Source organism: Roseibium aggregatum (assembly GCF_014692675.1).
Taxonomy (GTDB): Bacteria; Pseudomonadota; Alphaproteobacteria; order Rhizobiales; family Stappiaceae; genus Roseibium; species Roseibium aggregatum_C.
The window spans coordinates 57,053-114,723 of the sequence record NZ_JABFCZ010000004.1 but is presented as its reverse complement, the minus strand read 5'-3'; the positions used below and the strand labels follow the sequence as shown (position 1 = coordinate 114,723).

Annotated in this window: 42 protein-coding genes (2 of these 42 running past the window's edge); 17 read left to right on the top strand and 25 right to left on the bottom strand. The window is 63.0% G+C overall.

All coding sequences use genetic code 11. The features are described from left to right. The 3 genes in view from HK439_RS04170 to HK439_RS04160 are tightly spaced (at most 53 nt apart) and all read left to right on the top strand, a layout consistent with a single transcriptional unit that may run on beyond the window. On the top strand, positions 1-933 hold the 3' portion of the coding sequence (locus HK439_RS04170; protein WP_190290117.1) for an acyl-CoA dehydrogenase family protein. 225 nt of this gene lie to the left of the window's left edge; the window shows 933 of its 1,158 coding nt (coding positions 226-1,158); the start codon falls outside the window, past its left edge; it ends in the stop codon at positions 931-933. After that, positions 933-2,549: a benzoate-CoA ligase family protein gene (locus HK439_RS04165; RefSeq protein ID WP_190290116.1), complete on the top strand. Its 1,617-nt coding sequence runs from the start codon at positions 933-935 to the stop codon at positions 2,547-2,549. Before HK439_RS04170 ends, HK439_RS04165 begins: the two co-directional genes overlap by 1 nt. A 53-nt stretch (positions 2,550-2,602) precedes the next feature. Continuing rightward, positions 2,603-3,004, top strand: a complete 402-nt coding sequence (locus HK439_RS04160) for a RidA family protein (RefSeq protein WP_190290115.1) — start codon at positions 2,603-2,605, stop codon at positions 3,002-3,004. A gap of 124 nt (positions 3,005-3,128) precedes the next feature. Here the strand turns inward: HK439_RS04160 and HK439_RS04155 are convergent, their stop codons facing one another. From HK439_RS04155 to HK439_RS04130, 6 genes are all read right to left on the bottom strand, one after another. Beyond that, positions 3,129-4,034 carry an SMP-30/gluconolactonase/LRE family protein gene (locus tag HK439_RS04155; RefSeq protein WP_190290114.1) on the bottom strand — a complete coding sequence of 302 codons (906 nt, stop codon included), beginning with the start codon at positions 4,032-4,034 and terminating at the stop codon, positions 3,129-3,131. Between the two features lie 11 nt (positions 4,035-4,045). Continuing rightward, positions 4,046-4,996 (bottom strand): ABC transporter permease, encoded by a 951-nt coding sequence (locus HK439_RS04150; RefSeq protein ID WP_190290113.1) that lies wholly within the window; start codon positions 4,994-4,996, stop codon positions 4,046-4,048. Between the two features lie 7 nt (positions 4,997-5,003). Continuing rightward, positions 5,004-6,050, bottom strand: a complete 1,047-nt coding sequence (locus HK439_RS04145; RefSeq protein WP_235987581.1) for an ABC transporter permease — start codon at positions 6,048-6,050, stop codon at positions 5,004-5,006. Next, positions 6,050-7,573, bottom strand: coding sequence for a sugar ABC transporter ATP-binding protein (locus HK439_RS04140; RefSeq protein ID WP_190290111.1), 1,524 nt, complete (start codon positions 7,571-7,573; stop codon positions 6,050-6,052). The genes HK439_RS04145 and HK439_RS04140 overlap by 1 nt, the downstream gene beginning before the upstream one ends. 94 nt (positions 7,574-7,667) lie before the next feature. After that, entirely contained in the window at positions 7,668-8,804 is a 1,137-nt protein-coding gene (locus tag HK439_RS04135) for a sugar ABC transporter substrate-binding protein (RefSeq protein ID WP_190290110.1), read from the bottom strand. A gap of 111 nt (positions 8,805-8,915) precedes the next feature. Further along, entirely contained in the window at positions 8,916-9,644 is a 729-nt protein-coding gene (locus HK439_RS04130; protein WP_190290109.1) for a FadR/GntR family transcriptional regulator, read from the bottom strand. Positions 9,645-9,965: 321 nt separating this feature from the next. On the opposite strand from HK439_RS04130, the gene HK439_RS04125 reads away from it, so the two are divergent. Further along, on the top strand, positions 9,966-11,117 hold the full coding sequence (locus HK439_RS04125) for a fumarylacetoacetate hydrolase family protein (protein WP_190290108.1): 1,152 nt from the start codon (positions 9,966-9,968) through the stop codon (positions 11,115-11,117). 24 nt (positions 11,118-11,141) lie between these two features. Here the strand turns inward: HK439_RS04125 and HK439_RS04120 are convergent, their stop codons facing one another. The 3 genes from HK439_RS04120 to HK439_RS04110 all read right to left on the bottom strand — a co-directional run bounded on the left by HK439_RS04120 (position 11,142) and on the right by HK439_RS04110 (position 19,102). After that, complete coding sequence (locus HK439_RS04120) at positions 11,142-15,425, bottom strand: translocation/assembly module TamB domain-containing protein (RefSeq protein ID WP_190290107.1); 4,284 nt, start codon at positions 15,423-15,425, stop codon at positions 11,142-11,144. Between the two features lie 55 nt (positions 15,426-15,480). Beyond that, positions 15,481-17,328, bottom strand: coding sequence for an autotransporter assembly complex protein TamA (locus HK439_RS04115; protein ID WP_209011546.1), 1,848 nt, complete (start codon positions 17,326-17,328; stop codon positions 15,481-15,483). Positions 17,329-17,635: 307 nt separating this feature from the next. After that, entirely contained in the window at positions 17,636-19,102 is a 1,467-nt protein-coding gene (locus HK439_RS04110; RefSeq protein ID WP_190290105.1) for an FAD-binding oxidoreductase, read from the bottom strand. Positions 19,103-19,248: 146 nt separating this feature from the next. Between HK439_RS04110 and HK439_RS04105 the strand changes: the two genes are divergently transcribed. Both HK439_RS04105 and HK439_RS04100 read left to right on the top strand, forming a co-directional pair. Further along, positions 19,249-19,941: a GntR family transcriptional regulator gene (locus tag HK439_RS04105; protein ID WP_190290104.1), complete on the top strand. Its 693-nt coding sequence runs from the start codon at positions 19,249-19,251 to the stop codon at positions 19,939-19,941. A 57-nt stretch (positions 19,942-19,998) separates the two neighbouring features. Then, positions 19,999-21,621, top strand: coding sequence for a thiamine pyrophosphate-dependent enzyme (locus tag HK439_RS04100; RefSeq protein ID WP_190290238.1), 1,623 nt, complete (start codon positions 19,999-20,001; stop codon positions 21,619-21,621). A gap of 69 nt (positions 21,622-21,690) precedes the next feature. Here HK439_RS04100 and HK439_RS04095 read toward each other — a convergent pair whose 3' ends face one another. The 3 genes from HK439_RS04095 to HK439_RS04085 all read right to left on the bottom strand — a co-directional run bounded on the left by HK439_RS04095 (position 21,691) and on the right by HK439_RS04085 (position 24,773). Then, on the bottom strand, positions 21,691-23,229 hold the full coding sequence (locus HK439_RS04095) for a tripartite tricarboxylate transporter permease (protein ID WP_190290103.1): 1,539 nt from the start codon (positions 23,227-23,229) through the stop codon (positions 21,691-21,693). A gap of 12 nt (positions 23,230-23,241) precedes the next feature. Beyond that, complete coding sequence (locus HK439_RS04090) at positions 23,242-23,673, bottom strand: tripartite tricarboxylate transporter TctB family protein (RefSeq protein ID WP_190290102.1); 432 nt, start codon at positions 23,671-23,673, stop codon at positions 23,242-23,244. Positions 23,674-23,783: 110 nt separating this feature from the next. Further along, on the bottom strand, positions 23,784-24,773 hold the full coding sequence (locus HK439_RS04085; protein WP_190290101.1) for a Bug family tripartite tricarboxylate transporter substrate binding protein: 990 nt from the start codon (positions 24,771-24,773) through the stop codon (positions 23,784-23,786). Positions 24,774-24,976: 203 nt separating this feature from the next. Here HK439_RS04085 and HK439_RS04080 point away from each other — a divergent pair, with 203 nt between their 5' ends. Genes HK439_RS04080 through HK439_RS04070 form a run of 3 tightly spaced genes read left to right on the top strand, consistent with a single transcriptional unit; the run spans position 24,977 to position 28,093 of the window. Next, positions 24,977-25,648, top strand: coding sequence for a response regulator transcription factor (locus HK439_RS04080; protein WP_190290100.1), 672 nt, complete (start codon positions 24,977-24,979; stop codon positions 25,646-25,648). A 22-nt stretch (positions 25,649-25,670) separates the two neighbouring features. Next, a complete protein-coding gene (locus tag HK439_RS04075; protein WP_209011545.1) occupies positions 25,671-27,035 on the top strand; it encodes a sensor histidine kinase in 1,365 nt (454 codons plus the stop codon). Continuing rightward, entirely contained in the window at positions 27,032-28,093 is a 1,062-nt protein-coding gene (locus HK439_RS04070; RefSeq protein WP_190290098.1) for an ABC transporter substrate-binding protein, read from the top strand. Before HK439_RS04075 ends, HK439_RS04070 begins: the two co-directional genes overlap by 4 nt. A 4-nt stretch (positions 28,094-28,097) precedes the next feature. On the opposite strand, the gene HK439_RS04065 is transcribed toward HK439_RS04070, so the two are convergent. Genes HK439_RS04065 through HK439_RS04055 form a run of 3 tightly spaced genes read right to left on the bottom strand, consistent with a single transcriptional unit; the run spans position 28,098 to position 32,108 of the window. Continuing rightward, complete coding sequence (locus tag HK439_RS04065) at positions 28,098-28,562, bottom strand: MaoC family dehydratase (RefSeq protein WP_190290097.1); 465 nt, start codon at positions 28,560-28,562, stop codon at positions 28,098-28,100. A gap of 13 nt (positions 28,563-28,575) precedes the next feature. Then, on the bottom strand, positions 28,576-30,555 hold the full coding sequence (locus tag HK439_RS04060) for a biotin carboxylase N-terminal domain-containing protein (protein ID WP_190290096.1): 1,980 nt from the start codon (positions 30,553-30,555) through the stop codon (positions 28,576-28,578). An 8-nt stretch (positions 30,556-30,563) separates the two neighbouring features. Next, complete coding sequence (locus HK439_RS04055; RefSeq protein ID WP_190290095.1) at positions 30,564-32,108, bottom strand: acyl-CoA carboxylase subunit beta; 1,545 nt, start codon at positions 32,106-32,108, stop codon at positions 30,564-30,566. Between the two features lie 143 nt (positions 32,109-32,251). On the opposite strand from HK439_RS04055, the gene HK439_RS04050 reads away from it, so the two are divergent. Genes HK439_RS04050 through HK439_RS04040 form a run of 3 tightly spaced genes read left to right on the top strand, consistent with a single transcriptional unit; the run spans position 32,252 to position 35,069 of the window. Beyond that, positions 32,252-33,424: an acyl-CoA dehydrogenase family protein gene (locus tag HK439_RS04050; RefSeq protein ID WP_190290094.1), complete on the top strand. Its 1,173-nt coding sequence runs from the start codon at positions 32,252-32,254 to the stop codon at positions 33,422-33,424. Between the two features lie 5 nt (positions 33,425-33,429). After that, complete coding sequence (locus HK439_RS04045) at positions 33,430-34,458, top strand: zinc-dependent alcohol dehydrogenase family protein (RefSeq protein WP_190290093.1); 1,029 nt, start codon at positions 33,430-33,432, stop codon at positions 34,456-34,458. After that, positions 34,455-35,069 carry a TetR/AcrR family transcriptional regulator gene (locus HK439_RS04040; RefSeq protein ID WP_190290092.1) on the top strand — a complete coding sequence of 205 codons (615 nt, stop codon included), beginning with the start codon at positions 34,455-34,457 and terminating at the stop codon, positions 35,067-35,069. The genes HK439_RS04045 and HK439_RS04040 overlap by 4 nt, the downstream gene beginning before the upstream one ends. A 6-nt stretch (positions 35,070-35,075) precedes the next feature. Here the strand turns inward: HK439_RS04040 and HK439_RS04035 are convergent, their stop codons facing one another. The 4 genes from HK439_RS04035 to HK439_RS04020 form a co-directional block, all read right to left on the bottom strand. Then, a complete protein-coding gene (locus HK439_RS04035) occupies positions 35,076-35,951 on the bottom strand; it encodes a transglutaminase family protein (protein ID WP_190290091.1) in 876 nt (291 codons plus the stop codon). A gap of 9 nt (positions 35,952-35,960) precedes the next feature. Further along, entirely contained in the window at positions 35,961-38,366 is a 2,406-nt protein-coding gene (locus tag HK439_RS04030) for a circularly permuted type 2 ATP-grasp protein (RefSeq protein ID WP_190290090.1), read from the bottom strand. A 4-nt stretch (positions 38,367-38,370) separates the two neighbouring features. Continuing rightward, entirely contained in the window at positions 38,371-41,700 is a 3,330-nt protein-coding gene (locus HK439_RS04025; protein WP_190290089.1) for a DUF2126 domain-containing protein, read from the bottom strand. 128 nt (positions 41,701-41,828) lie between these two features. Next, a complete protein-coding gene (locus tag HK439_RS04020; RefSeq protein ID WP_190290088.1) occupies positions 41,829-42,716 on the bottom strand; it encodes an AraC family transcriptional regulator in 888 nt (295 codons plus the stop codon). A 158-nt stretch (positions 42,717-42,874) separates the two neighbouring features. Between HK439_RS04020 and HK439_RS04015 the strand changes: the two genes are divergently transcribed. Together HK439_RS04015 and HK439_RS04010 are read left to right on the top strand one after the other, a co-directional pair. Continuing rightward, a complete protein-coding gene (locus HK439_RS04015) occupies positions 42,875-44,086 on the top strand; it encodes a flavin-dependent oxidoreductase (protein WP_190290087.1) in 1,212 nt (403 codons plus the stop codon). An 82-nt stretch (positions 44,087-44,168) separates the two neighbouring features. Further along, entirely contained in the window at positions 44,169-45,020 is an 852-nt protein-coding gene (locus tag HK439_RS04010; protein ID WP_190290086.1) for a dioxygenase, read from the top strand. A 17-nt stretch (positions 45,021-45,037) separates the two neighbouring features. Here HK439_RS04010 and HK439_RS04005 read toward each other — a convergent pair whose 3' ends face one another. The 6 genes from HK439_RS04005 to HK439_RS03980 form a co-directional block, all read right to left on the bottom strand. Continuing rightward, the gene (locus HK439_RS04005; protein WP_190290085.1) at positions 45,038-45,553 is read right to left on the bottom strand and encodes a hypothetical protein; all 516 of its coding nucleotides are present in this window, start codon (positions 45,551-45,553) and stop codon (positions 45,038-45,040) included. Between the two features lie 46 nt (positions 45,554-45,599). Next, complete coding sequence (locus HK439_RS04000) at positions 45,600-46,514, bottom strand: hypothetical protein (protein ID WP_190290084.1); 915 nt, start codon at positions 46,512-46,514, stop codon at positions 45,600-45,602. Positions 46,515-46,595: 81 nt separating this feature from the next. Beyond that, positions 46,596-48,065, bottom strand: a complete 1,470-nt coding sequence (locus HK439_RS03995) for a lytic transglycosylase F (RefSeq protein ID WP_190290083.1) — start codon at positions 48,063-48,065, stop codon at positions 46,596-46,598. Between the two features lie 315 nt (positions 48,066-48,380). Beyond that, on the bottom strand, positions 48,381-49,904 hold the full coding sequence (locus HK439_RS03990) for a caspase family protein (RefSeq protein ID WP_190290082.1): 1,524 nt from the start codon (positions 49,902-49,904) through the stop codon (positions 48,381-48,383). Positions 49,905-50,333: 429 nt separating this feature from the next. Then, positions 50,334-52,844 carry a plasma-membrane proton-efflux P-type ATPase gene (locus HK439_RS03985; RefSeq protein WP_209011544.1) on the bottom strand — a complete coding sequence of 837 codons (2,511 nt, stop codon included), beginning with the start codon at positions 52,842-52,844 and terminating at the stop codon, positions 50,334-50,336. A 45-nt stretch (positions 52,845-52,889) separates the two neighbouring features. Beyond that, complete coding sequence (locus HK439_RS03980) at positions 52,890-54,020, bottom strand: alpha/beta fold hydrolase (protein WP_190290081.1); 1,131 nt, start codon at positions 54,018-54,020, stop codon at positions 52,890-52,892. 672 nt (positions 54,021-54,692) lie between these two features. On the opposite strand from HK439_RS03980, the gene HK439_RS03975 reads away from it, so the two are divergent. The 3 genes in view from HK439_RS03975 to HK439_RS03965 are tightly spaced (at most 10 nt apart) and all read left to right on the top strand, a layout consistent with a single transcriptional unit that may run on beyond the window. Then, the gene (locus HK439_RS03975) at positions 54,693-55,415 is read left to right on the top strand and encodes a response regulator (protein WP_190290080.1); all 723 of its coding nucleotides are present in this window, start codon (positions 54,693-54,695) and stop codon (positions 55,413-55,415) included. Between the two features lie 10 nt (positions 55,416-55,425). Further along, complete coding sequence (locus HK439_RS03970; RefSeq protein ID WP_190290079.1) at positions 55,426-56,595, top strand: FIST N-terminal domain-containing protein; 1,170 nt, start codon at positions 55,426-55,428, stop codon at positions 56,593-56,595. Beyond that, on the top strand, positions 56,592-57,671 hold the start of the coding sequence (locus HK439_RS03965; protein WP_190290078.1) for a PAS-domain containing protein. 1,167 nt of this gene lie beyond the right edge of the window; only the first 1,080 of its 2,247 coding nucleotides appear in the window; it begins with the start codon at positions 56,592-56,594; its stop codon lies beyond the right edge, outside the window. Before HK439_RS03970 ends, HK439_RS03965 begins: the two co-directional genes overlap by 4 nt.

Genomic DNA, 57,671 nt, shown 5'->3' with positions numbered 1-57,671 from the left:
GAGACCCTGGCGCGTCACGACGGCCTTGCGGATTTCGCCTTCGCCATGCAGGGGCTGGGCACCGGGGCGATCTCCCTGTTCGGAACGCCCGGGCAGAAGGCCGAGTGGTTGCCTAAGACCCGGTCCGGTGAGGCCATCTCCGCCTTTGCCCTGACCGAACCGCAGTCCGGCTCCGACGTCGCCAATTCGACCATGACCGCCACCCGCGACGGCGACAGCTACGTTCTGAACGGCGAGAAGACCTGGATTTCCAACGGCGGCATTGCCGATGTCTACACCCTGTTCGCCCGCACCGGCGAGGCGCCGGGTGCAAAAGGCCTGTCGGCGTTCATCCTTCCGGCGGGGTTGCCGGGCTTCGAGGTGGTGGAACGGCTGGAGACCATCGCACCGCATCCGCTGGCCACGCTGCGCTTTACCGATTGCCGCATTCCCGCTTCCGCGATGCTCGGCGAACCGGGGCAGGGGTTCCGGATCGCCATGTCCGTGCTCGACGTCTTCCGCGCTTCGGTCGCCGCCGCCGCGCTCGGCTTTGCCCGGCGCGCGCTGGACGAGGCGCTTTCCCGGGTCACCACGCGCCAGGTCCAGGGTGCGCCGCTCTTCGACCTGCAGATGGTGCAGGGACATATCGCCGACATGGCGCTGGATGTGGACGCCAGCGCGCTGCTCGTCTACCGCGCCGCCTGGACCAAGGACAGCGGCGCGCCCCGTGTCACCCGTGAGGCCGCCATGGCCAAGCTCTTCGCCACCGACCAGGCCCAGGCCGTGATCGACAAGGCGGTGCAACTCCACGGCGGGGACGGGGTGAAGTCGGGCGAAACCGTCGAAAAGCTCTACCGAGAAATCCGGGCCCTTCGCATCTACGAAGGCGCTTCCGATGTTCAGCGCGTCGTCATTGCACGGCAGGCTCTTTCCGCATTCCAAGGAGGATCGTGATGCTAAGCCCTTCTGCTCATGTTGATACGTTTTCGAGGGACAACCTCCCGCCCGAAAACCTCTGGCCGGATTTCCTGCTCGACGGTTTCGAATATCCGGAGCGGCTGAATGCGGGCGTCGAACTGACCGACGGCATGGTGGCCAAGGGCTTCGGCGATCATACCGCCCTGATCGGCAACGGACGGCGGCGGACCTACAAGGAACTGGCCGACTGGACCAACCGTCTGGCCAATGTGCTGGTCGACGACCTGGGCGTGAAACCCGGCAACCGGGTCCTGATCCGCTCCGCCAACAACCCGGCCATGGTCGCCTGCTGGCTGGCCGCGACCAAGGCGGGTGCGGTGGTGGTCAACACCATGCCGATGCTGCGGGCGGGTGAACTGACCAAGTACGTCGAAAAGGCGGAAATCCAGTTCGCCCTGTGCGACACGCGCCTGATGGAGGAAATGGACCTCTGCGCCAAGGACAGCCCGTTCCTGAAGCGGGTCGTCGGCTTCGACGGCACGTCCAACCACGACGCCGAGCTCGACCGGCTGGCACTGGAAAAGTCCGTACGCTTCGAGCCGGTGCCGACCGGACGGGACGATGTGGCGCTGCTGGGCTTCACCTCCGGTTCGACGGGCACTCCGAAGGCGACGATGCATTTCCACCGGGATCTTCTGATCATCGCCGACGGCTATGCCAAGGAAGTCCTGGGCGTGACGCCGGAGGACATCTTCATCGGCTCGCCGCCGCTTGCTTTTACCTTCGGGCTTGGCGGGCTTGCGATCTTCCCGCTGCGCTTCGGTGCCGCGGCGACGCTTCTGGAAAGCGCCACGCCGCAGAACATGATCGAGATCATCGAGAAGTACCGCGCGACCGTTTGTTTCACCGCGCCGACCGCCTACCGGGTGATGCTACAGGCGATGGAGGACGGCGCGGACCTCTCCAGCCTGCGCGCCGCGGTTTCGGCCGGCGAGACGCTGCCGGCGCCGGTCTATGACGCCTGGCAGGCAAAGACCGGCAAGCCGATGCTCGACGGCATCGGCGCGACCGAGATGCTGCATATCTTCATCTCCAACCGCTTCACCGATCACCGGCCGGCCTGTACCGGCAAGCCGGTGACCGGCTACGAGGCGAAGGTGATCGGCGAGGACGGCAACGAGGTGCCGAAAGGCACCGTCGGCCGGTTGGCTGTGCGCGGGCCAACGGGCTGCCGCTATCTCAACGACGACCGGCAGAAGAACTACGTCATGGACGGCTGGAACGTCACCGGCGACAGCTTCTCCGAGGACGAGGACGGCTACTTCCACTTCGCCGCGCGCAACGACGACATGATTATTTCCGCCGGCTACAACATCGCCGGACCGGAAGTCGAGGCGGCCTTGCTTGCCCACCCGGCGGTTGCCGAATGCGCCGTGATCGGCGCACCGGACGATGCCCGCGGCCATATCGTCCAGGCCCATGTGGTGCTGGCCGAAGGCTACGAGCCGGACGAGAAGACCACGGAAGAGCTGCAGGCCCACGTGAAGGCGAAGATCGCGCCCTACAAGTACCCGCGCTCGATCGTCTTCACCGACGCCCTGCCGAAGACGGAAACGGGCAAGATCCAGCGGTTCAAGCTGAAGGCGGATTAACACGGCGCGGCGGCTGGCCGCGCGACATAAGAAGAATTCATGAAAGGCCAGACATGACCCATCAGATCATTCAACCGGACGGCTGGGTGCAAGCCAAGGGCTATGCCAACGGGGTGCTGACCGAGGACGGAACGCTCTATACCGGCGGCCAGATCGGCTGGAACAAGGACCAGGTGTTCGTCGCCAAGGACTTCATCGGCCAGATGGAGCAGGTGTTGCGCAACATTCTCGACATCGTCGAGGCGGCAGGCGGAACGGCAGCCGATGTGGTGCGCATGACCTGGTTCGTGAAGGACAAGAAGGAATATATGGCCCACCAGCGCGAGGTCGGCGAAGCCTACCGCCGCGTCTTCGGCCGCCATTTCCCGGCCATGTCCATGCTCGTCGTCGCCGATCTGATCGAGGACGAGGCCCTGGTGGAAATCGAGGCGACGGCGAAGATCACGAAGGCCTAGAAGGCCTCTTAGCGTTGGAACGCTCATGCCCCTTGCTGTGCTCTCCCCCCTTGAGGGGGAGAGGGGTGTCAGGGGGCTGATTCCGTCTGAAAATAAAATTTTCTGGGCTTGAAACCGGTTATCCTTACAGCCCGCGGGCGTTGACATAGATCGCCCGTAGCGACGTCGTCGCGCAGATGAACAGGCGGTTGCGTTTGGGGCCGCCGAAGCAGAGGTTGGAGACGACCTCGTCGATCCGGATCTTGCCGATCAGGGTGCCGTCGGCGGCAAAGCAGTGGATGCCGTCGCCGGCCGACGACCAGATGTTGCCTTTGGTGTCCAGGCGAAAGCCGTCGAAAAGGCGGGTGTCGCAAAAAATGAAATCCGCGCCCGGACCGACGGATTTGCCGTCCGCCGAAACCGGGTACTTGCGGATCTTCGGCTCGCAATCGGGAAAGTGGGTCTTGCCCGTGTCGGCCACGTAAAGCGTGGTTTCATCGGCGGAAAAGGCCAGGCCGTTCGGCTGTTTCATGTCGTCGATGACGCGGGTGATGCCGCCGTCGGGGGCGATCCGGTAGACATGGCGGCCGTCCTGTTCCATCGGCGCGGCATCGCCCTCATAGTCGCTGTCAATGCCGTAGGAGGGATCGGTGAACCAGACCGATCCGTCCGATTTCACGACCACGTCGTTGGGGGAGTTGAGCGGCTTGCCGTCGTAGCTGTCGGCAAGGATCGTCTTCGTGCCATCGATCTCGTAACGGCTGACGCAGCGCCCCCGATGCTCGCAGGCGATCAGCCGGCCTTGCCCGTCGACCGTGTGGCCGTTGTGGTTGCGGCACGGCTGTTCGAAGGTGGAGACCTCGCCGTTCATCTCGTCCCAGCGCAGGATCCGGTCGTTGGGAATGTCCGACCAGATCAGGTAGCGGCCGGCGGCGAAATAGGCCGGGCCCTCGGTCCAGCGGCCGCCGGTCCAAAGCGTGTCCATCCCGGCGTTGCGATGGATCAGTTTGGCGAAACGGTCGTCGCGGATGTCGTAGAGTTCTCCGGGCATCGTTTCCTCCCTTATGACGTGACGCGCTGGTTGCGGCCATAGACGAGCAGCATGCCGATGATGACGGCGCCATAGATGATCTGCCGGCCGGCTTCCGGCATCTGCATGATCGACAGCACGGAATTCAGCAGGACGATCAGGATCACGCCGACCAGCGTGCCGGAATAGCGTCCGCGCCCGCCGAGGATATGGGTTCCGCCGAGAACGACGGCGGCGATCGCCGGCAGCAGGAAGGCATTGCCCATGCCCTGATAGGCCTTGGCGGAATAGCCGGTCAGGAGAACGCCCGCCAGTGAAGCGCACAGGCTGGACATGACGAAGGCGCCGACAATGACGAACCGTGTGCGGATGCCGGACAGAAACGCCGCCCCCTCGCGCGACCCGGTGGCATAGATCGACCGGCCGAAACCGGTTCTGGTCAGGATCACCGCAATGACGATGGAGACGGCCGCCCAGACGAAGATCGCCACCGGGATGCCGAGCAGGCGGTCCTTGGCCAGAAACAGCATCAGCGGCGTCGCGGAATCCTGCGGCGCGAAGCCCCCGGTCTGCGCCACCATCAGCCCGCGCAGGACCGTATCGACCCCGAGGGTGAAGATCATGGACGGGATGCGCAGATACGCGACACCGAAACCGTTCAAAAGGCCGACGGCAAGCCCGACCGCAAGCGCTGTCGGCAGGGCCATGTCGCCGCCGACGGCGGTAGCGGTCATCGCGGCCGCGGTCAGGGTCCAGGGGATCGACAGGTCGATATGGCCGAGCAGGATCACCATCATCATGCCCGCAGCGCAGATGCCGAGGAAGGAGCCGGTCTGCAGCAACTGCAGCAGGTATCGCGGTGACAAGAGCGGCGCGGTGCCGGTCGTCGAAAGGGTATAGGCGGTGCCCGCCAGCAGGATCACGACGATGAACAGCGACGCGATCGCGATGGGGCGGTTTTCGGCCGAGATGGAGATGCGCATGACGAGCCTACCTGAACAGATCGAGCTTGTTCTTCACCCTCAGCGTGCGGAACGCACCGAAGGAGACGGCGACAAGCAGGACAACCCCCTCGATCAGCGGCTGCAGCAGCGGATCGATGTCGAGGATGCGGAAATAGAACGAGATGACGCGCAGGATCATGGCGCCGACGATGCTGCCGATGGCGCTGCCGATACCGCCGAGCAGGGACGTGCCGCCGAGCACCACGGCGGCGATCGAATTCAGCGTGTAGGCGCCGGCCTGCTGGATGTCGGCATTGCCCGATGATGTCTGGATCGCGAGATAAAGACCGCCGCAGGCGGCGAAGAACCCGCCCATGGTGAAGGCCGCGATCTTGGCGCGGTGGATCGGCAGACCGGACATGAAGGCCGGGCCTTCCGCCGAACCGATGGCGTAGACCGTCCGCCCTGTGACCGAGCGGCGGAACGGCACCCAGACGAGGATGGCAATCAGCGCCACCAGGATGACGGGGACGGGCACGTTCGCAATGGGGCGCAGCCACCAGGCATTGCCGCCGTCAGCAAGGCCATAGGTGTCGGCGAAATCGAAGACGGAGTTGGTCAGCGCCCAGTTGAGATCGCCGTCGACATCGCCGCCCGGCTTGGGGCGCACCAGAAGGGCAAGGCCGACGGCGACCGCGCCGGTGGCCAGGGTGGCGATAATCGGCTGGATGCGGCCGTAGACCACGATCAGGCCGTTCATCAGGCCGAAGGCGGTTCCCGACAGCAGGGTCAGCACCATGCCGAGCAGGATCTGGGCCGGCGAGCCGCTGACCAGGTGCGAGGCAATGCAGCTCGTAAGCGTCATGACGGCACCGACGGACAAGTCGAGCCCGCCCAGAAGCACGGGCAGGGTCTGGGCCATGGCGACGAAGGCGATGGCCGCCGTCTCGTTTGCGTTCTGGACCGCCACGGCGGAAGAAAACCCCCGCGGGTGCATCATGTTGTAGCTGATGTACAAAACGGCCAGAAGCAGAAGTGCCGTGCCGAAGCCGACGTTTTGCAGCAGCCATCTTTTCAAGTTCGTACCGCGCATCATGCCGCCTCGACATCGATGTTGAGGGAGGCGGCGACCAGGCTTTCCTCGGTGATGTCATCGCCCTCCTGTTCGCTGACGACCCGGCCGCCGTAGAGGACCGAGACCCGGTCGCAGCAGCCGATCAGTTCGGCGTAGTCGGACGAGTAGAAGAGGATCGCCTTGCCTTCGTTTGCAAGCTCGCGCATCAGCCGGTAGATCTCCTGCTTGGTGCCCACATCGATGCCACGGGTCGGATCGTTGAGCAGGATAATGTCGGGATCGATCATCAGCCATTTGGCGATGACGACCTTCTGCTGGTTGCCGCCGGAGAGCGTCATGACCGGATCGCTTGCCGATCCGATCTTGATCTGGAGTTTTTTCAGGCCGTCCTCGACGGCGTGGCGGGCAAGGGCCGGGTCGATGAACGGCCCACGCGATATTTTCCCGTAAGAGGCGGCGAGCAGGTTGTCGGAGATCGGCATGCCGAGCATCAGGCCTTCGGTCTTGCGGTCTTCCGGCACGAGCGCCATGCGCGTCGCCGCCGACTTGGCGCCGGCCGGAGAGGAGGGGATTCCCTTGCGGTTACCGATGGTGACCTCGCCGTCGACATCGCGGAGCGCGCCGAATAAAGCGAGCAGCAACTCCTTCTGGCCCTGGCCGTCGAGGCCGCCCAGGCCGACGATCTCGCCCCGGCAGACGGAGAGGTCGACGCCGTTCAGCTTGGTCTCCCACTTGAGACCCTGGACCTTCAACAGGGGCTTGCCGCGTTCCTCCGGAGACTTGAGCGGCGGCTTGGGCGGGAACTGCGCCTCGACATCGCGGCCGATCATCAGGTGGACGATCTCGCGCTCGCTTTTTTCGCCCTTGGCGAAGGTTTCGATGTGCTGGCCGTTTCGGAAGACGGCCAGGGTATCGCACAGCGCGTCCACCTCATGCATCCGGTGGGAAATGAACAGGCTCGCCACGCCTTCGTCCTTCAGCTCCGCCAGCAGGTCATAGACGGTCTGGACGTCGCGGGACGTGAGCGCCGAGGTGGCCTCGTCGAGGATCAGCACCTTCGGTTTGCGCCCGAGCGCCTTGGCGATTTCCACCATCTGGCGGCGCGACAGTGAGAGTTCACGTACCAGCGAGCGCGGATCGACATCCTCGCAACGGACCCGGGCGAGCAGGTCTTCGGCGCGGGCGATCTGGGCGCGGCTGTCGATCAGGCCGAACCGGCGCGGCGGATCGGAGATGGAAATGTTGTCGGCCACCGACAGGTCGGGGATCAGCGACAGTTCCTGGAACATGCAGACGATGCCGGCGCGGTTGGCGGCATCGGGCGTTGGAAAGGTGACCGGCTTTCCCTCCAGGCGGATTTCGCCGGCATCGGGCTGGAGCACGCCCGACATGATCTTGATGAGGGTGGACTTTCCGGCCCCGTTTTCACCCAGGATGGCGTGGATGGAGCCCGGGGAGCAGGCAAAGTCGACATTCTCCAGCGCCCGGATACCGGCGAAGAATTTCGAAATGCCGCGATATTCGACAATGGCGTCGCTCATGCGTGCGTTCTCACCGGTTCAGAACCGGTTCCCGATCTTTGAGAAGGAACGGCCCCGGGGAGGACCCCGGGGCCGGGCAGGGCGAAGACGCCTGTTATTTCACGTCTGCTTCGGACTGGGACATAATCGCCGGTCCGGAGATGTTCACGCCGCAGGGCGGGAATTCGTTGACGGTGAAGAAGTTGTCCGGCAGGTCCGTCCAGTAGTTCACGCCGTCCTTGAGTTCCGTGTAATCGGCAACGGGCAGGGGCACGGAGATGAGCTGCGGCATGACGTTGCCTTCCAGTGCGGAGATGGCCGCCTTCATGGAGATAGCCACCAGTCCCGGCGACTGCCCGATGGAGATGCCCTTCAGGCCCTTGTCGGCGTATTTGGCGACCAGCTTGCGGTAGCCGTTTTCAGATTCCCCGGCGATCGGGACCATCGGATGCTCCGCATCCAGGAGCGCCTGGACCACGCCGGTCGTGCCGCCCTGGGCGATCACGGCGTCAAACTTGCCATGGACTGCAATGGCATCGGCGCTGACTTTCTGCGCGGTGCCGTCGTCCCAGTTGCCGACCACCTGGATCACTTCCCAGTTGCCCCCGGACGCATCGAGGACTTCATGGATACCGATAGACCGGTCGCGGTCGACCGAGTTGCCCGGAAGGCCCCGGACTTCCAGGATCTTACCGGAGGTCTTGCCTTCCGCCTTCAGTTCCTTGAGCACGAATTCCGCCCAGGTCCGGCCCATGGCCAGCTGGTCCTCGTTCACCTGCATGACCTTGTCGGTGTCGAGAACGTTGTCGAAGGGCACGATGACCACGTTGTTCTTGTCGGCGAGCCGGATGACGCGGTCGAACCCGTCAGGCGAGACGGCGATGGTGACGATGGCGTCGAAGCCCTGGTTGATGAAGTCCTCGATGGCGCCGAGCTGCGCCGGCGCATCGGTGCCGGTGGAGACGACCTTGAACTCCTTGATCTTGTCCTTGATTGCCGGATCTTCCGCGAAGGCCTTTGCGGTCTTGATCATCTGGATGCGCCAGGTGTTGCCGACAAAGCCGTTGACCACGGCGATGCGATAGGGACCGGGTTTGGCATCCCATTGAAAGAATTTTGTTTCGTTCGACCACGGCTTGAAGCATTGCGGGTCGGCGCCCGGACCGGAAACGGCTTTCGGACCGGCGAGCGCCATATGTGCAGACAGGGCAAACACAGCCACTGCCGTTGACAGTTTCAGTAGTGCTTTCATCGCTATTCCTCCCACGTGTCGCGCCGTTTCGCGGTTTCCTCCAGCGGGGCCGGCGCCGCCCGCTTCCGCGTTTGCAAATCTGTCCCGATATCGGCCGCCCGCCGGCGACCGTCAGGCCGTTGCCTCCATCTCGTCGTTAAAATTCCTGAACCCGGTCATGAGGTGGGTGCGCAGCCGGTACTGAAACCCGAGACGGTCCCGGGCGCTCAGTGCAGCCAGCACATCCTCATGTTCGGAAAAGGTTTCGGTCTTGAAGGTCCGCCGGGTCTTGCCCTTCTGCATGATGCGCAGAATGATCGGCTTCATGACCTTGTAAACATCCAGAATGGCGGCATTGTCGAGGATCGAAACGAGCCGCACATGAAAAGCGAAATCGATCTCGGACGCCTCCTGAAGGTCGTGATTTTCGGCCAGTTGCCCGTTGATCCGGTGCAGGTCGTCGAGATCGCGATCCTTGAGCCGGTCGAAGATCTGTTCCACAGAGCCGACCTCAAGAAGATCGCGAAACGCCTGAACGTCCTGGAAGGTCTTGCGGGACACCTCCATGGTGTTGAAGGAAAACAGCTCGAAGGCCCGGGACATGCGATTGTCGGTGATGGTCGCACCGATTTTCGGACGCACGTCCACAAGGCCGTAGGCCTTCAGGATGCGCATCGCCTCGCGCACCGTGTTCCGGCTGGCATTGAATTGCGCGCAGAGTTCGCGCTCGGTGGGCAGGCTGTCGCCGACTTTAAGCCCGGCCTCCGCGATGAGTTCGCGGATCTGGCGCACCACCGTGTCCACGGCCGAATCGGTTGCCGATGCTCTTCCCAGCGCCACGATGCTTTCGTCCCTACTCAACGCCATTCCCGAAACCCTGCTGCCAGGTTGGACCCGATCCCGCCTATTTGTTGGACCAAGATTCCTAAGACCGCTCAACGAGCCTGTCAACACTCTGGATCATTACAGTTCTGATGCGGTGCAAAATCGCCAAATTCAGACATATAAATGCATTTAAATTTCTGAAGAAAGAAATTCCTCTTTAAGTTGAATCGGTTGACCAGCGCTTTGAATTACGTTTATTTGTCCAACCAATTGGGGCAAGGCCATCGCTGATCTGTATCGCTCGCTGTTATCATGCGGGTTACGGCAGCCGGCCGGATGCGTTTTATGGAGAATTGAATGACCTTCTTTCCGCATGAGCAGGACAGGGACGGGGTCTTTGTCGGGCGTATCTGGTCGCCGGCATCGGAGGGACCGTCCGTCGTCACGATCCGGGATGGAATGGTCCTGGACATCACCTCGAAGGCGGCCCCTCTCGTTTCCGATATCTGCGACATGGAGGACCCGGCAGCCTATGTGCGGGACGCAAAGGGTGTCATCGTCGGAGCGCTGGACGAGATCGCGGCGAACCGGCCGGGGGATCTGTCGAGGTCGCATTTCCTCGCCCCGTGCGACCTGCAGGCGGTCAAGGCCTGCGGGGTAACGTTCGCCTCTTCCATGGTGGAACGGGTGATCGAGGAAAAGGCGGCAGGCGACCCGGCGAAGGCGCTCAATATCCGAAACCGCGTCGGCAATGCGATCGGCGTTTCGCTTCGCGATGTCCAGGCAGGTTCCGAAGAGGCGGCAAAGGTCAAGGAGGCGCTGATTGCGGAGGGCCTGTGGAGCCAGTATCTGGAGGTCGGTATCGGGCCGGATGCGGAGGTGTTCTCCAAGGCGCAGGCGCTGTCGTCCATGGGGCCCGGCGCCGATGTCGGGCTGCATCCGATTTCCAGATGGAACAATCCGGAACCTGAGATCGTGCTGGCGGTCTCCTCGCGCGGACGGATCGTCGGCGCGACCCTCGGCAACGATGTCAACTTACGCGATGTGGAGGGGCGTTCGGCGCTGCTGTTGTCCAAGGCCAAGGACAACAATGCGAGCTGCGCCATCGGGCCGATGTTCCGCCTGTTTGATGGGAGCTTCAGCCTCGACGATGTGCGCGCAGCCGAACTGGAGCTGACGGTCACGGGCGAGGACGGCTTCGTGCTCGACGGCCATTCCTCGATGAAGGAAATCAGCCGGGATCCGGAGGATCTGGTGGCGCAGGCGATCGGCCGCCACCACCAGTATCCGGACGGGCTGGTGCTGTTCCTCGGAACCCTGTTTGCGCCGACAAAAGACCGGGACGAGCCGGGCGGCGGCTTCACCCACAAGCTCGGCGATGTGGTGCGGATATCCGCGCCGGGGTTCGGCTGTCTTGAAAATACGGTGCGTCTGTCGACCGAGTGTCCGGAATGGACCTTCGGCGCACGGGTGCTGATGCGCAATCTCGCGGGACGGAACCTCCTGTGAGCGCGTCTCACCTGGCCTGAAAGGTCAGTATTCCTTTTCGAAAAAGATCCCCGCCTTGGACGAACCGTCCGCGCCCGCCTCGCCGCGGGCGCGCAGGTGCTTGGTAACGTCGATATCGACGGTGACCCGGCTGGATCCCGTCTGGGTACCCTGCTGCACACCAACGGAGACCTTGTTGCCGAGCCGCTTGCTCAGTTCCGCAGTGGTGTTGTTGTCTTCGTCGGTCGTGATGTTGAAGGAATCGACCCCGAGGCTCTTGCGCAGGTTTTCCAGCGGGCTCGCACCGCCCAGGGTCGCCACCGCGCCGGCAAGCTGCGCGACCTGTGCGGCCGACAGGCTGGAGAGGTTCTGGCCGAAGAGGAGGAGGGCCAGGACTTCTTCCTGCGGATAGGCGGGCGACGAGGTGAACGAGACCTCGGGATCGGAGGCGTTGCCCTCGATGCCGACGGTGATTGTCGTGCCGCTCGCGGTCGTGGTTGCGGCAAAATCGAGCAGCGGATCGAAACTGCCGAGGAAGGTTATTTGGCCCTTGGTCAGCGTCAGCAGGCGGGACAGGAGGGTGAGAGTGCCGTTTCTCAGCGTGAAGGCGCCGGTGGTGACCGGATCGGCCGACGTGCCGGAAATCCCGATGCGGCCGCCGAGTTCCACCTGAAGACCGCGGCCGCGCACGAAGATCTGGCCCGGCGCGTTGACGTCAAGGTCGAGCGCGACGCCGGTGCCGGAAGAGGTGTTGCCGGTTTCGGCAGTCAGGTCTGCTGTCTGACGGGCAACATCGGGCGGCGCGTTGATATGCTTGACCTCGACCGGGGCAAGTGTCGTCGCCAGTGAACTCGGAATGGTGATGTCAGCCCGCTTGATGAGAATGTTGCCGCCGACCTTGGGCATCGTGGCCAGTGGCCCGCTCAGGGTCAGGTCGGCGTCCAGCTTGGCCGTGACGATCCGGCCGTCGGTGTAGACGCCGTCCTGGATTTTCAGGTTGAGATCCGCCGGAAGGCTGTCTCCCAGTCCGATGCTGCCGGATGCGGAAAGCGTACCGCCTGCACCGATCGTGCCGGTCAGGCTGGTGATCTCGACCCGTGTCGTGTCGATCTTCGCGGTGGCGTTGATCGACTTGACTACCAGGCCGGTGTTCAGGCTGACCGCGGTGGCATCCCGGGTGGTGATCTGGCCGCCGAATGTCGGCTTCGCGGTGGTTCCGCCGATCTTGAGGTCAACGGTCGCGGCGCCGTCGAGGCGAAGTCCCGATTGGGTGAGGGCGCGCTGGACAAGGGCGAAGGGCAGGTTGCCGGTCACCATCATGTTCATGGCCTTGGAGCCTGCGACCTGAACCGTACCGTCGGCGGTCAACCGGCCGTCGGTGCCGACGCTGAGGACGCTTTTATGAGTGACGGTCGCGTTGGAAAAACGGCCGTCGCTCTTGAGATCGGCACCGGGCAGGCCAAGACCTGAGAGCGCCGAGGTTTCGACGCCATTCCAGGCAAGGGTCCATTCGGCGACCGGGGAGGCGGTTGTTCCGGTAACATCCACCTTGCCGGTGATCGTGCCGCCGAACCGCATGCCGGGCGTCGCCAGTTCTGCGAGTTCGGCGGGGATCTTGTCCAGGCCGACTTTGACATCGAGCTTGTCACCGACCGTTCCGGCAATGGTCGCCTTTCCGGAGCCAAGGAGCAGCGTCACCTTGTCCAGGGCAATCGGTCCGTCGTTCGGCAGGACGATGCGCGCGGGCGATGCCAGGCTGGTTTCCTGTCCCTGGTAAAGGCCCTTGGCCTTGTTCAGGGTCACAGCGATGCCGTCCGGCGTCTGACTGATCTGGCCGGCGAGCGAAAGCTTGCCGCCGTCCAGAAGGGCGTCGGTCTCGAAGTCGGTGCCGTCGGCGGTGCCGGAGGCCTTGGCGGTGAGCTGTTCTACCGTCGTGCCGCCAGCGACGAGATTGGAGGCCGTCAGCGTGCCGCCGATATGCGGGGTGTTGAGGAAGTCGGCGACCGTGGCCTTGAGGTCGGCCTGCCCAAGGGTCACGGAGCTGCTGGCGATCTTCCGGCCGGTAGCCTCGATGCGGGCAACGGGTACGCCGCTTTCGCTGGAAAGGTCGATGGTCGCGTTCAACGCTCCGGCGAGCTTCTGCAGGAGCAGGGGCGCGATTTCGGCGAGGTCCGGCAAGGCGACTATCAGCGAACCGGAAGGTATACCATCGGCATCGAGGGCGAGCGCGCCGGTCACCCGGCTCTGGCCGGTCGCAAGCCGGATGTCGTCGATGCGTCGGGTGCCGGTTTCATCTGAAGAAAACCCGGCATGGCCGGTAAGCGGCTGGTCCCGGAAGGTCGCGCCGATGTCGATGGTGCCGGCGGGTTTGGTCACTGATGCCGTCAGGTCCGCGGAGGCTTCCAGGTTCTGCACCGGCTCGCCCTGCATGGTAAGCTGCCTGGCTGTCAGTTTCGCGGTGACCTTGGGCGCTTCAATCGGGCCGTTTGCGGAGGCTTCAAGATTTGCGCTTCCGGTCAGTGCGGGATCGAGCAGGGCGAGATTCGCCAGGGTCGCGGTGGTCGTCGCGTCGATCTCCTTGAGATCGGACTTTCCCGTGATCGCCAGATCCAGCCCCTTGGATGCCAGATGCAGGTCGTCGGCCGAAAGGGTGCCGTCCTTGTCCCTGGCGAGGGTGCCGGTCAGGGTTGAGCGTCCCTGCAGCAGTTTGTCGGCACGGGGATCGCCGAGGGCGAGATCCATACCGGTGCCGTCGATCTTCACGGTCGCGGATCCCGACTGCGGCACAGCCTCCAGCTTGAAGCCGGCCGACATCGAACCGGAAAGGTTTCGCCCGGCGATGTCTGCAAAGGCAGAAAGATCGGCGAGCGTCAGCTTGACGTCGGCGTTGGCTTCTTCGGGGGCGAATAGACCGGTCACGGAGGCCTGCAGGGCCGGGTTGTTGATGGCGAGCGCCCTGACGTCGACCCAGTTTCCGGCTCCGGCAACGAGCTCGGCGGTTGCCCGGGTCGTGCCGGTAAACGGCTCGAAACGCGGATCGCTGACGGAGCTGATGTCGGCGACCACGTCGAGGGCTGCCGGGACCTTCAGCGTTTCCATGACCAGGTTGGCGTCCTGGCCGCTGGCGGTGAGGCTAAGCGATGCCATGGTGCCGTGGCGGCTGGCGAGGTTCCGTCCGGTGATCTGCGCATTCCAGTCGGCGCTTTCCGGTTTGCCGCTCGCTGTGGCCGTCAAATTCAGTTCCGACGCGGAAAGCGTATCGCCGCCGACCGTCAGCGAGACAGGTGTTTTCAGCCGCGCCGAGACATTGGCGGAAATCGTTTCAGGTGTTTCCCGGCCATCCGCCGACAGGGTGAAAGCTGCAGTCTCGGCGTCCACGCGCAGGTTTTGCGGCTTGAAATCCTGGTCGAAAGCCAGGGTTCCCTTTGCCTTCGTGGCACCGGCAAACAGGGGCCGGACAGGCTCGGGCGCAAGGGGCTCGAGCTGGCCGTCGAGGTCGAAATCGAGGCGGCGGGTAAGGGCTCCGTTGGCTCTTGTTTCCACAAGGCCTGCCTGTCCCGTGACAGTCTGAACGCCGTCGAGGGCGACGGTGAGATCAGCCGCCCAGTTCTGAAGCGGGCCGTCTCCTTTCAGCGAGACATCGAGAGCCGGCAACTCGCTGACGTCGAGCAGCCGGGCCATCAGGCCGCCTCGTGGTTCGCTTGCGGAAAAATCCAGGCGCAGGGTTTGGGCGTCCGGCATGTAGCCGACGTCGGCCGTGAGCTGCCCCGCCTTGTCATCGTCACGGCGGATCTTCGTCTTTGCTTCAAGGCCCTTGGTCGCGGCGTCGAAGGCGAAGGATCCGTCGGCTGTCAGGCGCACCGGCGTGCCTGCAATATCCTCGCCCAGGCTGATGTCACGGACAGTGAGCTTGCCGAGGGTCACATCCATGGGAAGGGCGGGGACGGACCCCGACGATGTCTGCTGCGACGTTTCCGCCGCCGCAGGTGCCGGCTTGCGGTCCACCGCCACACTGTCGATGTCGATCCGGTCGATGGACAGGCGACCGCCCAGCAGGGCCAGCGGGTGCCACCGGGCATCGATGCCTGTTACCTGGAGCCATTGGCCGCCGGCATCGGAAACGCGCACGCTGTCCAGGCGCAGGTCTCCGCCCCAGCCGAGCATCGGCGGGCTGAGCTCGACCGTCTTATCGGGTCCGGAGAGCGTGCTGTTCGCCACATATGCAATCAGCCGGCCGCCCGGACCGGTGTGGACAAAAGCGACGGCCGCGACCACCAGCACGATGATGACTGCCAGGGTCCTGACCAGGATTTTCAAGAATCGACGCATGACCTAAAGTTAGAACGAGAATTGCGGATTAAAAGCGGTGTTTGCGGGATTCCGCTCAAAACGCCTGGCTGAGGCCGACGTAGACCGCAAAATTGGGGTCATTCTTCTCGGGCGACAGGGGAACGGCGACGTCGAGACGCAGCGGTCCGATCGGCGAGAAGTATCTGAGACCGGCGCCGACGCCGACCTTGAGTTCCTCCGAGAAGTCCGGAAACTGGCTGTTGTAGGCAGCGCCCGCATCGACGAAGCCGACCACGCCGAAGGTTTCCGTGATCCGGGTCCTGATCTCGGTGGATGTCTCGAAGAAGCTGCGCCCGCCGATGACTTCGCCCGCAACGCGGGGACCCACGTTGCGATAGGCGTAGCCGCGGACCGAGCCGCCGCCGCCGACATAATAGCGGCGCGATGGTGCAATGTCGGCGAGATGCGGTGAAATGATGCTGCCGCCGGCGATGCGGTTGGCAAGGACGAAGCGGTCGGATCCATTGAGCGACCAGTAGGTCGACAGGCTCGCCTTTGTGAAGCCCATGACCCCGCCGGTTTCCGCATCATAGGCGGGTTCCGCATGCAGGGTCGCGCGAAAGCCGCGCGTCGGGTTCACGATGCTGTCCCGGCTGTCGTAGGTGATGTTGCCGAAGACCCCGAACAGGGCGTAGTGGCCGGTGCCGAGCGCGTCCGATTCCCGGCTGTATTCGACCTCGGTACCGACATCGTATGTCAGTTTGTCGGTGGGCCGGTTCGTCAGTTTCATGCTGCCGTAGACCGAGCGGCTTTCATAGGTTTCGGGATTTTCGCGCTTGGCGCCGAGGGTTGCTGAAAAGCTTGTGGCCGGACCGAAGACGCCGGGCTTTGTAAAGACGACCTGGCCGGAATATTCCATGGCGCCGTAATCGCCGTTGATGATGCGGCCGACCGATCCTTCGAGGCTGAGCGTTTCGCCCTCGCCGAACAGGTTTCTGTGACGCCAGTAGGCCTCCAGGCCGAGGCCGTCCACGCTCGATATGGTGCCGCCGCCGCCGATGACGTGACGTTTGCGTTCGGAGACCTCGATCATGATCGGCAGGCTGCCGCCGGTGTCCAGCCGGTCCGCCTCGATCACCCTCACGCTTGCGAAGATGCCGAGATCGCGCAGGCGCTTGGCCGCCCGGCGCAGGATTTCCGGGTCGTACCGGCTCCCCGGTTCGATTTCGGCTTGCCGGATGATGAAGTCGACCTTGGTGCGTTTCGCGCCCTGCACGGTGACATGGCCGAATGTCGCAGGCGGTCCGGGGTTTGCGGAAATTGCCACATCGAGCCGGCTGGTGGCATGGTCGGCGACCACGGAGCGGTCGGCGATCTTTGCCAGAGGATACCCTTGATCCTTGAGATCGGAGACGATCCTGCTTTCGGCTTGGAGGATCTTGTCCGACAGGGCCGGTTCGCCGGTCACAAGACCGTATTTTGCCGGGTCGAGCGTTTCAGCCGGAACGCCATCAGAGGCCTGCCGGCGGACCGAGACGGTGCCGAAGTGGAACTGCGGTCCGGTCTCGACCCGGATAACGACCGGAACCGGGGTAACCCGCCGGCTGACCTCTCCCGCCTCGACCGCCGTTTCGAGAGACTTCCCGGCAATGTCGATGTTCACCGTGCCGCCGTAAAGGCCCTTGACGTAGAGCAGGGCGATCAGCTGCTGCTGGTCGCCGAGGGCCCGGGAGATGAGACCGGGAGAACCGGAAGGAGGCGTGTCCTCCTGCTGGATCAGCTGGGACGTTTCCATCAGGGCTTTTTCCAGGTCCTTGTCGCCGCCGGAAACCGTAATCGTGGCCGTATAGGGCAGGGGGTCGGGAACCTGGTTGACCACCTCGGGCTGGTCGCCCTCAAAAAACTTGTAACCGAAGATTTCGAAGGCCTGGGCGGAGGACACAAAAATCCACCCGCCGCAGAAAACCGCTGCGATGGTCAAAAATGTCGCTGCTATTTTGTCGGCGCGGATTTTACGCGCACGCCCCTGCAGACGTTTCATGCCGTCGATTACGCAACTCCAAACACATGCGTTGATCGCGCCGAAGCCTGACAATCGGCCTCTTGCCGGCGTGATATCCATCCCAACGCAATTTTAAACTAGAAATCTATACTGAAGTAATAACCGCCGTGCCAGTGGACGCCTTGGCCTGAAATTTTCCGTCCCTTGGGAAAATGGCGGTTTTCTGCGGTGTTGCGGCGCAATATTGTCAGATTTCGGGAGGAAGAAGTTTTCCCGGATTCATGATGTCCAGTGGGTCGAGCGCCTTTTTGATGGCGCGCATCGCGGAAATCTGGGCCGGTTCTTTAAGCTTTTTCATAACCTGCAGCTTGCTCTGGCCGATCCCGTGTTCGGCGCTGAAGGACCCGTTCAGGCGGATCAGGGCGTCGTAGGCGATTGTCCCGATTTTCTCCAGCGGGAGTTCCTCCCAGACGGAGCCTTCCGCTGCGGCGAGCGCATAATGCAGGTTGCCGTCGCCCAGGTGTCCGACGGTCAGTGGCAAGAACCCGAGCTCCCGGGCCGCGGTGTCGATCTCCTCGATGAAGGCTGAAATATTGGCCAGCGGCAGGGAAATATCGAGATGGTAGGACGGGCCGAACCCGGTGATGGCTTCCAGCGTGGACTCACGCATGCGCCACAAGTCCCGGCGCTGCTGTTCGGAGCGGGCGAGCATGGCGTCGAGGACAAAGCCTTCCTCGATCAGCTCGGCGAGGATGTCCATCAGGTCGTTCTGGAAGCGGACCGAGCCGTCCTCCATGACCTGCGCATCGGCGGGCCGGCTGGAGGCCACCTCAAGCAAAATGCCGGTCTCGGCCGGTTCCTGAAGCGGCGGACGCATGTCCGGAAACGCATTCAGGATCGCGTCGACCGTTTGCCGGGGCATGTATTCGAAAGCCTCGACCGCACCGCCGGTCCGGTCCTGAATGGTGTTCAGGATGCCAATGGCCGCGTCCATCGAGGTGACCGACAGGAATGCGGTGGCGCGGGCAGCCGGGTCGGGAAACAGCTTGAACACCGCCGCGGTAATGATGCCCAGCGTTCCTTCCGCCCCGATCAGCAGGTCCTTGAGGTCGTAGCCGGTGTTGTCCTTGCGCAGGCCCGTCAGGGCGTTGATCACCGAACCGTCCGGCAGGACGGCTTCGATGCCGAGGCACAGTTCCCGGGTGTTGCCGTAGCGCACGACGTTGGAACCGCCGGCATTGGTGGAGAGGTTGCCGCCGATGGTGCAGCTGCCCTTGGCGCCGAACATCAGCGGGAAGATCAGGCCATGTTCCAGTGCGCGCTCGTGCAGGGTTTCCAGAACGACACCCGCTTCCGCGACCACCGTGCGGCCTTCCGAATCGAGCGAACGGATGGCGTTCATGCGGGTGAGCGAGAGGATGACCGAAGGCTGGCCGGCAATCGGTACGCCGCCGCCGCACAGGCCTGTCCTGCCACCCTGCGGCACGATGGCTACTTCCGACGCCGCACAGAGCCTGACGATGGCGGAGACTTCGTCCGTGTTCGCCGGCCGCACGACGGCGATGGCGGCACCCGCGTGCTGCTGCGTCCAGTCCGTGGTGTAGGCGACTGTGTCCGCATCCTGCGTCAGGGTATTTTCCGCACCGACGATATCCCGGAGGCGGGAAATCAGTTGGTCTGTGATGGCTGAATCCGCCGGGCTTAAGACTGTCAAAATAGGCTCCGCGCAATATTCGGGATGACCGGGTGCTCAAGCGCTGCCCGATTTTGCGAGCCACCTTTCTACATGTGCATCCGGCTTGTCAACAACCATGTAACATACTAGTTTTGATTTCGGATGAAGACAGAGGTGCAGGAACCTTGAAACCGATCGAGCAGCCGAAATCGCTGATGGAAGCCACTGCCGAACAGATCCGCGATGCGATCGTGTCCGGTGAATTGCCGCTTGGATCCAAACTGTCCGAGCAGCGCCTTGCGGATATTTTCGGTGTCAGCCGTTCGCCGGTCCGGGACGCGCTCGCCGCCCTCCAGACCGAGGGGCTGGTGAATATTTCCGCCAAACGCGGTTCGTTCGTGTTCACGCCGGATCTGAAGGAAGTGGACGACCTGTGCGAATATCGCGCGGTGCTGGAAGCGGCCGCCCTGCGCATGGCGCTTGCCCGTAATCCCGAGGCTCTGATTGCCGGACTGTCGAAGAGCGTCACGGACATGCAGGCTGCTTTGGAGAAGCAGGACGTTCGCCGCTACACCCGGGGCGACCTGCAGTTTCACAAGGCGATCATCGATGCTTGCGGAAACCGGTCCATCGCCCAGGCCTATGAACGCACCATCAGTCCGGTGATGGCGCTGCGCACCCATCTGTTCACGATCATGAACGCCACGCTCGACCGGTCGCTGGAGGAGCATGCGGCCCTTCTTGAAGCCTGCCGCGTCGGCAAGACGGAAGAAGCGATGCGGCTGCTCGAAGAGCACGTCGGTCATCTGGTCGATGCCTTCCGCACGGCACTCGCCGAACAGGAGGCTGAGCCGCCACGCCGGACCGCCCGCCGATAAACAGTAACAGCACGCATCTTCAGCCGCACCAGCAGGGGCGGTGAACCAGGAGAGGATATCCAGGTGAGAAAAACGACCTCTGACATCATGGTCGATGCCCTCGTCGCCCATGGCGTCGACACCGTGTTCGGCATTCCCGGCGCCCATAGCTACGAGTTGTCGGATGCGCTGGCGCGGCGCTCGAACGATATCCGGTTCGTCCATTCGCGCCATGAGCAGGGCTCGGGCTACATGGCCTACGGCTATGCCAAGTCGACCGGGAAATCGGGCGTCTTTTCCGTCGTGCCGGGCCCCGGCGTTCTCAACGCCGGAGCGGCGCTTTGCACCGCTTATGGCGGCAACGCGCCGGTGATGTGTCTCACCGGCAATATCATGTCCCACCTGATCGGCCAGGGGCGCGGGCAGCTGCACGAGCTTCCCGATCAGCTGGTGACGTTGCGCGGGCTGACGAAGTGGGCGGAGCGGATCGACCACCCGTCCGGCGCGGGGGATATCATGACCCGGGCCTTCCGGGAGATGCTCTCCGACCGGCAGCGCCCGGTCGCCGTCGAGGTGCCGTGGGACGTCTTCGGCCAGAAAGGACCCGCGCCGGATATTGTGCCGGCCGCACCCCATCGTCCGCCGGTCGATCCGGACAGCATCGAGGCCGCTGCGAAAATGATCGCGGCGGCGAAGAACCCGATGATCATGGTCGGCGGCGGTGCGCTCGAGGCGGCTGGCGAGGTGCTTGCGCTTGCGGAAAAGATCCAGGCGCCGGTCGCCTCCCACCGCAGCGGCAAAGGCATTGTCCCTGACGACAACCCGCACGCGATGAACCTGATCGCGGCTTACGACTATTTCAGGGAATGCGACCTGCTGATCGGCATCGGCAGCCGCCTGGAACTGCAGTACATGCGCTGGCAATGGCGGCCGCAGGGGCTGAAGGTGATCCGGCTCGATATCGATCCGACCGAGATGGTGCGCCTGAAGCCGGATCTCGGCATTGTCACGGATGCTGCCGAGGGCACCGCCGCGCTGACCGCGGCGCTTTCCGGTCCCAAGGCAGAGGATCGGACCGCCGAATTCAAGGCGATCACCAAGCGGGCCCGCGAAGCTTCGGAGACGATCCAGCCGCAGATGGATTATCTCGATGCGATCCGCCGCGCCCTACCGCGCGACGGTTTCTTCGTCGAGGAGGTCAGCCAGATGGGCTTTACCGCCCGCTTCGGCTTTCCGGTCTACGCGCCGCGCCAATACGTGACCTGCGGTTACCAGGACAATCTCGGTTTCGGCTACAACACCGCGCTCGGCGTCAAGATCGCCAATCCGGACAAGCCCGTGGTCTCGGTCTCCGGCGACGGCGGCTTCATGTTCGGCGTGCAGGAACTGGCGACGGCGATGCACCACGGCATCGGCGTGGTCGCGGTCGTCTTCAACAATAGCTCCTACGGCAATGTGCGCCGTGACCAAATGAATGTGTTTGACGGACGTCTTCTCGGTGCGGACCTGACCAACCCGGATTTCGTCGCGCTCGCCCGCAGCTTCGGCATGCCGGCGGAAAAGGCCGAAACGCCGGAGGCGCTGGAAACGGCAGTTGCCAGGGCGCTCGCCTCGGGCGGTCCGGCGCTGATCGAGGTTCCCGTGGAACGCGGATCGGAAGCCTCGCCCTGGCCGCTCCTGCATCCGGCGCCGCATGGCTGAGACCTGTCCGGGCAAAATAAAGAAAGGGCCGGAGGGATGTGTTCCCTCCGGCCCTTCATCTTGTCGGCGTCAGTCGCTGACCGCGCCTTCTTCTTCCTTGGCCATCTTCATGCGGCCCTTGAGGATCTTGCCGAAGACCATGGGCAGGACGAAGCCGATGACGGCGAGGCTCCAGAGCGCGATGGACAGCGGGCTGTCGATCAGGGTCAGCCAGTTGCCGTTGTCGATGGTGATCGCCCGGCGCATGTTGCTTTCCATGGCGTTGCCGAGCAGCGTGCCGAGGATCACCGGAACCAGCGGCACGTCCAGCTTGCGCAGGACCCAACCCATCACGCCGAAGCCGATCATCACCAGGAGATCGAAGGACGAGCCGGAGATGCCGTAGATCCCGACGAAGCTGACCATCGCAACGATGGGCATGAGGATGCGCGGGGGCACCATCAGGACGCGGGTGAACAGGCCGATCATCGGGATGTTCATGGCCAGCAGCATGAAGTTCGCGATGAACAGCGCCGCAATCAGGCCCCAGACCACGTCCGGCTGCTGGGCAAAGAGCAGCGGGCCGGGGGTGATGTTGAGCGACAAGAGGACGGCGAGCAGGACGGCGGTGGTGCCGGAGCCGGGGACGCCGAGCGCGAGCATGGGCACCAGCGCGCCGCCGGCGGCCGCGTTATTGCCGGCTTCAGGCGCCGCGACGCCGCGTGGATCGCCGGTGCCGAAGGTGCCTTCCTTGTCGACGAGCTTCTTTTCCATGGAATAGGAAATGAAGGAGCCGAGCGAGGCGCCCGCGCCGGGCAGGACACCGGCCAGGAAGCCGAGCACGCTGGTACGCAGCATCGTCGGCGTGCATTGCTTCAAAAGAGCGAAGGAGGGGACCAGCCGGCCGATCTCGATCTTCTTGCCTTCCGCATCCGCCGAGCCGTGCCGGTGTTCCAGGAAGATGAAGACCTCCGACAGGGCGAACAGGCCGACGATGGCGACCAGGAAGTCGATGCCGTCGTAAAGATGGACTTCGCCGTAGGTGAAGCGGGGGACGCCGGTCTGGGTGTCGACGCCGACCATGGCGAGCCCGAGGCCGAGAGCGGCGGCGAAGGCGGTCTTGGCCTGGTTGGTCGAGGCCACGCCGCCAAGCGTGGCAAAGGCCAGCGTGAACAGCGCGAAATATTCCGCCGGTCCGAACAGCAGCGCGATCTTTACAAGCTGCGGCGCCAGCAGGATCAGGCCCCAGGTCGCCAGGAATGCGCCGACGAAAGAGGCGATGCCTGAGAGCGACAGGGCTTCGCCGGCACGCCCCTTCTGGGCCATCGGGTAGCCGTCGAGACAGGTCATCATGGCCGGTTCGTCGCCTGGAATATTCAACAGGATCGATGAGATCCGGCCGCCGTACATGGCGCCATAATAGACGGATGTCAGCAGGATCAGGGACGGAGTAGCGCCGAGGCCGAGGGTGAAGGCGAGCGGGATCAGGATCGCGACCCCGTTAGACGGTCCGAGGCCGGGTAGGGCGCCCATGATGGTGCCCAGAAAGCAGCCGAGCAGGGCGAGCAGCAGGTTCTGCCACGTCAGGGCGATCACGAAGCCGTCTGCGAGAGAGGAAAGGGTATCCATGACGGTGCTCCGTTAAAAGCCAAGCGGTCCGCGGGCAAGGGACAGGCCGAGGACCAGGTGGAAGACCGCGTAGATGCCGAGCGAGGTCAGGGCGCCGGTTGCCAGAGACCCGAGCGGCGTCGTGCCCAGGCGCCAGGTGAGGTAGCTTGCGGCGACCGCGGTCGCGATGACAAAGCCGATCTCGGGCAGGGCCAGCGCGTAGACGATCATGACGGCACAAGCTGCGGCGATTTCCAGAAGGCGGCCGAGCTGCGGCCAGTGCGGTTCCGCATCCGGCTTCAGGAAGATGGCGATGGATGCCAGTGCGAGGACACCGGCAATGATCAGCGGAAAGGCCTTCGGCCCGACCGCATCGGACAAAAAGCTTTCCTGAATGATCAGGGCGGACCAGGCGTAGCCGATGGCCAGCAACAGGCCGACGACCCCAAAAATACGGTCGCTCATGACGTTCATTCCTCCCCGGGGACAGGTCTCGCCTGCCGTCGTTGTTCTGGAACGGAACAGGCCGGAACGCAGGTGAAATGCGCTCCGGCCTGCCGCCGATCCGGTCGGGCTTACTTGATGATGCCGATGTCGCGGGAGATCTGCTGGATCTGGGCGACCGACTTGGCGACGAAGGCCTGGAAGTCTTCGCCCTGAAGGGCGAGCGGTGCGAGGCCGTTGGCAGCCATGACCTGCTTCCATTCGTCGGAGGCATAGAGATCGGAGATCTTCGAAACCCAGGTGTTGTAGGCCTCGTCGGACATGCCGCCCGGTGCGTAGAAGCCGCGCCAGTTGGCACCGATGGCATCGACACCCTGTTCCTTGGCGGTCGGGAACTTCGCGAAGTCGCCCGGCAGGCGCTCGGGAGCCAGCACTGCGAGCACCCGGATGTCGCCGCTGTCGACAAAGCCCTTGGCTTCGGAAATGTCGCCGGTGAAGGCCTGGACCGAACCGGCAAGAAGCTGGGTGACCGCTTCACCGCCGCCGTTGAAGGCGATGTATTTCACCGAACGGACATCCGTGATGCCGTAGGCGTTGGCCGCAATCAGAACCTTCAGGTGGTCCCAGCCACCGACGGCGGAGCCGCCCGCGACGGAGATCGACTTCGGATCGTTCTTGATCTTGTCGAGCAGTTCGGGAAGGGTCTTGATCGGGCTGTCGGCGGCCACCGCGATCACGCCGTAGTCGGCGCCCACGGAGGCGACCCAGCGAACCTGATCCATGGTATTGCCCGGATAGGCGCCCTGTGCGAGGCGGGTTGCAGTTGCGGACGAAGCCGCGACGATGAGGTCGTTGTCGTCATTTCGCTTGTTGACCACTTCGGCATAGGCGACACCGCCGCCGCCGCCGGCCAGGTTGACGACCTGCATGGTCTTGTCCAGAAGGCCGAGATCCTGAAGGGATTTGCCGACCTGACGGCAGGTGAAGTCCCAGCCGCCGCCGGGGTTGGCCGGAGCGATACATTCGGGATTTTCAGGGGTGAAGCCCTGTGCCTGCGCACCGAGGGCCGAAAGGCCCAGGAAGGCGGCAGCAAGGGCAAGACGTGTCGCTTTGAACGTCATGAGATTTTCTCCTCCAATTTGAAACCGGGGTTGGATTTCCGCCGGTCTGTTCGTCCGCTCTCCCGGAGACCCGGGCTCCCCCAAGGGTCCTCCGAGCGGCTCCCGGCTGTCTTAGTCCTTGAATCTGTCACTGACCTGTCACACGGTGGCGGTCCGTCCGATCGATGACGGCAACAAGACAAAAAATCCTGGAGGAAGCGCGCTTGCGGCTCTTGCTGGTGGAAGACACGCTCGACGTGGCCGAGGCCGTCATCATCCGGCTGGAACGGTCCGGAATCGCCTGCGATCTGGCCCGGACGGTCGAGGAGGCGCGGGGCTATCTGGAGGCCCAGCCCTATGACGTTATCGTGCTCGACATCAACCTGCCGGACGGGCTCGGCACGGATCTGCTGCGGGACATGCGCGCCAAAGGCGACCGGACGCCGGTGATGATGCTGACCGCGCAGTTTTCCGTCGACGACCGGGTGTCGACGCTCAATCTCGGTGCAGACGATTATCTGGTCAAACCCTTCGACCAGCGCGAACTTGAGGCGCGGGTGCGCGCGCTTTACCGGCGCGAACAGGGCGACAAGGGCAACGAGATAACGCTCGGCACGCTTACCTTCAACCCGACCGCCAAGGTGCTGCGCAAGGAGGGCGTGCCGGTCACGTTGACGCGGCGGGAATTTTCCCTGCTGGAACTTCTGATCCGCAACCGGGGGTCCGTGATGAGCAAGGACAGGCTCTACGAGGGGCTGTTCTCCTTCAACGATGCCGAGGTCGGTCTCAATGCCATCGAGCTTTATATCGGCAGGCTGCGCAAGAAGCTTGCCGGCTCGAAGGTGCATATCGAAACCCTCAGGGGGCTGGGGTACAAGCTTGATGTGGATGCGTAAAATACGGGAATCCGCTGCAGCAATGTCCCTGACCGCGCGTGTGGCACTCGCGGTCGGCTCCCTGCTCCTGATCGGCGGTGTCGTGGTGTCGCTTGCCGCCTTCGCCTATGGCCGGGAAGCCGCGCGGGAGACCTATGACCGCCTGCTGGTGGGCGCGGCAAACGCCATCGCCGCTTCGATCACGATCGTCGACGGCGCGCCGGTGGTCGACCTGCCCATGTCCGCCTTCGAGCTTCTGGCCCTTGCCCCCGACGACCGCATTGCCTACCGGGTCGTCGGCGTGAACGGCGAAACACTGACCGGATATGACGATCTGGCCCTGCCCGACAAGCGCGGCCGGGGCGATACGTCCTTCTTCAATGCGTCGTTTTTCGGTGAGCCCGCCCGCTACGCAGTTGTCACGCGCCGGTTCGCCGAGCGCAGCCTGAACGGCACGGTCCACGTGATCGTCGGCCAGACCCTGCTGGCCCGCAACGCGCTGGCGCTGGATATCACGCGGAATGTCCTTTTCGGGCTGATCATTTCCGGAACCCTGCTTCTGCTGCTCGCGGTTCTCGTTGTGCGTTCGGCCCTGAAGCCGCTGGCGCGTATCGGCGAGGCGTTCGCCAGGCGGGACCCGCATGACCTGACGCCGATGGATACAAAGGTGCCGCGGGAGGCGGCGGTGATGATCCAGGCCCTGAACGGGTTCATGGCGCGGCTGGACCGGCAGTTTTCCTCCATGCAGAACCTGATTTCCGACACCGCTCACCAACTGCGCACGCCCGTGGCGGCTTTGCGCGCCCAGGCGGACCTGGCGGCGGAGGAAGCCGACGAGGACCGGCGCCGGGCCATCGTTGAGCGGATCCATCGCCGCTCCGTCAGTCTCGGCGAGCTGCTCGACCAGATGCTCAGCCGTGCCCTGGTCCTGCATCGGAGCGACAGCGCCCGGCGCGAAGTGGTCGACCTCAGGGATGTGGCGCTGGAAGTTCTTGAAAGCGGTGACCTCCAGGTGCTGGCGCCGGAAACGGACATCCAGCTCGATATCGGCGACCTGCCGGTTCCGGTCCTGGCCGACAGCCCGTCCCTTTGCGAAGCGGCGAAGAACCTGCTCACCAACGCGGTCCGGTATGGCCGGGGACCGGTGCGCCTCGGCGTCTCCCGCGACGGAGAGACGGCGTCGCTCTGGGTCGAGGATCAGGGGGAGGGGCCGCCGGAGGCCGTCCAAAACTCTCTCGGCGAGCGGTTCGTCCGCTCGGCCGCATCGGATGGAAAAAGCGCCGGCCTCGGATTGTCGATCGCCAAGTCGGTCGCCGAAGCCTTCAATGGCCGTCTTGCGTTCCAGAAGGGTCAACCATCCGGATCCCGGGTTGTTCTGGTGTTTCCGTTGGTCGAGGGCGTGTCATGAGGATTGTCCGGATCTGCCTGCTGTTTGCGGTTGCCTTCCTGCAGGCTGAAATGCTCCGTGCCCAGGAGATGACCCATCTGTTCGGGCCGGAAGACGCGCCGCGACGCCTGGTCATCCGCTCCACGACCGACACGGATGTCTTCGCCGGCGTGGTGGAGGCGTTCCTGGCGGAGCGGCCGGGGGTTTCGGTCCTATACGAGCAATGGGGATCGAACGATCTTTACGGACTCACGTCGAAGGACTGTCGCTCGGGTGAGGTCGGGGCGGATGTGGTGATCAGCTCCGGCGTCCATCAGATGGTCAAGCTGGTCAATGACGCCTGTGCTGCGAAGTACCAGTCGGCCCTGACCCGTGCCCTGCCGCAGGCACTGCGCTGGCGCGACGAGGTGTGGGGGATCACACGGGAACCGGCGGTGATCGTCTATAACCGGTCCGGCGTGCCGCCGGCAGACGTGCCGCGGACGCGCTTCGACCTGCTGGATCTGCTCAGACCGGAAGACTCTCCTTACGCGGGAAAGGTCGCGACCTACGACATCGAAGCCTCCGGTCTCGGATATCTGTTCGCCTTCATGGATTCCCAGGAAGCGTCCACCTTCGGCGCTCTTCTGGAATCGCTCGGCCGCACCGGAGCGGATGCGACCTGCTGCTCCGCGGAGATCATCGAGGGTGTGGCGACGGGCAAATACCTGCTCGCCTATAATGTGCTTGGATCCTACGCGGAAGGCCTCGCCCGGGAGGACGACCGGATCGGCATTGTCCTGCCGCAGGATTACACTCTTGTTCTCTCCCGTGCCCTGATGATCCCGAAACAGGCCGGCAACATGTCAGATGCGCGCGCGTTTCTGGATTTTCTCCTGTCGCAACAGGGCCGGACGGAACTGCGTCAGGCCCTGCTGATCGCGCCGGGCCTCGACGGCGATTCTGCCGATGCCGGAGAGGGGATCAGCGAAACGGCGCTGCGGCCCATCGGCCTGTCTCCATCCTTGCTCGTTGCCCTGGACCGGCAGAAGCGGGATCAGTTCATCCGTCTCTGGCGCGGTGCGTTTCCGGGGCCGTAGATCATCAAACCTGTCCATCCGCAGGCCGCTTGTGCATGAAGGCGGCGCGTTTGCAGGTCGCAACGAGGGTGCCGTCCTGATTGAACGCCTCGTGCAGAAAATGGACGATCCCGGCATTGGGTCGCGACCGGCTTTCTCGGCAGTCCTCGACCGTCGTCCGGATGCGCAAGGTATCGCCGTGAAACACCGGTGCGGGGAAGGTCACGTCCGACATGCCGAGATTGGCGATGGTGGTGCCGAGCGTCGTCTCGTTGACGCTCATGCCGATCATTGCTCCCAACGTGAACAGCGAATTCACCAGCGGCCGGCCGAATTCGGTCTTTGCCGCGAAATGATGGTCGATATGCAGCGGCTGGGAATTGAACGTCAGGGCGCAGAAGAACGTGTTGTCCGCTTCGGTGATGGTGCGGGTGATGGCGTGATCGATGACCATGCCCTTGGTGAACTCCTCGAACCAGAGACCTGCCATGGGTCGGCTCCTTTCAGCTCTCAGCGAGATCGAGTTGGACGAGCAGGGCCCCGGCCTCGACCGTGGTGCCCGGCTCCGCTCCGACAGTGGAGACGGTGCCCGCGGCGGCGGCTTTCAGATCCATCAGCAGCTTCATGGATTCCATCACCACCAGTGTGTCGCCCTGCGCAACCGTGTCGCCCGGCCGGACATTGACAGTGACCAGAAGCCCCGGGATCGGCGCCGTGATGCGGTCAGGCGCGGTCGCGGTGCCGTTGTGCCGGGCGGGGTTGAAGTCACCTTCGGGAACGACGCGATGCTTGGCATCGAAGCCCGGTCCCCAGACATATGTGGCGCCGTCGCGGTGGATCGCGCCGACGGTTTCGGTGACGCCGTTGCGGGTCAGGCGAAGCGTGACCGGGTCCTGCCAGGCGACCGACACGGTCTCGGTCGCGCCGTTGCAGGTGAGTGTGTATTCGCCGGATCGCCCGGCGATTTCGACACGATGCTCGGGGTTGTCGGCATCGACATACGCCGTGCGAGCCGGGTGTCCCGCGCCTGAGAGCAGGCGGAAGCCCGCAAGTGTCTGCCAGGGGGAGGAGGCAGGCCGGTCGCGCAGATGGCAGGCAAGGGCCGCGTAGGGGAGGCTGTCCGCGACCTTCTCCGGCGACCAGCCTTTTGGCCATTCCTGCACGAGGAAATTCGTGGTCGCACTGCCGGATGCAAACCGGTCGCTCCGGACCGCATCGCGCAGGAACAGGCGGTTCGTGGTCAGGCCGGCGATCTCGAGCCGGTTCAGGCCGGACGCCAACTTCCGGCAGGCGGCCTCCCGGTCCGGCCCGTGGGTGATCAGCTTGGCGATCATGGAATCGTAAGATGAGCCGATGGTCGAGCCGGTTTGAATGCCGGTGTCGCAGCGCAGGCCGGGATCGACCCGCCAGTGCAGAACCTCGCCGGCTTCCGGCCTGAACCCGTCGGCGGCATCCTCCGCCGTCAGGCGCGCCTCGATGGCATGGCCGGTGCAGGTGATTTCGTCCTGCGAAAGGGGCAGTTTCTCGCCCGCCGCGATACGCAGCTGCATTTCCACAAGGTCGATGCCGGTGATTTCCTCCGTTACCGTGTGTTCCACCTGGAGGCGGGTGTTCATTTCGAGGAAATAGAACTCCCCGGTTTCGGCATCCATGACGAATTCGACGGTGCCGGCACTGTCGTAGCCGATCGCCTTGCCGAGGCTGAGGGCCGATCGGAACAGACGCGTCCGGATCTCGTCATCGAGATTGGGCGCGGGGGCCTCTTCCAGCAGTTTCTGGTGATTACGCTGAACCGAACAGTCGCGCTCGAACAGGTGGATCAGGTTGCCGTGTTTATCGCCCAGAAGCTGGACCTCGATGTGGCGCGGATTGAGGATCAGCTTTTCGATCAGCAGGCGGCCGTCGCCGAAAGATCTTTCGGCCTCGGTCCGGGCGGACCTTATCGCGCCGGGAAGATCGATCGGATCGAAGACGGCGCGCATGCCTTTGCCGCCGCCGCCCGCGCTGGCCTTGACCATGACCGGAAAGCCAATTTCCTCGGCCGCTGCGATGAATGCGTCGTCGGACTGGTCCGTGCCGGAATAGCCCGGAATGCAGGGAACGCCGTTTCGCTCGGCAATCGCCTTGGCCTCGATCTTGGATCCCATGGAAAGGATCGCCTCCAGGTGCGGGCCGACCCAGACGATGCCGTTTTTCGCGCAGCCGCTGACGAGGTCGGGCTGTTCCGATAGAAAGCCGTAGCCCGGATGAATGGCGGCAGCGCCCGTCGCCCTTGCTGCTTCCAGGATCCGGTCCGGGCGCAGGTAGCTCTCCGTTGCAGGGGCCCCACCGATGTGAACGGCCTGATCGGCCATTTGCACATGAAGGGCGTCTCGGTCGGCATCCGAGTAGACGGCAATGGTCCGCAGGCCCATCCGGCGCGCGGTCCTGATGATGCGGCAGGCGATTTCGCCGCGGTTTGCAATGAGAACACTGTCGAACATGGCCGGCCTCACATCCTGTAGACCGGCCGCGGGCCGGTGTCCTGTTCAAGGCCCGCGCCAAGCGCAATGCACAGGCCGAGCACGTCGCGGGTCTGGTTCGGCTCGATGATGCCGTCGTCCCAAAGCCGGGCGGTTGCGTAGTAAGGATCGGATTGCGCCTCGAACTGCGCGCGGGTCTTCGCGTCCAGCTCGGCAATGTCCTGTTTCGAGGCTGAGCCCTTGAGGCTGGCGCGGCGCAACTCGGTGACGACCGTGGAGGCGACGTCCGGGCTCATGGTCGCGATCCGCGCATTGGGCCAGGAGAACAGGAAGCGCGGACGGAAGCCGCGCCCGCACATGCCGTAGTTGCCGGCGCCATAGGAGCCGCCGACGATGACGGTGTATTTCGGCACGCGCGCAGTGGCGACCGCGTAGACGAGCTTGGCGGAATGCTTGGCGATGCCGCCGCGCTCGGCCTCGGTGCCGACCATGAAGCCGGTTATGTTCTGCAGGAAGATCAGCGGGATCTGGCGCTGGTCGCAGAGTTCGATGAAATGGGCGCCCTTGACCGAACTTTCGGAAAAGAGTGCGCCGTCATTGGCGAGAATGCCGACCGGATAGCCGTGGATCCGGGCAAACCCGGTGATCAGCGTGGAGCCGTAATCCGGTTTGAATTCCGACAGCTCCGAGCCGTCGACCATGGAGTGGATCAGGGCGCGCATGTCCGTGGGCCGCTTGAGGTCGACGGGGGCATGATCCTGGGGCGTGCCGTGGTCGGCCTTGGGCGGGACTGGTGGCATCGAAGGCGGGGCGATCCGGCGGCCGTCGCCCAGATTGGCGACGATTTCGCGCAGCTTCTGAAGCGCCGTGATCTCGTCCGGCGCGATATGGTCGCTGACCCCGGAGACGGTCGTCTGCATGTCGGCGCCGCCCAGCGTTTCGCCGTCGACGACCTCATTGATGGCGGCCTTGACGATGGGCGGGCCGCCCAGATGGATGCGGCCGGTGCCGCGCACCATGATCACCTGGTCGCTGAGGGCAGGAATATAGGCTCCGCCCGCGGTGCAGCCGCCGAAGACGACGGAGATCTGCGGAATACCTTCAGCGGACATCTGACACTGGCGCCAGAAGGCACCACCGAAATGGTCCCTGTCGGGAAAGACCCGGTCCTGTTCGGGGAGAAACGCCCCGCCGCAGTCGACGAGATAGATGCAGGGCAGGCGGTGTTCCTGGGCAATCTCCTGGGCGCGAGAGTGCTTGCGCACCGTTTCGGCAAAGAACGAACCGCCTTTGACCGTCGCGTCGTTGGCGATGATCATGCAGGGCTGGTCATGGATCATGCCGATCCCGGTGACGATGCCCGCACCTGGGACCTCGCCGCCGTAAAGGCCATGGGCCGCGAGCGGGGACAATTCCAGGAAGGCGGTTTCCGCATCGAGGATGAGGTCGATCCGGTCCCGCACGAACAGCTTGCCGCGTTCGGCATGGCGGATGCGGAACTTCTCGCCGCCACCCTGAGAAGCACTTTGAAGGGTGTCGCGCAGTGTTGAAACCAATGCGTCAATCTCTGCCATGGCGTCTTTCCTCCCCGGAAATCCGGTTTGACATTCTGACTAACGACCGTTAGAAAATCTGTCAACTCCGCCCTCGTTGAAAAGCGCCGTTCGCGGTTTGCACGCCGTAAGCCGAAACAGGCGGAGATCAGTGGGGAGGAAACATGGCAAGTCCGGGATTTGACGCGACCACGTCGAGCAACTTCTTTTTCAGCGAAGAGCATCACCTGTTGCGGGCCCAGGTCCGCCGTTTCGTCGAAGAGGAGATCAAGCCGCACGCGGACGCCTGGGAGAAAGAGGGATCGACCCCGCGCGAGGTGCTGCGCAGGATGGGAGAACTCGGCTTTTTCGGCATTCGCTATCCGGAGGAATACGGCGGTTCGGCCATGGACGAACTGGCGACCGTGGTCCTGGCGGAGGAACTGGGGCGGTCCACCTATGCCGGGGTCGCGATCACCGTGCTGGTGCATACCGACATGGCCTCGGTCCATATCTTCAACGCCGGAAACGACGCCCAGAAGGAGAAATATCTGCCGAAGGTGATTTCCGGGGAGATCATCACGGCGGTCGGCGTCACCGAGCCCGATGCCGGGTCCGACGTGAAAGGCATCCGCACCACGGCCAGGTGGGATGGCAGCCACTACGTGCTGAACGGCTCCAAGATGTTCATCACCAACGGGGTGCTGGGCGACGTCTATTGCGTGGCGGCCAAGACGGATACCTCCGGCCCTGCGAGCCAGTCGGTGACCATGTTCATCGTCGAGAAGGGAACCCCCGGGTTTTCCGTGTCGCGGTCGCTGGACAAGCATGGCTGGCGCAGCTCCGATACGGCGGAGCTCTCATTTGCCGACGTGCGGCTGCCGGCGGAAGCGGTGCTGGGTCAGGAGGGGCGCGGCTTCTACGAGATCATGAAGAATTTCCAGAACGAGCGGCTGGTTCTTGGCGCCATGTCCATGGGCGAGGCCCAGGCCGCCATTGAGTTGACAGTCGACTACGTGCGCGAGCGCAAGGCCTTCGGCGCGCCGCTCTGGGACAAGCAGGTGATCCGGCAGAAGCTTGCGGAACTGACGACCAAGGTGGAGATGGGCCGGCAGATGATCTATGCGACCGCGGCGCGGGCGGCGGCTGGCGAACAGCTCGTGCGTGAGGTATCGATGATCAAGGCCTATTGCGGTGAACTGGTGAACGAGGTGATGTACGCCTGTGTTCAGTTCCACGGCGGGATGGGCTTCATGAGTGAAAGCACGATCGAACGCATGTCGCGCGATGCGCGAGTGCAGGCGATCGGCGGCGGTGCGACGGAAGTCATGCTGGAAGAAGTCGCCAAGCGGATGTGAGGGACATGCGATACTGGTCGTTCAAGGATGGTTTCGGTCTGGAAAACCTGGTGGCTCGCGAGGGCGAGACACCGCAGCCGGGGCCGGACGAGGTTCTGTTGGAGCTGAGTGCGGCCTCCCTGAACTACCGCGATCTTGTGGTCATGTGGGGGCAACACGGTAGGGCCGTGACAACACCGCTCATTCCGCTGTCGGATGGTGTCGGCAAGGTCATAAAAACCGGCTCAGCCGTTCAGGACTTCGCCATTGGCGATCGCGTCTCGCCTGCCTTCTTTCAGCATTGGGACGGCGGCGCGCCACCGCAGAACCTGGAGCGCGGACGGCTGGGCGGTCCGCTGGACGGCGTGCTCACTACGCACGGGGTCTTTCCAGCTAATGCACTCGTACGGGTGCCCGATTATCTGAGCGACGCGGAAGCGGCGACCTTGCCGTGTGCCGGCGTTACCGCCTGGAGCGCGCTCAGCGAACCCGCACCTGTGCGTCCCGGCGAAACGGTCCTGATTCTCGGGACCGGCGGCGTCGCGCTTCTTGCGATTTCACTGGCCAAGGCCGCCGGCGCGCGGGTGATCGTGACCACCTCTTCGTCGGAAAGGGCCGCCCAGGTCCGGAAGCTTGGCGCGGATCTGGCGATCAATCGAAACGAGGTTCCCAACTGGTCCAAGACGGTACGGGAGTTTACCGGCGGCATTGGCTGCGACCGCGTCGTGGAGCTCGGAGGGGCGGCGACGCTCATGGAGTCGGTCAAGGCGGCGAAAACCGGCGGGACGATTATTGTGGTCGGCAATGTGACCGGGAACACCGCGGAACTGTTTTTACCGCTGGTGTTGACCCGCCGGTTGACCCTGCATTCGGTTTCGGTTGGCCCCCGTCAGGCCTTCGAGGCTCTGAACAGGGCGTTGGATCACCATAAAATCAGGCCTGTCGTGGATACCGTTTTCCCCTTTGATCGAGCACCGGAAGCCTTTCGCGCACTCGAAAGCGGCGGCGGCTTCGGCAATGTCTGCATTTCCTGCGTTCAGGAGACCGAGTGTTGAGCAAATCCGCTACCGCTCAAAAGACAGACCAAAAGCCAAAGGCCGCCGTTTCCCGTCAGGAGATCCTCATGGTCGCCGCGCGCATGATGCGCGAGCGGGGCTATGCGGAGATGTCCTTAAGGGATCTGGCGGCAGAAGTGGGGATGAAGGCCGGAAGCCTTTATTACCACTTCGCCTCGAAGGAGGTTCTGGCGACCGAGGTGATGCGGCTCGGGGTCGAGATCGTATCCGATGCGGTCACCGATGGCCTGAAACAGGCGGGCGGCTTGTCACCGAGGGAGCGATTGGTCAAGGCGCTGCAGATCCACCTGGAGACCCTGCTGTCGGCGAGCGATTTTTCTTCCGCCCACATCCGCTGCTATCCCTTCGTGCCCGATACCGTTCAAGCGGAACTCAAGGGCGTCCGCCGGGACTACGACAGGGTCTGGAACGGCATCATTCGCGCCTATCTGGGAGAGGATGCGGACGACCGGCAGGTGCGCTATCTGCGCTATGCGCTGGTCGGCGCGCTGAACTGGTCCCTGGAGTGGTTCGATCCGAAGCGCGACAGCGTTTCCGACTACATCGTTTCCGTCGCCCGCCTGCTTCCTGACATAGAGCCTGAGAAATAGCCGGGCTTAAAGCGGGACCACGTCGACTTTTTGCTCGGTCGTCTGTCCGCCAGACGTGCGCAGGACGCCCTTGACCGGGGCGATGTCGCTGTAATCCCGGCCCCGGGCGATAACGATGTGGTCCTGGCCGACGCGAAGCGCGTTGGTCGGATCATATTCGACCCAGCCGATTTCGATGCCGCACCACGCCCGGACCCAGGCATGCATGGCATCGGCCCCCTCCAGACGTTCGGCGCCTTCCGGCGGGATGGTCCTCAAGAACCCGCTGACATAGCCGGCCGGGATGCCGATCCCCCGCAGGCAGGAGATCATGATGTGGGTGAAATCCTGGCAGACGCCGTGCCGGTTGCGGAAGGCCTCCAGGGCGGTCGTCTGTACCGTCGTTGCGTTGGCGTCGAAGGCGAGGTCGCGGTGAAGCGTCTCGCCGACAGTCTCGACCGCCCTGATGATACTCATGGCCGGATCCGTGACGCTGCGGGCATAGTCGGTGAATTCGGGATCCAGCGTGATGCGGGGCGAGCGGTCCAGGAAATGCACCGGCTGATGCGGGTCCATCGAGCGTATGCTGTTGAGCTCGTGGGGCAGCATGGTGAGCGGCGGCGAAATATCGAATCCCACCGGGGCCGCCGTGCGGTCGACGCGCGCATGAACGTTGAAGGCGATGTCGGAATGGGCAGACCGGTAGGCGATATCGGTCACGCCGTTTCCGAAAAAATCTTTCCTGTCGTTTCGTTCGTCCGGCTGCGGATCCACATCCAGCCTGCCGGCAACCAGCCGCTGTTCTCCTTGAATGTCGGCGGGCAAGAGCCGCAAGGCGTGGCGGCCGGCGTTGGCGGCGCTTGCGTATTCATAGGTGATTGAAAGGGAAATGTCGTAAAGCACATCAGCCTCTCAGCGGATATAGGCCGTGGACAGGCCGACGGACAGGGAGGCGATGCGGTTGCTCAGGGACGTCAGCGCCTCCGGCGTGAGGGTTTCCGGCGTCGAGACCGACAGGCTGGTGTGAACCTCCAGCATGGACCGGGACAGCTCGGACAGCTGGCCGTAACGGTCGGCGCCGGGCAGCACAGCCAGGTGGTCCTTCATTTCGTTCAGCTGGTAGAGGATCGCGCGGGGGTTCTTCGTGTCCAGTGCCAGCAGGTCGAGGACCGGGGCGCTGCTGACCGACACGGTATAGCGGCGCTTCATCGACATCGAGCTGTCGCCGACCTCGAGGATGAGTTCGAGGGAACCTTCGGGAGCGTCTTCGGCGGTGAAGACGGCCAGCAGGTTTGCCATGGCCAGGGCACGTTCCAGCGAACGCCCGATCCCGAGAAAACGCCAGCCGGTGAACCGGTACATGTTTTCATGCACCAGGCCCGAAAAGCCGGTGATCTTGCGCAGCAGAATGCCCATGGCGCGGGCCGTGTCGTCGCCGGCCACCACGGTCGAGCGCATTTTTTCGGTGGCTCCGGCCAGATCGTTCAGGGCCAGCCATCCGTCCACGGAAAAGCGGTCACGCACCTTGCTGGCGCTGGCGACCGCGGATGTCAGCATGCCGTGGAGGCTTTCGGGAACCGGTTCCGACGGATCGACGCCCGTTCCCTTCAAAAAGGCACCGGTCGCGCTGACGAGCGGCGATGCAGGATCGTCGGTTTCCTCAAGGCGGGCATGGTAGGCCCGCAGAAGCCGGATCGCCCCTTCGGCGCGTTCCACGTAACGGCCGAGCCAGAACAGGTTGTCGGCCGCGCGTGACGGCAGAACGCCGGGTTGGCTGCGCAGATAGGGAGACCCGGGCTGCTGAAGCAGGGTGTCGGAACGGGTCGACTGGCCGCCGATGACCCAGACATCGGCCGCGGAGCCGCCGGCCTGCATGGCGATGGCGCTGGCATCGTCCGAATTGCCGATCCGGGCAAAGCCGCCCGACATGACTTCCCAGCCGCTGGTGGTTCTGGCAAGAAAAACCCGGAGGCTCATCGGCCGCGGCACGAGCGTCCCGTCGATATAGGCCGGCGTGGTCGAAAGGGTCACCGCTTCCTGGCCGACCAGCTTGTTGCCCTGTGCCGCGATCCAGTCGGCAAGGGACTGCCCGTCGCTGCCTGCAAAGCGTCCGCCGACAACGTTATCCGCCGACGTCTCGAACGGCAGGCCCGTGGACAAAGCACGGCTGATCATCATCTGCCCGGCGTTTTGCGTGACATAGTCGCGGGCGTTTTCGTCGCCGCACCACCATGTGGCGATGTTGGGCAGCTTCAGAGCCTCGCCTTTCCAGGCCTCGCAAATCCGCGGCAGGAAGGCCAGCAGCGCGCGCGTCTCCAGAATACCTGCGCCCAGGGCATTGATCATCGTAACGCTGCCGCTGCGCACGGCTTCCACCAGTCCGGGCGTGCCGATCTGCGACTGCTCGTCGAGTTCAAGCGGATCGCTCCAGGCCGCATCCAGCCGGCGCCAGAGAACATTGATCGGCCGCAGGCCGGCGACGGTGCGGACCATGAGACTGCCGTTTTCGACCGTCAGGTCTTCGCCCTCGAGCAGCATGAAGCCGAGATAGCGGGCGATATAGGCATGCTCGAAATAGGTGTCGTTCATCAGCCCCGGTGTGAGGATCGCCACGCGGCTGTCCGTTTCCTCCCGGAGCGACTGAAGCTGGTCGCGGAACCTGCGAAAAAATCCGGCAAGGCGCTGGACATTGGCGCGGGCATAGAAATCGTTGAAGACCCGCCCGGTTGCGACCCGGTTTTCCAGGGCAAAGCCCGCGCCGGAAGGCGCCTGGGTCCGGTCGCCCAGCACCCACCAGGTTCCGTCCGGGCCCCGGCCGATCTCGAACGCCAGGAAATGGAGAAACTTGCCCGAGCGCGGTGTGACGCCGACGAGCGGGCGCAGCCATTCCGGGCTGCGGCCGACCATGCAGGCCGGCAGGAAGCCTTCGGCGACCAGCCGGTTGGGGCCGTAAAGATCGGCAACCACGTCTTCCAGAAGTTCGGCGCGCTGGATCAGGCCGTCCGCAATCGCCTGCCACTCATTGGCGTCGATCAGCACCGGGACATGGCTCAACGGCCATTCGCGATCGATCGCTTCCTGTTCGCCGTATTGCCGGAAGAAGACGCCGGCGTCCCTGAGATACTGATCGCCCCGGGCAAATCTCTGGCCAATGTCATTCGCCGACAGTTTCGACAGGTGGGTCAGGAAGGACCGCCAGACCGGGCGGACCGCGCCGCCGGGGTCCAGGAGCTCATCGGCAACGCCCGCAAGCGGCCGGTACGTGCGCAGCAGGCCGAGCACGCCATCCGTCTTTTCCGATGCCTGGTCCATCCCCATGTCGTCAGATTCCTGCCGGCCGTCTCAGGTCGAGCGTGAGAGGGAACTCCGGATGCGGATATTCCTCCGCGGGTTGATACGGACCGGGAGTGTGACCGTGCGGCTCGAAACGGGCAAGCCGCCGGGCCTGGGCTTCGTTGCCATTCACAGGAAATGTCTCATAATTGCGCCCTCCTGGATGGGCAACGTGATAAACGCAACCGCCGATCGCCCGCTTGCTCCACCGGTCGTAGATGTCGAAGGTGAGCGGCGCATCGACCGGATGGACCGGGTGAAGCGCCATGGCGGGCTGCCAGGCCTTGTAACGCACACCGGCAACCGCAACCCCGTTCGTTTCCGTTTTCTGCAAGGGGACGCGGCGGCCGTTGCAGGTGACGATGTAGCGGGCCGGATCGGTGGTCGTCAGCTTCACCTGCAGGCGTTCCGTCGAGCTGTCGGTATAGCGGACCGTTCCCCCGATGGCGCCGGTCTCGCCCAGCACATGCCACGGCTCCAGCGCCTGGCGGAGCTCGAGCTGAACGCCTTCGACTTCGATTTCGCCGTAGAAGGGGAAGCGGAATTCCGACTGGGCGATGAACCATTCCGGCCGCATCGCGAACCCGTGCTGCTTCAGATCGCGCAGCACCTCCAGGAAGTCGTTCCAGATGAAATGGGGCAGCATGAAACGGTCGTGCAGCGCCGTACCCCAGCGGGTCAGATTCCCTCCGAGCGGCTGCTGCCACAGCCGCGCGATCAGGGCGCGGATCAGGAGCTGCTGGGCAAGGCTCATGCGCGGGTCCGGCGGCATTTCAAAGCCGCGGAACTCGATCAGGCCGAGACGTCCGGTGGGGCCGTCGGGCGAATACATCTTGTCGATGCAGATTTCCGCCCGGTGGGTGTTGCCGGTCACGTCCACGAGGAGGTTACGCAACAGGCGGTCCACCAGCCAGGGGAAGGGAGCCTGGCCTTCGTTTGGAGCCTTGATCTGGGACAGGGCGATTTCCAGCTCGTAGAGCCCGTCGTGCCGGGCCTCGTCCACCCGGGGCGCCTGGCTGGTCGGGCCGATGAAAAGACCGGAAAACAGATAGGACAGGCTCGGATGGCGTTGCCAGTGCAGGATCAGGCTGCGCAACAGGTCCGGACGGCGCAGGAACGGGCTGTCGAGCGGCGTTGCGCCGCCTACCACCACATGGTTGCCGCCGCCGGTACCGGTGTGCTTGCCGTCGATCATGAACTTGTCGGCGCCGAGCCGGCTCTGCCGGGCCTCTTCGTAGATCGCTTCGGTGGTCGCCACGCATTCCTTCCAGTTCGAGGCCGGATGGATGTTGACCTCGATCACGCCGGGGTCGGGCGCAACGCGGATGACGTTCATGCGCGGATCGGTTGGCGGCGCGTAACCTTCGATGTGAACCTTGAGCCCCAGCCTGGCGGCGGAGGCTTCCGCGGCGGAGACGAGCTCCAGATAGTCCTCGATCCGCTCGACCGGAGGCATGAACACGCACAACCGGCCGTCGCGCGGCTCGACGCTCATGGCCGTGCGGACCGCGTCCTCTCCGGGATCTTCGGAAAGGGACTGTTCGGTCCGGGTCTGGCCCGCTTCGGCGGCTGTGAAGTGCGCCACCTCCTGTTCCCGGTCCGGCCGCGGCCCGGCCTGGAATTCGGGCAAAGGCCCCCGCGGTTCGGTCGGGTCGGCGGTGTTGATGTAGGGATACTGGGCCTCGGACAAATGGGGCAGCGCCTCCAGGGGCAGCCGGTATCCGACCGGGCTGTCGCCCGGAACCAGGAACAGGGCGTCGCGGCGCAGTTTCCAGCGCTCGGAGCGCCAGCGGGTTCCTGCCGACTTTGCCTGCCAGCGCTGGATCGGCAGCACGTAGCCGCTCGGGTGGGTCAGGCCGCGGTCGAACACCCGCGCGATGCGATGGCGGGCCTCCGCATCTTCCAGCTTCGAGTTCTTCGGGGTCACGTTGACCGGCAGGTTGGATTCCTTGACCAGCCATTCCGCCGGATCCTCGTAGGCCGGGACCACATAGTCCGGCTGGACCTCCAGCTCCTCGGCAATGCCCTTGAGCAGGGCCTCGGCTTCCTTTTCCGATGCGCCGGTCTTGTCGCCCTCATCGGCGATCAGGTCCGGGTTCTGCCAGATCGGTTTGCCGTCCCGGCGCCAGTAGAGCGAGAACGTCCAGCGCGGCAGGGTTTCGCCCGGGTACCATTTGCCCTGACCGTAATGCAGGAAGCCGCCGGGCGCGAACCGCTCGCGCAGCCGCCGGATCAGCTTGTCCGCCAGCGCGCGTTTGGTCGGACCGACCGCGTCCGTGTTCCATTCGCCGGCTTCGAAATCGTCTATGGAGACGAACGTCGGCTCGCCCCCCATGGTGAGGCGGACATCTTCCTGTTCCAGAACCCGGTCGACCTTTTCGCCCATAACGTTGAGCGCGTCCCAGGCTTCGTCGGAAAAGGGTTTGGTGATGCGCGGATGCTCCGCAACCCGGGCGACCTTCATGTCGAAGGAAAAGTCCACTTCCGCAGCGCTCGCCATGCCGGAGATCGGGGCGGCGTTGCGGTAATGCGGTGTGCCGGCCAGTGGAATATGGCTCTCGCCGGCAAGAAGCCCGGAGGTCGGGTCCAGTCCGATCCAGCCGGCGCCGGGCAGATAGACCTCCACCCAGGCGTGAAGATCGGTGAAGTCGTGGTCGGTCCCGGACGGCCCGTCCAGGGCTTCCAGATCCGGTTTCAGCTGGATCAGGTAGCCGGAGACGAAGCGGGCGGCGAAGCCGAGATTGCGCAGGATCTGCACCAGCAGCCAGCTGGAATCCCGGCACGACCCTTTTGCGTGTTCCAGCGTTTCCTCCGGCGTCTGCACGCCGGGCTCCATCCGGATCACGTAGCCGACTTCGTTGGCCACGCGCGCGTTAAGGCCGACGATGAAATCGACGGTCCGGGTCCGCTCTCTCGGCGTGGCATCGAGGAAGGCCTGGAGCCTTGGGCCGACCGGTTCGGTCTTCCTGTAGATCTCCAGATCGTCGCGCAGGTCGGAGGGATAGTCGAAGGGCCAGTGTTCCGCCTCTTCCTCGACGAAAAAGTCGAACGGATTGTAGACCGACATGTCCGCGACCAGGTCGACCTCGATCTTGAACTCGCGTACCGGCTCGGGGAAGACGAAGCGGGCCAGCCAGTTGCCGTAAGGATCCTGCTGGTGATTGACGAAATGGCCGGCCGGGCTGACCTTCAGCGAATGCGACAGGACCCGCGTCCGGCTGTGCGGGGCAGGCCTCAGGCGGATGATCTGGGGCCCGAGCTTGACCGGGCGGTCGTATCTGTAATGGGTCAGATGATAGATGCTGGCGCGTATCGACATGGTCCGTCCGGTTTGGCTGCTCCTCCGTCTTGAGAGCGTTCCACAAAATCTCGCAACGCACCATGTCTTTTTGGGAGGGGGCACCAAGTCCGGCCCATTATTCCGGCGTTGCGGACACACTAGCCGACCTAAACAGATGCCTTGCGCGACCGCTGCCGGAAGGCCTTGGGGGTTTCGGCCATGCGGCCAGCGAAAAAGCGCGTGAAATAGGACGGCGAGGAGAAGCTGAGCGTATAGGCGATTTCGGAAACCGGCAGGTCGGTGAAGGCCAGTTTGCGCTTTGCTTCAAGCAGGACCCGGTCCTGAATGATCTCTGCCACGGTTTTTCCGGTCACGGCTTTTGCCACCCTCGACAGATGGGTCGGCGTCACCGACAGCATTTTCGCGTAATCGGCAACGGACCGGGTTTCTGGCATATGCCGGTCGAGGCAGGTCTGAAGCTGTCTGACGAGAGCGGTCTGCCGATCGCCGACGGGTTCCCGGTTCCCGGACTGTTGTATCAGCCCGCGATGCAGATTTCCCAGAAGCAGCAGAAACAGGGCCTCCAGGACGGAGTTTCGGATTTCATCGTGCTTTTCGTGTTCCCTTTCGATGCTTTTGGCGAGGTCCAGGGCTTCAGAGAGCACGACGCGATGCGGTTCGCCCTGAAGGATTTGCGGCACCTCGATCCAGGGAGCCATCCAGGCGGCCCGTTCAGCGAGGCGGGCAATGTCCGAGGTCGGCACTGTCAGCACCCAGCCTTGCATGTCTTTCGGATAATTGAAGGCATGGGTGCAGAGGGCGGGCAACCAGACCAGCACAGGACAGGTCAGCCTCTGCCGTTTGGTGTCGATCAGGCCGTCGACGGTGCCGGTGTCGAAGACGAAAAGCTGCGCCAGGCCCTCGTGATAATGCGGCTCCACAGTCCAGTCGTGGATATGGCTTCGCTCGGAAATCCGTTCGCAATTGAGGAAGCCGACATGGGCGGAGGCATCGCCGAGCACATAGCGGTCCCGGTCCAGTCTGGTCAGTGCCACGATGCGATGCTCCAATGTTGAAAAAGTGACATTCTTTATCACGCGCGTGCATTGTCTTCCCACACCGGAATACCGAATTTCAAGGTTACGGGAGTTTCGCGATATCGGACCTCGCGTTTGGATGGTGCCGGAAAATGAAAATCATGGGGGAGGAGGAAATGACCGAGATCGCCATTGCCGGGGCGGGTATCGGCGGCCTGACGGCAGCACTTTGCCTGGCAGAAAAAGGGTTCGATGTCCGGGTTTTCGAGGCCGTGCCGGAACTGAAGCCGCTGGGGGTGGGTATCAATCTGATGCCGCATTCGTCCCGGGTCCTGCATGATCTCGGCCTGGGCGAGGGACTGGACGAGATTGCCATTCGAACCCGCTGCATCGAGTACCGGACCAGATACGGGCATCTGATCCAGTCGGACCCGCGCAATGTGGAAGCCGGCTTTTCCGCCCCGCAATATTCGATCCACCGGGGCGAGTTGCAGTTCCTGCTTCTGGAGGCGGTCCGGGAGCGGCTGGGCCCGGATGCGGTTCAGGCCAACAAGGCTGTTGAAGGCTTCTGGCAGACCGGCGACAGGGTCACGGTCGATTTCGCAGACGGCACCACTCATGACTGCGACCTGCTCATCGGTGCAGAGGGCCTGCGATCCAAAGTTCGCCAGCAGTTGCATCCGGACGAGGGGCCGCTGTGCTACGAGGGCACCATGATGTTCCGCGGCGCGGTCGAGACGGACATCATCGGCGACGGTCGTACCATGGTGATCGCCGGCAATCACGACGTCAAATTCGTCACTTATCCGATCAGCGAGCGGCTGCGCAAAAAAGGCCGGGCGCTGACCAACTGGGTGGCGGAGGTGCGCCATGACAAGCCGCGGCACATTCAGGACGCAGACTGGTCCCGGGGCGTCACGATCGACTTCATCAGGGAATTCGAGGGATTTCAGATGGCCGACATGAATGTCGTCGAAATCCTGAAGGCCACGAAGAACGTCACCGAGTTTCCGATGGTGGACCGTGATCCGCTGCCGTTCTGGTCCAAGGGCCGTGTCAGCCTTCTGGGCGACGCCGCGCACCCCATGTATCCGATGGGCGCAAACGGTGCCAGCCAGGCGATCCTCGATGCGGAAGTGCTCGCGGATGAGCTGGCGAAGAACCCCGGTCCTGCAGGCCTCAAGGCCTACGAAGAGATCCGGCGCCCATTCACGGCGAATGTGGTTCTGACCAACCGCAAGGGCGGCCCGGAACAGGTGCTCGATATTGCCGATGCCCGGGTCAAGGGGCCGGACGACAGGATCGAGGATCTGATCACGCAGGAAGAGCTGGAACAGGTGGCCGCCAATTATCGCAATGTGTCAGGCTTCCAGAAGAAGACGGCCTGAGCGGATCTTATTGTCCCAGACCGGATTTGAGGTCAGCGTTCCTTCCGGGGCGGACAAAAGACAGAATGGAGAGGCAGCGAATATGACGCAGTTTTTCACCGAAGACGGATCCGCCGAAACAGTCAATGCCCGCATGGGCGAGGACATCGATCCGCGTGTGAGTGAGGTGATGGCCTGCCTGGTGAAGCATCTCCATGCCTTCGCCAAGGAGATCGACCTGACCCAGGAGGAATGGGAGGTCGGCATCGACTTCCTGACCCGGGCCGGGAAACTCTGTTCGGACGAGCGTCAGGAATTCATCCTGCTGTCGGATGTGCTCGGCTTTTCCATGCTGGTGGATGCGATCAACAATCGCCGTCCGGTCGGCGCGACGGAGAACACGGTCTTCGGTCCGTTCCACGTCGCGGGGGCGCCCGAGCGGAACATGGGAGAGGTGATCTCGCTCGACGGCAAGGGTGAGAGCTGCCTGTTCGAAGGCCGCGTCATCGATCTTCACGGCAAGCCGGTCGAAGGCGCCAGGATCGATGTCTGGTGCGACAATGCCGACGGCTTTTACGATGTGCAGCAACCGGACATCCAGCCGAAGTGGAACAACCGGGGCATCTTCACAACGGAGAAGGACGGCACATACAGCTTCATCGGCATCAAGCCGGTGTCCTATCCGATCCCGGACGACGGCCCCGTCGGCAAGATGCTTGCAGCGCTGGGCCGGCATCCCTACCGGCCCGCGCACATGCATTTCCTGGTCACGGCGCCGGGCTTCCAGAAGCTGGTCACGCACACCTTCGTCGGCGACGATCCCTACATCACCTCCGACACGGTATTCGGCGTAAAGCAGACCCTGGTCGCTCCTTTCGAGCACGTCAACGACGGCCGGACCATCTGGCGCTCACCCTTCGATTTCGTGCTGACACCTGTCGAGCAAAACGGCTGAGACTGTCCGGGGGCAACTCACCGGTCCTGCAGCCAGTCCAGAGAGACCTGGGTCCCGTCGGCGTCATTCAGGTCGAGCGGGCTTGAGAGGATCAGCGACAGCTTCCCGTCTATCCCGGCCTTCCAGAGATAAAGCGTGTGTCGGGTGGGCTCGAAGCGGGCGCAGGTGCGCGTGCCGATCTTCGCCACGAACCGCGGCGGATCGGTCCTCTGGATGTCGAAGGCCTTGGTTCCGTGCGCATTCGCCGGATTGGCCAGGCAGACGGTGACGAGGCGGGTGTCGATCCGTTCGCCGGACGGGGTCCTGGCTGCGCGGGACCTTGGAACGGCTGCTGCCTGCCCGTCGGGCATGTCTCCCCTTTGAAGACGAATTACGTCATTGGCGCCGCTTTGGAGAAACCGGGGCTTCGGTTTGTCGAAGGTGGAACCGATGCCGGCGCCCGCCCACAGGACAAGCAGGCCCAGGACAGGTCCCTGCGCCAGGGCGATGGACCATTTTCGGACCGGGGTCCGGTTTCCGGAGTGAATTGGCATGGGATGATCATCCGGTCAGGGCGAAGGCAGCTCTGTGCCGCACGGGTCAGAGGCAAGCGCCTTTTGCGGTTTCTCCCCGGGCGCACAGGGTCTTCACCGCCAATGTCAGAAGCTCCCAGTCTCCTTTGGAGGTCCGGATGACCGATCCGCGGTAATGTTCCCCTGAGACGCTGTCATCGGGATAACCGGTCCTCACGAGGTCGACGCGATAGCCGGCGCCGTACCGCCAGATCTTCAGCTCCATCGCCTGCCTGCCTTCGAGACTGTCGGGATGACCTTGCAGGAACGGCATCAGCACGTCGATGAACTGGCCGGAGGTTGCCAGACCGGGGGCGACGCGGATTTCGCGAAAGCCGTCATAAAAGTCGGACTCTCGGGCAGTGGCCGGGCCGGCCGTGATGGCGGCCTGCCTGGCGGCGGTCTTTCCCCTTACCGACTTTGCATGGCCCTTCAAGTTCTTGAAAATGCGGTTCACCTTGCCTTTGCCGATGGCAAACGCCGAGCCGGTTTTCAGGTGGTTTGCGTGCCGCTCGACAGCGTCCGGTCCCAGATGAACGGTCCAGAGCGGCTTGTTCCGGTGGATCACTTCAAGGTCGCCATAGCCGACATTCTCGAAGATCTCGGTTCGGGTTTTCGTGCCGTGGCAGTCGGCGTGCTTCGGGCGACCGTGATCGCCCGGTCCCACGAGCCGCGTGAACCCGCCCTTAATCGAGATTTTGCGGGCGGTCCGGTCGAACCTGATATCCGTTTGGTCGCCGGCCGGGCGAAGCGAACTGGACTGGCAGCCGGTGGAGACTTTTAAGGTGATCAGGCGTTTTTCCGGGGTCCAGGACAAGTCGATGTTGGACGCCAGATCGACCGTAAACTTTTCCATCGTGCCGATCCGGATCTGCGCGTCTGCGGTCACAGGCAGGACGGTCAGGGCGACCAGGGCAGCGGCGGCAAATTTTGCGATAAACATCTCAAGCTCCTCGCGTTGGATTCTGGCTTGAGATTATTTCGGGGCAGGATCGCTTCGTATGGGGTCGATCCCCCATACGACCTAATCGGCTTTTGAGGCCTCCCTTTCCTGTCGCTTGGCTTCCTCGCTGAACACCACGTAATATTTGAAGATGTTGCCAACGTAGCGCACCGGTTCGCGGCTGATGTCGGCGCCGACGACCCATTCCACATTGCCGAACCACTTGTTTGGGTCGTAGCCCATTTCGGCGGCCTTCCTGCGCAACCGGTCGAACCGGCCCGGGCCGGCATTGTAGGCGGCCAACGCGAAGAAGGTCTGATTGGCCGGATCGTTTTTCAGGTCCTGAAAATAGGTGTCGGCCAGAAAGCGCAGGTATTTGACACCGGCATTCACGTTCCTGTCCGGATCGTCCGCAATGCCCTTGATGCCGATGTTCTTGTCCGCGGCGGTCGAAGGCTTGATCTGCATGAGACCGACCGCGCCGGCCTTGCTGCGCACGGACTGATCGAATTTGGATTCCTGAAAGGATTGTGCGGCGATCAGAAGCCAGTCGATGGAAAATTCGGTGCCGTATTTTCGGAAAAGATCTGCAATATCCTTGAACCGCTTCAGGCGTGTTTCATCGTCGAGATCTTCCAGATATTTGGTTTCCTTGAAGTATTTCTTCAGGATGATGTTGCCGAGCAGGGTCCCCTTGCGAACGGTTTTTACAAAGGCATTCAACTCGGCCTTGAGCTTGGGCGTGTCCTTGCGCAACGCGATGGCGGTTTCACCCTCCGTGCGCACGGCCGCCTTCGGGTGGGTCTTGAATCCCTCCCGGATACCGAGCCAGAAATCCGCCTTGTGCTCGTCCATGATGATCAGCTCGATCCCGCCTGCCAGAACCAGGTCTAGAAGATCCTCGTCTTCCAACGCCTCGTCGGCGGCGACAATGTCCACCGGCGGTTTGCCGTTCTTCTTCAGTTTTTCATTCAGTGCCTGGAGGCTTTCGTAATAGCTGGAGGAGGCGCGGACATGGACGGTCTTTCCGGACAGGGCGTCCGGTGATGTCAGGTCGACGGCGTCGGCCCGGGTCACCGGAACCTCCCTGACGGGTTTGAAAAGGGGGTCGGAAAAATCGGCGAGTTTTCTGCGCTCCTCCGTGACCGTCAGATTGCCCATGGCAATGTCGCCGCGACCTTCGGCAAGATCAGGGAAAAGCCGGTCGCGCGGGGTCGGGATGAAGACGACGTGTCCGTCGCGGGCGAACTTGCCGTGACGCTTCTGCTCGAATTTCGCGAACTCCGCCATCAGATCGACAGCCGTGCCGCGCTGAACGCCGCCGTCAATGAAATAGAAGGTTTTTGAAAAGGGAATGAGCACCCTGAGATAGCCGCGTTCGGCAATCTCGTCGAAATCACCGGTAAAAGGTGCCCGAAGGGCTTCGGTCGCCTGTTCTGCAAGTTGAGGGTCAAAGGCGCGTGCGGGCGTTACCCGCATCGGTGCCGAGACAACCATCAGCAGGAACAGGGGCGCAAGTATTGAAATCGTGCCACGATGAAATCTCGGCATTCGCATGAGCGGCCCCCGCCATTGATCGTAGAGGCGCAATCCTATGCGATATGACGCTGCGTCTACAACGATTTCATGCAGGGCGCGGCAGGATGAGGTGGTCCGCTTTTTGGGTTGCGATTCGTCAGGCTTTTCCAAAAGCAGACAAGCCTACCCTTCCGGAAGTGCCGCCTCCGGAGAGCTTGGAAAATTCGCCACCGTCTTTGGATTCCAACGCCTCAGGCAAACGACGGGAGCCTCACCGCGACACAGAATTGGTGGAGATGAGGCTCCGGGAATGTTTAGCTTCTTTAACGTTTCTGTGGTGACAAGTCCTTACCGGATCGCACCGCCGATGATGCCGCCGATGACGCCTCCGAGGAGGGCGGCAGGCACTTGTCCGCCACCATTGTTGTTATTGTTGTTCGTGTTCTGGTTCGTATTTCTGTTTCTCGGCGGGTTGTTCTGGGGCGTCGAGCTTCTGCTGACGACCCGCCGCTGCGCTGCAATTCGCCGCTGCTCTTCCTGAAGCCATGCCACATATTGCACCTGGGTCTGACTGCTCAGAAGCTTGTACTGCGGCGCGGTGAAATAGCCTGTCGGAACGAAATCGTTGGCGGTCTGCCATGCGGTTACGGCGCGGCGTGTCATGGGGCCATGGACGCCGTCCGGATGCCCGGTGTTGAAGCCGGCCAGGTTCAGTCTGGCCTGGACTTCCCGCCGGGTGCTCCGGCCCCAGCCCAGTTGCGCTTCGGTCTGTTCGTTACCCTCCAATTGCCGGTCCGCGGCCGATATCTGCGGGCCACTGGTTCCCTGAGTGGGGGCGGCATCTTTGGTTGCTTCTGCGGAACGGGTGATTTTCGTGATCTTCTCACGTGCGATCTCTGCAAAGGTACCCGTCGGATAAGCGCGCAGATAAGCTTCATAGGCGGCCCGCGAGCCGGTGCCTTCCGCCGCATCCCAAACCGCTTTTTCCCGTTCCCAGGCCAGGGCGGCGGTTGCCGGTACAGCCGGCGCAACAGGTGCGGCCGCTGCGTTCGTTTGCGTGTCCGCCGTTCCGGACTCCAGTGACGCCACCTGCTGATTGGCCGTCTTGTTCAGAAACACTTCCCCGATCAGGGACGCGTTGACCCAGGGCCGCTGCCGCCGGTCCGTTTGGTTGTAAACATCGCCCGTCACGCGGGTCATGACCGTCTGGATGGATGCATTCGGTTCGTCGATATGTTTGAGCAGGGCTGCGGTAAACGGAGAGTTCTGGCCATCGCCATCGAGCGCGACATCTCCAGGGCTGGTCGAAAATGCAATCACCGAGCCCGAACCGCCGGTCTCGACCAGCTTGATTTCCGCAAGACCCTGTCCAACGGTTGCAGACCGCGACGGGCTCATCCGGCGGGCAAGGGATCTTGCCAGCGGATTGTCCCGGCATGCATCGAGAAACACCAGCTGGACCTTCACGTCATTCGTCATCTGACGAAGAATGAAATCCATCTGCATCGTTTCGAAATCGAGGTCGGTTTCGTCCTGCAAGCGTGCGTCGACCGGGACCAGATAATTCTGGCCGCCAATCTGCATGCCATGGCCGGCATAAAACAGCAGGGCGATATCTGCGCCCTTTGCGGAACGCGCAAACTGGGCCACCGTCTTGCGCATGTCCCTCAGGTTCAGGTCATATCCGGCCACGACCTCGAAGCCGAGGTTGCGTAGTTTCGTGGTCATCGCTGTCGCGTCGTTCACGGGATTGGGCAGCACCACCGTATTGGCATAGTTGCTGTTGCCAATCACCAGGGCCACACGCTTGGCGAGAGCCGGCGCGGAACTGACTAGCAGAATCGAAAGGACTACCAATAACTTACGGAACATCTCGCCCTCCTGATAAACACGCAATAATTAAATATGTTCGCGTTTCGGCAGATACTTAAGGAAAAAGGGTTTTTTTGTCGTTTATTGGAAACAGCCAAATCCACCTGAATTTTAACACACTACTTACGTTTTACTCAACACGTCCGCAGTGTCGAATCTATTGGTGGACTGAGTTGTTCGAACCCTCATACAAAATGAAAATGAGCCGAACCCGAACACTGCCAATTAAGTGGGCAGGTTAAAGCTGATGCCTGAAATGCCAGAATTTGGCGTCTTCCGACTTTATCATGGACTCGAGATGGCTGCTCCAAACGGTTTTGCAATGAGTTCGGAACCTCACGGCTGATCACGATGTCGCGAATACTTCCCCGGGAACTGGATTGTGATGACAGCGCCGATCCGGCGTCTGCCGCTCCAATCCGATCAATGCTAGTAGTCGGAAAGTCTGGTTTCGGTGCGGGCCAGATAATCCTTCTGGCGATCGGCCTGCAGATCGAGAAGATGCCTGACCATGACCGCAATCGCGCTTTCGATCGGGATCCAGGCCAGGGCATAGGCCCAGACACCCAGCGCGTAGGTCCAGCCGATCGGTGCAATGAAAATGCCGTAGACGGCGACCAGCGTGCCGATGACCTGGGTAACCTCCGTCGTCAGGAACAGCCGCAATGCCGGATAGGGCGGTTGCCAGAACCAGCGCTGGTTGCGGGTGACATAGATGGTCAGATGTCCCGCCACCAGAAGCTTCAGGAAGATCAGCGTCTGGATCGTTTCGCGCGGCAGCTTCAGGACGGTGTCCGCATACCAGAACAACAGGAAGCTCTCGACCACGCCGACGGCGCCAAGGCAGGCGGCGACGGTCAGCACCCGGTGCATGTTCCATCGCACCGGCTTTTTTGCGGTGAGCGCGTTGTCATAGGCGATCATCATGATCGGGAAGTCGTTGAGGATGGCGAGCAGCACGATCATGATCGCGGTGACGGGATAGAAGTCGAAGATCAGGATCGACAGCGTCATGAACAGAAGCACGCGAATGGTCTCGGCTATGCGGAAGGTTGCGTAGCTGTTCATGCGCTCGAAGATCCGGCGCGCTTCGTCTATCGCGGCGGTGATCACCGACAGGCCGGAGCCGGTCAGCACGACATCGGCCGCGGCCCGCGCCGCGTCCGTTGCCGCACTGACGGCGATGCCGGCATCGGCCTGTTTCAGGGCCGGGGCGTCGTTCACGCCGTCACCGGTCATGGCCACGATATGATTGTGATGCTGCAGCGCCTTGACGATCTTGAATTTGTGCTCCGGCAGAACCCGGGCGACACCGTCGGCCGCTTCGATCCCGGCGGCGACCTCGCTGTCGCTGGCGCTTGCGAAAATATCGTCGGCGGAGCGGATATTGCCCCCCAGACCAAGCTGGCCGGCAATCTGGCGGGCGATCGCCTCGTGATCGCCGGTGATCATCTTGATCTCGACACCCTTGGAGACCGCACTTGCAATCGTTTCGGCGGCATCCTCGCGTGGCGGGTCGAAGATCGGGATCAGCCCGAGCAACTGCCAGGGCGATCCGTCCTGTTGCCGCGCGACGCCAATGGCGCGATAGCCGGCACTGGCAAGTTCGTCGACCTCGCGCTCGATCGTCTGCCGTTCCGCCGCATCGGGTGCAACCAGGTCGAGGATGACCTGCGGCGCGCCCTTGCTGACGCAGATCGTCCCGCCATCGCCCTCAGCCTCCGCCTCGGTCCGCTTGGAGACGGGATCGAAGGGCTTGAAGGCCTTGATCTTGAAGTCCGCGTCGCCGGATGTGGCCTCGGCCGCAAGGATGGCCGCGTCGATTGCGTCCGGGTCATTGCCGTTCGAGGCGAGGCGCGCGGCCTGCATCAGCTCTTCGGTGCTGATGCCGTCCGCCGGACGCGGATCGGTGATGGTCAGTTCATTGCGGGTCAGCGTCCCGGTCTTGTCGGCGCACAGAACGTCCACACCGGCGAGTTCCTCGATCGCCACCAGGCGCGACACGATCGCCTTCATCCGGGCGAGCTTTTCGGCGCCGACGGCCATGGTTACCGACAGCACGGTCGGCAGCGCGACCGGGATCGCGGCGACCGTCAGGATCAGCGCGAACTGCAGGGTCTTGAGGAACGGCGATTGCCGGAACAGGGAGACGACGATCAGGACGATGACCAGGGCCAGGGTCGTCATGATCAGGAAATTGCCGATCTTGAGGACGGCCCGCTGGAAGTGCGAACGGGTTTCGGCGGATTGAACGAGCTGTGCCGTCCGGCCGAAATAGGTCTTCATTCCGGTGGCCGTGACCACGCCGGTCATTTCGCCGAGTTTGATGATCGAGCCCGAATAGGCGGTTTCGCCCGGTTCTTTTTCCACCGGCAGGGATTCGCCGGTGAGGGCCGATTCATCGGCGCTCAGGTAATCGCCTTTCACCAGCATGATGTCCGCGGGCGCGATATTGCCGAGGCGGAGCAGCACAACGTCGCCGGGAACCAGATCGCGTGCCGGCAGGGTCTGCCATTTGCCGTCGCGCAGCACCCGGGCCGTCAGCGCCAGGCGCTGCTTGAGCAGGGCGATCGCATTGCCGGCCTTGTGTTCCTGCCAGAAATCGACGCCGGCATTGACCGCCAGCATGGTGAGGATGATCGAGAAGTCGCCCCAGTCGCCGAGAATGCCGGAGAGGATGGCCGCCGCTTCGATCATCCACGGGATCGGGCCCCAGAGATATCTCCTGAGGCGGTCCAGAAGACCGGTTTCCTTCTCGACCAGTGCGTTGGGGCCATACTGTTGCAGCCGCCCCGCGGCGTCCGCCGCAGTCAATCCGTTATCGAGATCGCTCTTGAGGCTCTGCACAATCTCGTCGGGGCTTTGTGGGGCGGGAGATGTCTCGGGCTGTCCCTGTTTCGTGGATCGGTCGTCGGGTTTGTGCGATCGCGTCGTCATCATGATGCCGTCTCCCTTTCCTTGGTCCGGTTCAGGCCTTGATCCGATTCAGGCCCGGCCGTTTTCCGCAAGCCAGCGGCCGATGTCGGGCCAGGTTTCCTTCAATGTGTGCGAGCCCATGAACAGGCCGATGTGGCCGCCAGGCACCAGCCGTTTCTCGATTCCGTCCCTTGGCGTACCGAGCAGATGTTCGGCGTTGAAAACCTGTTCGCTGGTCGTGATGTCATCATCGGCGCCGGCCAGCAGAAAGACTGGCACCTTGATGTCCTTCAGCGACAGCTTGCGCCCGAGCCCGACGAATTCGCCTTTGGCGAAACGGTTTTCCTGGAAGAGGAGCTGAATGGCCTGGAGGTAGTACCGCCCCGGCAGATCGATCGGGTTCTCGTACCAGCGTTCGAATTGCTCGGTGCGCTCGATATAGCTCTTGTCCTCGATGTGTTCGTAGAGATCGATGAACTTGCCGGCATATTGGGTGCCCGGGTGCATGTCCTTCCAGCCTGCGAGCATGTACTGGCCCAGCATGCGCCCACCGCCGCTTGCGACCATTTCCTCGTAAAAGCTGAGCGGCAGTTCATGCGCCAGGCGCTTGATCGGGCCGTTGCCGGCATCGATGTCGATGGGCGAGCCGGCCAGCACCAGACTGACGACCTTATCGGGAAACCGGCAGGCATACATGGCCGACATCCAGCCGCCCTGACACAGGCCGACCAGATTGACCCTGCCGCCCAGTTCGTCGACGACGACATTGATCTCGGCGAGATACTTGTCGATATCGAACGCCGCCATGTCTTCTGTTGCGGATTTCCAGTCGGTCGCCAGCACGCGGCCGAGCCCCGTGGCAAGAAGTGTCTCGACGAGACTTTGCCCCTTGGCATAATCGGCGATGGTCGAGGTGTGTCCGGCATAGGGGGCATCGACCAGAACAGGAACGGTGCCGTCCGCCGGCGGCTGCGCGGAGAAGTCCCTGAGCCGCATGGTGTCGAGGTCGAGAAGAACGCGGTTGGGCGTTGCCCATTCGGGCGGCTCCGGGGCTTCGATCTTCTCCACTTCGGCAAGATAACGGAGGTTGTCCTGAAACAGGCGAAGGCCTCCCTCCTCGATCTCGATTGCCGCCGCGAACGGCCAGAACCACGGGACGCTGTGTTCGTGCAGCGGCTTCCTGGACTTTGTCTTCGTCATTCGGCACCTCGGCTGGGAAGCCGGCGGGTCGTCGATCCGGCCCGTCAGGATGATTGGCAGGCGGTCGCCGGGGAGGAGCGAGTGCCGCCTGATGAATTCAGGTTGTCCAAAACCTGGGTTTCAAAGTGGCCAAAGAGGCTGGTTCCGGGCAGAAAACCCGAGTTGGTACCATCGTCAGGGAAAGTGTTTGCCGTCAGTTGGGCAGGATAACGCGGCCGACCTCTCCGATCGAATGGATTCGTATGACGTGTGCCGGAATTCTTGTCGCAGCCACATGACGAGACCCTTGCTGTTTCATGACAAATCGGCAATGCGGCCGACGACGCGTCTCACCAGGCCCTGGCGTTGGAGGCGTGGAGGGTCGGGCCCCGGCTGGGACTATGCGCGACGTATGGATTTCGGTTGCCTTTTGTGACGGGCCATTCGAAACATGGCGCCCGGCCGTTCAACGATCCGTATTCAGCGGTCTTCATTTTCCAGCTTTGCAGCTAGCAAACGCACGACGCCCGGGGAATAGCGCCATATGCGGCCAGTGGTTGCACGAAAACCGATACTTAAGTCGCAATTCCAGGGCCGTTTAATACTTTCAGACAACCAATATTGATTGTGACCGCCTTGCGCAGGGCGATGTCTGGTTGTTACTGTTATCTCCTCTCGGGAGGAGGCAGACGGATGAGCAAAAATTGCGATCCGCAAGAACATGTGGTCATTAAATCGATTTTAGTGATCGATGACCATCCGCTCTATTGCGATGCACTCGCTGCAACACTTGAAAGGCTGTTTCGGTCCAGGCTGGTCAAGAAAGCGACTTCCCTTAAGGAAGGCCTGCGCTTTGTCGGCGCCCGGTTCCAGCCGGATCTGGTGATGCTCGATCTCAAACTTCCGGACGTGACGGGCCTGAGCGGCTTTCTGAAGGTGAAAGACCGCCTGCCCGACGTTCCGGTCCTGGTGATATCGGCGGAATCTTCCGACGAAACCGTCAGCACGCTCATGACCGCGGGCGCGGCCGGCTTCATTCCAAAAGATGCCTCGCACAAGGTGCTTCAGCAGGCGCTTATGGAGATCAAGGATGGCCGCCGTTTCCTGCCACCGGGCTATGCGCCGTCGAAAAAGCCGACCCAATCGGATCTGACGGTTCAGCAGATTGCGCACAAGATTGCGGATCTGACGCCGCAGCAGAACCGCATCATGAAGCTGATCTGCGCCGGAAAGCCGAACAAGCAGATTGCCTATGAGCTGTCGCTTGCCGAGGCGACCGTCAAGGCGCATATCACGGCGCTCCTGCGGCGGCTCGGCGTGAATAACCGGACCCAGGCGGCCATTCTGGTCAAGAGCGCCAGCCTCGATGGCGGCGGGCACATTTCCGACGGCGATGCCCGGGTCCTGTTGAGTTAGGCGGAAACCGATGAACATTCTGCCTGTCAACAAAACCGCCCAGCCGCTCACGGCCAAGGTGGGGGTCTCGCATGCGAAGTCCCCCGAAACCGCGGTGCGGGAAGCGTCGATGGGTTTCGCTCCCCACGCGACATGCTTCCTCCTGGTCTTCGTTCCCGATCATCTGGAGCCGGACGCTGTCGCGCGGGAACTGGCGACGGTCATGCCGTCGACCACCGTTTTCGGTTGCTCCACTGCCGGTCAGATTACGCCGCAGGGCTATGAAAACGATGCCCTGATGATGATTGCCTTTCCAAGACGGCATTTCCGGTGCTCGTCAACGCTGATCAAGCCATTGAAACCGGCCTCCATCGAAAGGACGGCTGCCCAGGCCCGCATGCTGGCGTCCCGGTTCCCGCACACCGCGAACTGGAAACGTGTCGCGCTCGTGTTCGCCGACGGGCTGTCCAAACAGGAGGATCTGCTCGTTGCCGCCTTGAACGCGGGACTGGGCGATGTGCCGGTCTTCGGCGGATCGGCCGGCCACGGTCTTGCCTTCGACGAGACCTTTGTCCTGCACGAAGGCAAAGCCCACAACGACGCCGCGCTTCTGCTGCTTCTGGAAACGGACCTGAGCTTCCGGGCGCTCGGCTTCGATCATTTCCTGCCGACGGGAAAGCGCATGGTGGTGACCCGGGCGGTACCCGAAGAACGCCTGGTTCTGGAAATCAACGGCGCGCCTGCTGCCAGGGAATATGCACGTTACGTCGGCTGCCAGGTTTCGGAACTGTCGCCAAAGGTCTTTGCCGAAAACCCGGTGCTCGTCCGCAACGGGAAAAGCTGGCATGTGCGCGCGATCCAGCAGGTTGCCGAAAACGACGGTCTCTGGTTCCTGTCGGCGATTGACGACGGGCTGGTCCTCACGCTCGGACAAGGCACCGAGATCCTGGAAACGCTGGAGACCGGCCTCGATTGCCGGTGCAGCAACGGAAACAGTCCGGATTTCATCCTGGGTTTCGATTGTTATCTGCGCCGGCTTGAAATCGAACAGAACGACCTGGTCGAAGATGCCTCGGACATCCTGTGCAAGCACCGGGTCTTCGGCTTCAACACCTATGGCGAACAGCATCTCGGGGTCCATGTGAACCAGACATTTGTGGGTGTCGCCTTCTATCCGCCGACGGGGGATGCGTTGTTTTGATCGATCCGGGCGAACCTCTGAAACTGCAGATCGAGCGTCAGGAAAAGATCATCGAGGCGCTCATTCAGCGTGCCAGCCGGGAGCATGACGTCGGCAGCTCGGCCTATTCGCTGTTTCAGTCCGCAATCACCCTGCAGGGCGAGGTCTGGGAAAAGACCCGGGACCTGGAACAGGCGCTCGATACGCTCGGCCGTGCCAGCAACCAGCTGAAGATTGCGGAATACGCGCGCGAACAGACCGAACGGAACCTTGCGGACGCCCTGGATGCCATGGAAGGCGGCTTTGCGCTTTTCACCGAAGGCAAGCTGGAAATCTGCAATGACCAGTTCAAGGCCATGGTGCCGGATGTCGCCGACGTGATTGTCCCCGGTCTGGACATCAAGGATTATTTCGAGGCGCTGCGGCTCAGCAAGGATATCGTTTCACGGGCGATTTCCGAAAACGGAGCGGCTCGGAGACCGGTTCGCCCGGGGAACGGGATCGGCACGCCGTATCCTTCCGTGGTGGGGCTGCGCAAGGATCGCTGGTTCCAGATCACGCACAAAACGGCGTCGTCCAGCAAGATCGTGCTTCTGTCGACCGAGATTACCAGCATCGTCCGGCAGAACCGGCTCGAAAAGGACCGGCTGATCGACGAGCAGGCCGTCTTTCTGCAGGGCGCGTTCGATCACATGACCCAGGGCGTGTGCACCTTTTCCGCCGAAGGCACCCTGCTCATCCACAACGAACGTTTCCGGGATCTGCTCCGGTTGCCGATTTCCCTGGTGCGCAAGGGAACCGCCTTCAACCAGATCCTGGAATTCATCGTCAAGCAGAAGCTTCTGGAAAGCACGACGCAGGGAGAGGAACTGGCCAACTGGGTCGCGACCGTTCGTGCCGGAAAGGGACTTGAGAAGAAGGTGCGCCACCTCAGCGGCGATATATTGAACATTCGGGTTCACGGTTTGCCCGACCAGGGCTTCATCATGAACGTGATGGACATTACCGCCGAAACGCAGACGACGGAACTCCTGGAACAGAGGGTCCGCGAGAGGACGCTGGAACTGACACAGGCGAACGAGCGTTTGCGCAGGCAA

Coding starts and splice junctions, on each gene's coding strand:
- HK439_RS04165 (WP_190290116.1), top strand. CDS start 933: ATGCTAAGCCCTTCTGCTCATGTTGATACGTTTTCGAGGGACAACCTC.
- HK439_RS04160 (WP_190290115.1), top strand. CDS start 2,603: ATGACCCATCAGATCATTCAACCGGACGGCTGGGTGCAAGCCAAGGGC.
- HK439_RS04155 (WP_190290114.1), bottom strand. CDS start 4,034: ATGCCCGGAGAACTCTACGACATCCGCGACGACCGTTTCGCCAAACTG.
- HK439_RS04150 (WP_190290113.1), bottom strand. CDS start 4,996: ATGCGCATCTCCATCTCGGCCGAAAACCGCCCCATCGCGATCGCGTCG.
- HK439_RS04145 (WP_235987581.1), bottom strand. CDS start 6,050: ATGCGCGGTACGAACTTGAAAAGATGGCTGCTGCAAAACGTCGGCTTC.
- HK439_RS04140 (WP_190290111.1), bottom strand. CDS start 7,573: ATGAGCGACGCCATTGTCGAATATCGCGGCATTTCGAAATTCTTCGCC.
- HK439_RS04135 (WP_190290110.1), bottom strand. CDS start 8,804: ATGAAAGCACTACTGAAACTGTCAACGGCAGTGGCTGTGTTTGCCCTG.
- HK439_RS04125 (WP_190290108.1), top strand. CDS start 9,966: ATGACCTTCTTTCCGCATGAGCAGGACAGGGACGGGGTCTTTGTCGGG.
- HK439_RS04120 (WP_190290107.1), bottom strand. CDS start 15,425: ATGCGTCGATTCTTGAAAATCCTGGTCAGGACCCTGGCAGTCATCATC.
- HK439_RS04095 (WP_190290103.1), bottom strand. CDS start 23,229: ATGGATACCCTTTCCTCTCTCGCAGACGGCTTCGTGATCGCCCTGACG.
- HK439_RS04090 (WP_190290102.1), bottom strand. CDS start 23,673: ATGAGCGACCGTATTTTTGGGGTCGTCGGCCTGTTGCTGGCCATCGGC.
- HK439_RS04085 (WP_190290101.1), bottom strand. CDS start 24,773: ATGACGTTCAAAGCGACACGTCTTGCCCTTGCTGCCGCCTTCCTGGGC.
- HK439_RS04075 (WP_209011545.1), top strand. CDS start 25,671: ATGTCCCTGACCGCGCGTGTGGCACTCGCGGTCGGCTCCCTGCTCCTG.
- HK439_RS04070 (WP_190290098.1), top strand. CDS start 27,032: ATGAGGATTGTCCGGATCTGCCTGCTGTTTGCGGTTGCCTTCCTGCAG.
- HK439_RS04065 (WP_190290097.1), bottom strand. CDS start 28,562: ATGGCAGGTCTCTGGTTCGAGGAGTTCACCAAGGGCATGGTCATCGAT.
- HK439_RS04060 (WP_190290096.1), bottom strand. CDS start 30,555: ATGTTCGACAGTGTTCTCATTGCAAACCGCGGCGAAATCGCCTGCCGC.
- HK439_RS04055 (WP_190290095.1), bottom strand. CDS start 32,108: ATGGCAGAGATTGACGCATTGGTTTCAACACTGCGCGACACCCTTCAA.
- HK439_RS04050 (WP_190290094.1), top strand. CDS start 32,252: ATGGCAAGTCCGGGATTTGACGCGACCACGTCGAGCAACTTCTTTTTC.
- HK439_RS04045 (WP_190290093.1), top strand. CDS start 33,430: ATGCGATACTGGTCGTTCAAGGATGGTTTCGGTCTGGAAAACCTGGTG.
- HK439_RS04030 (WP_190290090.1), bottom strand. CDS start 38,366: ATGGGGATGGACCAGGCATCGGAAAAGACGGATGGCGTGCTCGGCCTG.
- HK439_RS04025 (WP_190290089.1), bottom strand. CDS start 41,700: ATGTCGATACGCGCCAGCATCTATCATCTGACCCATTACAGATACGAC.
- HK439_RS04015 (WP_190290087.1), top strand. CDS start 42,875: ATGACCGAGATCGCCATTGCCGGGGCGGGTATCGGCGGCCTGACGGCA.
- HK439_RS04010 (WP_190290086.1), top strand. CDS start 44,169: ATGACGCAGTTTTTCACCGAAGACGGATCCGCCGAAACAGTCAATGCC.
- HK439_RS04005 (WP_190290085.1), bottom strand. CDS start 45,553: ATGCCAATTCACTCCGGAAACCGGACCCCGGTCCGAAAATGGTCCATC.
- HK439_RS04000 (WP_190290084.1), bottom strand. CDS start 46,514: ATGTTTATCGCAAAATTTGCCGCCGCTGCCCTGGTCGCCCTGACCGTC.
- HK439_RS03995 (WP_190290083.1), bottom strand. CDS start 48,065: ATGCCGAGATTTCATCGTGGCACGATTTCAATACTTGCGCCCCTGTTC.
- HK439_RS03990 (WP_190290082.1), bottom strand. CDS start 49,904: ATGTTCCGTAAGTTATTGGTAGTCCTTTCGATTCTGCTAGTCAGTTCC.
- HK439_RS03985 (WP_209011544.1), bottom strand. CDS start 52,844: ATGATGACGACGCGATCGCACAAACCCGACGACCGATCCACGAAACAG.
- HK439_RS03980 (WP_190290081.1), bottom strand. CDS start 54,020: ATGACGAAGACAAAGTCCAGGAAGCCGCTGCACGAACACAGCGTCCCG.
- HK439_RS03975 (WP_190290080.1), top strand. CDS start 54,693: ATGAGCAAAAATTGCGATCCGCAAGAACATGTGGTCATTAAATCGATT.
- HK439_RS03970 (WP_190290079.1), top strand. CDS start 55,426: ATGAACATTCTGCCTGTCAACAAAACCGCCCAGCCGCTCACGGCCAAG.